The organism is Flavobacterium sp. U410 (assembly GCF_053570605.1).
Genome location: NZ_JBSEFI010000018.1, coordinates 1 through 57,671 on the forward strand (window position 1 = coordinate 1; position 57,671 = coordinate 57,671).

Annotated in this window: 55 protein-coding genes, 4 tRNA genes and 1 riboswitch (1 of these 60 running past the window's edge); of the genes, 28 read left to right on the forward strand and 31 right to left on the reverse strand. The window is 33.4% G+C overall.

Annotation, left to right across the window (positions count from 1 at the left end; all coding sequences use genetic code 11):
• Positions 1–95 precede the first annotated feature (95 nt).
• The 4 genes from ACUSJC_RS12110 (at position 96) to ACUSJC_RS12125 (ending at position 8,234) form a co-directional block, all read left to right on the forward strand.
• On the forward strand, positions 96–422 hold the full coding sequence (locus ACUSJC_RS12110; protein ID WP_449269831.1) for a DUF6660 family protein: 327 nt from the start codon (positions 96–98) through the stop codon (positions 420–422).
• A gap of 142 nt (positions 423–564) precedes the next feature.
• The gene (locus tag ACUSJC_RS12115; RefSeq protein WP_449269913.1) at positions 565–4,935 is read left to right on the forward strand and encodes a CusA/CzcA family heavy metal efflux RND transporter; all 4,371 of its coding nucleotides are present in this window, start codon (positions 565–567) and stop codon (positions 4,933–4,935) included.
• Between the two features lie 39 nt (positions 4,936–4,974).
• A complete protein-coding gene (locus ACUSJC_RS12120; protein ID WP_449269832.1) occupies positions 4,975–6,198 on the forward strand; it encodes an efflux RND transporter periplasmic adaptor subunit in 1,224 nt (407 codons plus the stop codon).
• Positions 6,198–8,234 (forward strand): heavy metal translocating P-type ATPase, encoded by a 2,037-nt coding sequence (locus tag ACUSJC_RS12125; protein WP_449269833.1) that lies wholly within the window; start codon positions 6,198–6,200, stop codon positions 8,232–8,234. Before ACUSJC_RS12120 ends, ACUSJC_RS12125 begins: the two co-directional genes overlap by 1 nt.
• A 138-nt stretch (positions 8,235–8,372) precedes the next feature.
• Here the strand turns inward: ACUSJC_RS12125 and ACUSJC_RS12130 are convergent.
• A tRNA-Met gene (locus tag ACUSJC_RS12130) sits at positions 8,373–8,446 on the reverse strand.
• A gap of 155 nt (positions 8,447–8,601) precedes the next feature.
• On the opposite strand from ACUSJC_RS12130, the gene ACUSJC_RS12135 reads away from it, so the two are divergent.
• Positions 8,602–8,994, forward strand: a complete 393-nt coding sequence (locus tag ACUSJC_RS12135) for an START-like domain-containing protein (protein WP_449269834.1) — start codon at positions 8,602–8,604, stop codon at positions 8,992–8,994.
• 57 nt (positions 8,995–9,051) lie between these two features.
• A complete protein-coding gene (locus ACUSJC_RS12140; RefSeq protein WP_449269835.1) occupies positions 9,052–9,891 on the forward strand; it encodes an aminotransferase class IV in 840 nt (279 codons plus the stop codon).
• On the opposite strand, the gene ACUSJC_RS12145 is transcribed toward ACUSJC_RS12140, so the two are convergent.
• From ACUSJC_RS12145 to ACUSJC_RS12165, 5 genes are all read right to left on the reverse strand, one after another.
• Entirely contained in the window at positions 9,888–10,448 is a 561-nt protein-coding gene (locus ACUSJC_RS12145; protein WP_449269836.1) for a YqgE/AlgH family protein, read from the reverse strand. The two genes, ACUSJC_RS12140 and ACUSJC_RS12145, sit on opposite strands and share 4 nt — an antisense overlap.
• 121 nt (positions 10,449–10,569) lie before the next feature.
• A complete protein-coding gene (locus ACUSJC_RS12150) occupies positions 10,570–10,842 on the reverse strand; it encodes an HU family DNA-binding protein (protein WP_449269837.1) in 273 nt (90 codons plus the stop codon).
• A 176-nt stretch (positions 10,843–11,018) separates the two neighbouring features.
• The gene (gene fmt, locus ACUSJC_RS12155; protein ID WP_449269838.1) at positions 11,019–11,966 is read right to left on the reverse strand and encodes a methionyl-tRNA formyltransferase; all 948 of its coding nucleotides are present in this window, start codon (positions 11,964–11,966) and stop codon (positions 11,019–11,021) included.
• Positions 11,954–13,858, reverse strand: coding sequence for a RecQ family ATP-dependent DNA helicase (locus ACUSJC_RS12160; protein ID WP_449269839.1), 1,905 nt, complete (start codon positions 13,856–13,858; stop codon positions 11,954–11,956). Before ACUSJC_RS12160 ends, fmt begins: the two co-directional genes overlap by 13 nt.
• An 8-nt stretch (positions 13,859–13,866) precedes the next feature.
• A complete protein-coding gene (locus ACUSJC_RS12165) occupies positions 13,867–14,409 on the reverse strand; it encodes an AAA family ATPase (protein ID WP_449269840.1) in 543 nt (180 codons plus the stop codon).
• 124 nt (positions 14,410–14,533) lie between these two features.
• On the opposite strand from ACUSJC_RS12165, the gene ACUSJC_RS12170 reads away from it, so the two are divergent.
• The 3 genes from ACUSJC_RS12170 to murA are packed head-to-tail and all read left to right on the forward strand — an operon-like array spanning position 14,534 to position 16,830.
• Entirely contained in the window at positions 14,534–14,818 is a 285-nt protein-coding gene (locus tag ACUSJC_RS12170) for a DUF493 family protein (protein ID WP_449269841.1), read from the forward strand.
• 2 nt (positions 14,819–14,820) lie between these two features.
• Positions 14,821–15,510 (forward strand): DUF4290 domain-containing protein, encoded by a 690-nt coding sequence (locus tag ACUSJC_RS12175; protein ID WP_449269842.1) that lies wholly within the window; start codon positions 14,821–14,823, stop codon positions 15,508–15,510.
• Positions 15,511–15,519: 9 nt separating this feature from the next.
• Positions 15,520–16,830: a UDP-N-acetylglucosamine 1-carboxyvinyltransferase gene (gene murA / locus ACUSJC_RS12180; RefSeq protein ID WP_449269843.1), complete on the forward strand. Its 1,311-nt coding sequence runs from the start codon at positions 15,520–15,522 to the stop codon at positions 16,828–16,830.
• Between the two features lie 77 nt (positions 16,831–16,907).
• Here the strand turns inward: murA and ACUSJC_RS12185 are convergent, their stop codons facing one another.
• The 3 genes from ACUSJC_RS12185 to ACUSJC_RS12195 form a co-directional block, all read right to left on the reverse strand.
• Positions 16,908–19,373, reverse strand: a complete 2,466-nt coding sequence (locus tag ACUSJC_RS12185; protein ID WP_449269844.1) for a DUF5686 and carboxypeptidase regulatory-like domain-containing protein — start codon at positions 19,371–19,373, stop codon at positions 16,908–16,910.
• 12 nt (positions 19,374–19,385) lie between these two features.
• Positions 19,386–19,802, reverse strand: coding sequence for a type II 3-dehydroquinate dehydratase (gene aroQ / locus ACUSJC_RS12190; RefSeq protein ID WP_449269845.1), 417 nt, complete (start codon positions 19,800–19,802; stop codon positions 19,386–19,388).
• Positions 19,803–19,879: 77 nt separating this feature from the next.
• Positions 19,880–20,440, reverse strand: a complete 561-nt coding sequence (locus ACUSJC_RS12195; protein WP_449269846.1) for a porin family protein — start codon at positions 20,438–20,440, stop codon at positions 19,880–19,882.
• A 427-nt stretch (positions 20,441–20,867) separates the two neighbouring features.
• Here ACUSJC_RS12195 and ACUSJC_RS12200 point away from each other — a divergent pair, with 427 nt between their 5' ends.
• The 3 genes from ACUSJC_RS12200 (at position 20,868) to xerA (ending at position 23,138) form a co-directional block, all read left to right on the forward strand.
• On the forward strand, positions 20,868–21,488 hold the full coding sequence (locus tag ACUSJC_RS12200) for an outer membrane beta-barrel protein (RefSeq protein ID WP_449269847.1): 621 nt from the start codon (positions 20,868–20,870) through the stop codon (positions 21,486–21,488).
• 141 nt (positions 21,489–21,629) lie between these two features.
• A complete protein-coding gene (locus tag ACUSJC_RS12205) occupies positions 21,630–22,136 on the forward strand; it encodes a porin family protein (protein ID WP_449269848.1) in 507 nt (168 codons plus the stop codon).
• Positions 22,137–22,214: 78 nt separating this feature from the next.
• Positions 22,215–23,138 (forward strand): site-specific tyrosine recombinase/integron integrase, encoded by a 924-nt coding sequence (xerA, locus tag ACUSJC_RS12210; RefSeq protein WP_449269849.1) that lies wholly within the window; start codon positions 22,215–22,217, stop codon positions 23,136–23,138.
• Positions 23,139–23,145: 7 nt separating this feature from the next.
• On the opposite strand, the gene ACUSJC_RS12215 is transcribed toward xerA, so the two are convergent.
• Entirely contained in the window at positions 23,146–23,427 is a 282-nt protein-coding gene (locus ACUSJC_RS12215) for an N-acetyltransferase (RefSeq protein ID WP_449269850.1), read from the reverse strand.
• Positions 23,428–23,630: 203 nt separating this feature from the next.
• Between ACUSJC_RS12215 and ACUSJC_RS12220 the strand changes: the two genes are divergently transcribed.
• From ACUSJC_RS12220 to ACUSJC_RS12230, 3 genes are read left to right on the forward strand one after another with little or no spacing between them, the layout of a single operon-like run.
• Entirely contained in the window at positions 23,631–24,341 is a 711-nt protein-coding gene (locus ACUSJC_RS12220) for an alpha/beta hydrolase (RefSeq protein ID WP_449269851.1), read from the forward strand.
• Entirely contained in the window at positions 24,338–25,207 is an 870-nt protein-coding gene (locus tag ACUSJC_RS12225; RefSeq protein ID WP_449269852.1) for a lytic transglycosylase domain-containing protein, read from the forward strand. Before ACUSJC_RS12220 ends, ACUSJC_RS12225 begins: the two co-directional genes overlap by 4 nt.
• 10 nt (positions 25,208–25,217) lie before the next feature.
• Positions 25,218–25,583 carry a TSUP family transporter gene (locus tag ACUSJC_RS12230; protein WP_449269853.1) on the forward strand — a complete coding sequence of 122 codons (366 nt, stop codon included), beginning with the start codon at positions 25,218–25,220 and terminating at the stop codon, positions 25,581–25,583.
• A 38-nt stretch (positions 25,584–25,621) separates the two neighbouring features.
• On the opposite strand, the gene ACUSJC_RS12235 is transcribed toward ACUSJC_RS12230, so the two are convergent.
• Positions 25,622–26,137: a DUF2892 domain-containing protein gene (locus tag ACUSJC_RS12235; RefSeq protein ID WP_449269854.1), complete on the reverse strand. Its 516-nt coding sequence runs from the start codon at positions 26,135–26,137 to the stop codon at positions 25,622–25,624.
• Between the two features lie 169 nt (positions 26,138–26,306).
• Between ACUSJC_RS12235 and rpmH the strand changes: the two genes are divergently transcribed.
• Complete coding sequence (gene rpmH, locus ACUSJC_RS12240; protein WP_026979292.1) at positions 26,307–26,468, forward strand: 50S ribosomal protein L34; 162 nt, start codon at positions 26,307–26,309, stop codon at positions 26,466–26,468.
• A gap of 120 nt (positions 26,469–26,588) precedes the next feature.
• The gene (gene carB / locus ACUSJC_RS12245) at positions 26,589–29,444 is read left to right on the forward strand and encodes a carbamoyl-phosphate synthase large subunit (RefSeq protein ID WP_449269855.1); all 2,856 of its coding nucleotides are present in this window, start codon (positions 26,589–26,591) and stop codon (positions 29,442–29,444) included.
• 52 nt (positions 29,445–29,496) lie between these two features.
• Here carB and ACUSJC_RS12250 read toward each other — a convergent pair whose 3' ends face one another.
• From ACUSJC_RS12250 to rmuC, 5 genes are all read right to left on the reverse strand, one after another.
• Positions 29,497–31,542, reverse strand: coding sequence for an FG-GAP-like repeat-containing protein (locus tag ACUSJC_RS12250; RefSeq protein WP_449269856.1), 2,046 nt, complete (start codon positions 31,540–31,542; stop codon positions 29,497–29,499).
• Between the two features lie 27 nt (positions 31,543–31,569).
• Positions 31,570–32,709 (reverse strand): hypothetical protein, encoded by a 1,140-nt coding sequence (locus ACUSJC_RS12255; protein WP_449269857.1) that lies wholly within the window; start codon positions 32,707–32,709, stop codon positions 31,570–31,572.
• Between the two features lie 155 nt (positions 32,710–32,864).
• Positions 32,865–33,431 (reverse strand): acyl-CoA thioesterase, encoded by a 567-nt coding sequence (locus ACUSJC_RS12260; protein ID WP_449269858.1) that lies wholly within the window; start codon positions 33,429–33,431, stop codon positions 32,865–32,867.
• Complete coding sequence (locus ACUSJC_RS12265) at positions 33,418–33,810, reverse strand: 6-phosphogluconate dehydrogenase (RefSeq protein WP_449269859.1); 393 nt, start codon at positions 33,808–33,810, stop codon at positions 33,418–33,420. The genes ACUSJC_RS12260 and ACUSJC_RS12265 overlap by 14 nt, the downstream gene beginning before the upstream one ends.
• 11 nt (positions 33,811–33,821) lie before the next feature.
• On the reverse strand, positions 33,822–35,192 hold the full coding sequence (gene rmuC / locus ACUSJC_RS12270) for a DNA recombination protein RmuC (protein WP_449269860.1): 1,371 nt from the start codon (positions 35,190–35,192) through the stop codon (positions 33,822–33,824).
• A gap of 98 nt (positions 35,193–35,290) precedes the next feature.
• On the opposite strand from rmuC, the gene ACUSJC_RS12275 reads away from it, so the two are divergent.
• On the forward strand, positions 35,291–35,860 hold the full coding sequence (locus tag ACUSJC_RS12275) for a pseudouridine synthase (protein ID WP_449269861.1): 570 nt from the start codon (positions 35,291–35,293) through the stop codon (positions 35,858–35,860).
• A 281-nt stretch (positions 35,861–36,141) separates the two neighbouring features.
• Positions 36,142–36,798 carry a hypothetical protein gene (locus ACUSJC_RS12280; RefSeq protein WP_449269862.1) on the forward strand — a complete coding sequence of 219 codons (657 nt, stop codon included), beginning with the start codon at positions 36,142–36,144 and terminating at the stop codon, positions 36,796–36,798.
• A gap of 33 nt (positions 36,799–36,831) precedes the next feature.
• Here the strand turns inward: ACUSJC_RS12280 and ACUSJC_RS12285 are convergent, their stop codons facing one another.
• The 6 genes from ACUSJC_RS12285 to ACUSJC_RS12310 form a co-directional block, all read right to left on the reverse strand.
• Positions 36,832–37,590, reverse strand: a complete 759-nt coding sequence (locus ACUSJC_RS12285; RefSeq protein WP_449269863.1) for a dienelactone hydrolase family protein — start codon at positions 37,588–37,590, stop codon at positions 36,832–36,834.
• 63 nt (positions 37,591–37,653) lie between these two features.
• Positions 37,654–39,288: a S8/S53 family peptidase gene (locus ACUSJC_RS12290; protein WP_449269864.1), complete on the reverse strand. Its 1,635-nt coding sequence runs from the start codon at positions 39,286–39,288 to the stop codon at positions 37,654–37,656.
• Between the two features lie 46 nt (positions 39,289–39,334).
• Positions 39,335–40,114: an ABC transporter ATP-binding protein gene (locus tag ACUSJC_RS12295; protein WP_449269865.1), complete on the reverse strand. Its 780-nt coding sequence runs from the start codon at positions 40,112–40,114 to the stop codon at positions 39,335–39,337.
• Positions 40,114–41,145: an iron chelate uptake ABC transporter family permease subunit gene (locus ACUSJC_RS12300; protein ID WP_449269866.1), complete on the reverse strand. Its 1,032-nt coding sequence runs from the start codon at positions 41,143–41,145 to the stop codon at positions 40,114–40,116. Before ACUSJC_RS12300 ends, ACUSJC_RS12295 begins: the two co-directional genes overlap by 1 nt.
• Positions 41,146–42,306 carry an ABC transporter substrate-binding protein gene (locus tag ACUSJC_RS12305; RefSeq protein ID WP_449269867.1) on the reverse strand — a complete coding sequence of 387 codons (1,161 nt, stop codon included), beginning with the start codon at positions 42,304–42,306 and terminating at the stop codon, positions 41,146–41,148.
• A 211-nt stretch (positions 42,307–42,517) separates the two neighbouring features.
• On the reverse strand, positions 42,518–43,345 hold the full coding sequence (locus ACUSJC_RS12310) for a T9SS type A sorting domain-containing protein (protein ID WP_449269868.1): 828 nt from the start codon (positions 43,343–43,345) through the stop codon (positions 42,518–42,520).
• A gap of 34 nt (positions 43,346–43,379) precedes the next feature.
• Positions 43,380–43,575: riboswitch (cobalamin riboswitch) on the forward strand.
• Between the two features lie 31 nt (positions 43,576–43,606).
• On the opposite strand from ACUSJC_RS12310, the gene ACUSJC_RS12315 reads away from it, so the two are divergent.
• Positions 43,607–45,433: a TonB-dependent receptor plug domain-containing protein gene (locus tag ACUSJC_RS12315; protein ID WP_449269869.1), complete on the forward strand. Its 1,827-nt coding sequence runs from the start codon at positions 43,607–43,609 to the stop codon at positions 45,431–45,433.
• 4 nt (positions 45,434–45,437) lie between these two features.
• Positions 45,438–46,529, forward strand: coding sequence for a DUF5074 domain-containing protein (locus ACUSJC_RS12320; protein ID WP_449269870.1), 1,092 nt, complete (start codon positions 45,438–45,440; stop codon positions 46,527–46,529).
• A 56-nt stretch (positions 46,530–46,585) separates the two neighbouring features.
• On the opposite strand, the gene ACUSJC_RS12325 is transcribed toward ACUSJC_RS12320, so the two are convergent.
• Positions 46,586–48,007: a S41 family peptidase gene (locus ACUSJC_RS12325; RefSeq protein ID WP_449269871.1), complete on the reverse strand. Its 1,422-nt coding sequence runs from the start codon at positions 48,005–48,007 to the stop codon at positions 46,586–46,588.
• 79 nt (positions 48,008–48,086) lie between these two features.
• Here ACUSJC_RS12325 and ACUSJC_RS12330 point away from each other — a divergent pair, with 79 nt between their 5' ends.
• The 5 genes from ACUSJC_RS12330 to ACUSJC_RS12350 all read left to right on the forward strand — a co-directional run bounded on the left by ACUSJC_RS12330 (position 48,087) and on the right by ACUSJC_RS12350 (position 51,386).
• Positions 48,087–48,602, forward strand: coding sequence for an RNA polymerase sigma factor (locus ACUSJC_RS12330; RefSeq protein ID WP_449269872.1), 516 nt, complete (start codon positions 48,087–48,089; stop codon positions 48,600–48,602).
• Positions 48,583–49,023, forward strand: coding sequence for a hypothetical protein (locus ACUSJC_RS12335; RefSeq protein ID WP_449269873.1), 441 nt, complete (start codon positions 48,583–48,585; stop codon positions 49,021–49,023). Before ACUSJC_RS12330 ends, ACUSJC_RS12335 begins: the two co-directional genes overlap by 20 nt.
• Positions 49,024–49,027: 4 nt before the next feature.
• Positions 49,028–49,564: a DUF4252 domain-containing protein gene (locus ACUSJC_RS12340; protein WP_449269874.1), complete on the forward strand. Its 537-nt coding sequence runs from the start codon at positions 49,028–49,030 to the stop codon at positions 49,562–49,564.
• 77 nt (positions 49,565–49,641) lie between these two features.
• Entirely contained in the window at positions 49,642–50,850 is a 1,209-nt protein-coding gene (locus ACUSJC_RS12345) for a carboxypeptidase-like regulatory domain-containing protein (RefSeq protein WP_449269875.1), read from the forward strand.
• A gap of 2 nt (positions 50,851–50,852) precedes the next feature.
• Positions 50,853–51,386, forward strand: a complete 534-nt coding sequence (locus ACUSJC_RS12350) for a DUF4252 domain-containing protein (protein WP_449269876.1) — start codon at positions 50,853–50,855, stop codon at positions 51,384–51,386.
• A gap of 55 nt (positions 51,387–51,441) precedes the next feature.
• On the opposite strand, the gene ACUSJC_RS12355 is transcribed toward ACUSJC_RS12350, so the two are convergent.
• The 3 genes from ACUSJC_RS12355 to ACUSJC_RS12365 form a co-directional block, all read right to left on the reverse strand.
• A tRNA-Leu gene (locus tag ACUSJC_RS12355) sits at positions 51,442–51,523 on the reverse strand.
• A gap of 51 nt (positions 51,524–51,574) precedes the next feature.
• Positions 51,575–51,647, reverse strand: a tRNA-Lys gene (locus ACUSJC_RS12360).
• Positions 51,648–51,674: 27 nt separating this feature from the next.
• Positions 51,675–51,747: transfer RNA gene (locus tag ACUSJC_RS12365), tRNA-Lys, on the reverse strand.
• A gap of 128 nt (positions 51,748–51,875) precedes the next feature.
• On the opposite strand from ACUSJC_RS12365, the gene ACUSJC_RS12370 reads away from it, so the two are divergent.
• Complete coding sequence (locus ACUSJC_RS12370; protein ID WP_449269877.1) at positions 51,876–52,391, forward strand: shikimate kinase; 516 nt, start codon at positions 51,876–51,878, stop codon at positions 52,389–52,391.
• Here ACUSJC_RS12370 and ACUSJC_RS12375 read toward each other — a convergent pair.
• The 3 genes from ACUSJC_RS12375 to ACUSJC_RS12385 are packed head-to-tail and all read right to left on the reverse strand — an operon-like array spanning position 52,383 to position 53,843.
• Positions 52,383–52,877 (reverse strand): phosphoribosyltransferase family protein, encoded by a 495-nt coding sequence (locus tag ACUSJC_RS12375; RefSeq protein ID WP_449269878.1) that lies wholly within the window; start codon positions 52,875–52,877, stop codon positions 52,383–52,385. The genes ACUSJC_RS12370 and ACUSJC_RS12375 overlap by 9 nt on opposite strands.
• 8 nt (positions 52,878–52,885) lie before the next feature.
• A complete protein-coding gene (locus ACUSJC_RS12380; protein ID WP_449269879.1) occupies positions 52,886–53,464 on the reverse strand; it encodes a methyltransferase in 579 nt (192 codons plus the stop codon).
• Positions 53,451–53,843 carry an RNA-binding S4 domain-containing protein gene (locus ACUSJC_RS12385; protein WP_449269880.1) on the reverse strand — a complete coding sequence of 131 codons (393 nt, stop codon included), beginning with the start codon at positions 53,841–53,843 and terminating at the stop codon, positions 53,451–53,453. Before ACUSJC_RS12385 ends, ACUSJC_RS12380 begins: the two co-directional genes overlap by 14 nt.
• A 75-nt stretch (positions 53,844–53,918) precedes the next feature.
• Between ACUSJC_RS12385 and ACUSJC_RS12390 the strand changes: the two genes are divergently transcribed.
• Complete coding sequence (locus ACUSJC_RS12390) at positions 53,919–54,854, forward strand: FKBP-type peptidyl-prolyl cis-trans isomerase (RefSeq protein ID WP_449269881.1); 936 nt, start codon at positions 53,919–53,921, stop codon at positions 54,852–54,854.
• Positions 54,855–55,160: 306 nt separating this feature from the next.
• On the opposite strand, the gene ACUSJC_RS12395 is transcribed toward ACUSJC_RS12390, so the two are convergent.
• Both ACUSJC_RS12395 and ACUSJC_RS12400 read right to left on the reverse strand, forming a co-directional pair.
• Positions 55,161–55,709, reverse strand: coding sequence for a PepSY-associated TM helix domain-containing protein (locus ACUSJC_RS12395; protein ID WP_449269882.1), 549 nt, complete (start codon positions 55,707–55,709; stop codon positions 55,161–55,163).
• A 21-nt stretch (positions 55,710–55,730) separates the two neighbouring features.
• A protein-coding gene (locus tag ACUSJC_RS12400) for a TonB-dependent siderophore receptor (protein ID WP_449269883.1) crosses the window boundary here: on the reverse strand, positions 55,731–57,671 show its 3' portion. Its footprint extends 282 nt past the window's final position; the window shows 1,941 of its 2,223 coding nt (coding positions 283–2,223); its start codon lies off the right edge, out of view — the gene reads right to left on this strand; it ends in the stop codon at positions 55,731–55,733.

Consider the following 57,671-nt stretch of genomic DNA (forward strand, 5'->3'; position numbering starts at 1 on the left):
TAGTATACTATATATGTATTAATGTAGCAAAATACAAGTCAATTTTATAAAAGCAAGATTTGTTGATTTCAAACTTATTTTTAACTTTGTTTCCAATGAAGTTTTTCGTATATATATTCAGTATCTATATTTTAGCATTATCCATAGTGCCGTGTAGTGACGCCTATAATGATTGCAAAAGTAATATTGCGATAAAAGAACTTCCACAATCACACGATCATAAGTCAGATCATAACGATGTTTGTAGTCCGTTTTGCACTTGTACTTGTTGCAGTGTTTCAGCAAATCCTAAATATGCTACTTTTACTATTAAAGCAGTAAAACTTATTATCATATCTAAAATAGCATTTCCTCAAAGAGATTTTCTTTTTACTTCCAATTTCCATGGAAGCATTTGGCAGCCGCCTAAAATTAATGCTTAATACATCTTTTTTTAATGTCTTATAAGTGCAAGCATGACACTATGTGTTTTGTTTTTATGTCACTTTTTTGCATTACATTTTCTCTTTGTGCAGTTCACAAAGAGTTTAAAACTATTTGTATTCATCATTAATCAAACGAATTTTGTTAGACCATATCATAAAATTTAGTATAAAAAATAAATGGGCCGTTGGTATAATGACCTTATTACTCATTTTATGGGGAAGCTGGAGTGCAACTCGCCTGCCCATTGATGCTGTACCGGATATTACTAATAATCAGGTGCAAATTATTACCGTTTGTCCTACGCTTGCAGGGCAAGAAGTGGAACAATTAGTTACTTTTCCTATTGAGCAAAGTATAGCTAATCTTCCGGATCTGGAAGAAACCCGAAGCATTTCAAGATTTGGACTTTCTGTTATTACAGTTGTATTTGACGACGATGTCGATATTTATTTTGCTCGTCAACTCGTCAATGAAAAAATAAAAGAAGCCGAAGAAAATATCCCACAAGGTATTGGTACACCTAAACTTGCACCTGTAAGTACAGGTTTAGGAGAAGTATATCAGTACATTTTACATCCCAAAAAAGGAAGTGAAGATAAATACGACGCCAAAGACTTGCGTACCATGCAAGACTGGATAGTTGCCCGACAACTTAACGGTACAAAAGGAATAGCCGAAGTCAATAGTTTTGGAGGTAAGCTAAAACAATACGAAGTAGCTGTAAACCCAAACCGACTAAAAGCTATGGGAGTAAGCGTTACTGACATTTTTAATGCTCTTGAACAGAACAATCAAAATACAGGAGGAGCTTATATTGATAAAAAGCCAAATGCTTATTTCATTCGCGGAATTGGTTTGGTTACGTCACTAGAGGATGTAAAAAATATAGCTGTAAAAAACAATAATAGCAGCAGCAGTATTCCTATTTTCATTAAAGATGTGGCAGATGTTCGTTTCGGAAGTGCAGTTCGTTATGGAGCGCTAACATATAATGGAGAAGTAGATGCTGTTGGTGGTGTAGTAATGATGTTGAAAGGAGAAAACAGTAATGAAGTCGTACAACGAATCAAAGAAAAATTGCCTGTTATTCAAAAATCGTTACCTGATGATGTTATAATAGAAGCTTATTTAGACCGTACAGATTTAGTAGGCAGAGCTATTCATACCGTAGAAAAGAATTTAATTGAAGGAGCATTGATAGTTATTTTTGTATTAGTACTCTTTTTAGGGAACTTAAGAGCCGGATTGATTGTGGCTTCTGCTATTCCGCTATCAATGTTGTTTGCATTGGGTTTGATGAATATTTTCGGGGTAAGCGCTAATTTGATGAGTTTGGGAGCCATTGATTTTGGTTTAATTGTAGATGGAGCGGTCATTATTGTAGAAGCCACTTTACATCATTTAGGATTACGAAAATCGATAAACAAATTATCACAACAGGAAATGGATGATGAGGTTTTTACTTCTGCCTCCAAAATAAGAAGTAGTGCAGCATTTGGTGAAATTATCATTCTGATTGTTTATATTCCGATACTTACCTTAGTTGGAGTTGAAGGAAAAATGTTTACTCCGATGGCTAAAACAGTCGGTTTTGCTATTTTCGGAGCATTGATTTTGTCATTGACTTATATTCCGATGATGTGTGCTTTATTTTTATCAAAAAAGGTGTCGCATAAAGAAACGTTTTCCGATAAAATGATGAACTTTTTACAGAGTAAATACCAACCTCTTTTAGAGAAAGCCATTAAAATAAAATTTGAGATTGTAGGAGCAACTGTTCTGTTATTTACCATAAGTTTATTTATATTTCAAACATTAGGAGGGGAGTTTATTCCACAGCTGCAGGAAGGCGATTTTGCTTTTCACTGTATTTTGCCACAAGGAAGTTCTTTAAGTCAAAGTATTGAAACATCCATGCAAGCTTCTCGAATCATCAAAAAGTTTGACGAAGTAAAGATGGTTGTCGGGAAAACAGGTGCTGCCGAAGTACCTACAGATCCAATGCCGCCGGAAGCTACCGATATAATGATTATTTTAAAGCCGCAAGAAGAATGGAAAACAAAAAAAGATTATGCCGAACTAGCCGATGAAATCAACGAAGCATTAGAAGTTATTCCCGGAGTGTTTTTTGAAAAAAATCAGCCCATACAAATGCGCTTTAACGAATTGATGACAGGTATACGACAAGATGTAGCGGTTAAGATTTTCGGAGAAAACTTAGATAGTCTTGCAATTTATGCTGAAAAAGTAAGCAAACTAATCCAGACGGTAGATGGAGCAACTTCACCCCAGGTAGAACGAGTAAGCGGATTGCCACAAATTAACATAGAATACGATAGAACAAGACTTGCTAATTATGGTATAAATGTAGAAAGCGTAAATGATGTGGTAAGCACAGCTTTTGCAGGTAAGATTGCAGGTCAGGTTTTTGAAAATGAAAGACGTTTTGACCTAGTTGTACGATTAGATAGTACTTATAGAGCAGATATTGATGATGTAAATAATTTGACCATTCCAACTAAAACAGGAATTCAAGTTCCGCTTTCTCAAGTCGCAACGATTAATTATAAATTAGGAGCTTCGCAAATTAGTCGGGAAGCCAGCAAACGCAGAATTGTAATTGGTTTTAATGTCGCAGGCAGAGATGTGCAAAGTGTGGTTGAGGAAATTCAACAAAAGTTGAGTACACAAATAAAACTGCCTACAGGTTACTATTTTACTTATGGCGGACAATTTGAAAATTTACAGAAAGCCAGCAAACGATTAATGATTGCCGTTCCTGTTTCATTGTTTCTCATTTTTACATTGCTGTTTTTTACTTTTAATTCGGTAAAACAGGCAAGTTTAATTTTTACTGCAATTCCTATGAGTGCTATTGGAGGTGTGTTTGCGTTATTGCTGCGAGGTATGCCATTTAGTATAAGTGCTGGTATTGGTTTTATAGCATTATTTGGTGTGGCAGTATTAAACGGAATTGTCTTAATCGGAACTTTCAATCAATTAGAGAAAGAGGGAGTTACCGATATTCTGCAAAGAGTATTACAAGGCACAAAAGAAAGATTACGCCCTGTATTAATGACAGCAACTGTAGCCAGTTTAGGTTTCTTACCTATGGCATTAAGCACAGGTGCAGGTGCAGAAGTACAAAAACCATTGGCAACCGTTGTGATAGGAGGTTTAATCACAGCGACATTTCTAACGCTATTTGTATTGCCTTTACTATACATTATTTTCAATTCAAAAATTAACTTTAAGAAAAAAAGAAGGATGAAACCTGCTATAACTATAATTGTATTGTTGTTTTCTGTTTTCAGTTTCAATGCTAATGCTCAAACCAAAAGAAGTATTGATATAAATGAAGCAATAAATATTGCTTTGCAAAATAACGGAGATATCAAAGCGAAGGATTTTGAGTTAAAATCAAAACAGAGTTTGAAACGAACATCTTGGGAATTGCCAAAATTGGATTTCAATGCTCAATTGGGACAATACAACAGCGTAAAGCATGACCAATCTTTCCAAGTTTCACAAACAATTCCATTTCCGACATTGTTTGGAGCTAAAAGACAATTGATAAAAGAAGAAATAAAAAGTAAAGAATTGCAACAGGAAATGACGGTTTTAGAATTAAAGAATCAAGTAAGAACCTATTTCTATCAAATTCATTATTTACAGAACAATAAAAAACAATTATCACATTTGGATAGTTTATATAATGATTTTATTCGCATTGCAACATTACGCTATGAAACAGGAGATACGAAAAAAGTAGAAATCAGTACAGCACAAGCAAAGCAAGGCGAAATTAATTTGTTATTAAAACAGAATGAAGTGTACTTGCAAAATGCTCATCAAAGTTTGCAAGCATTGATGAGCACACAAGAACCGTTTGAAGTTGTAGCTGAGAAAGATTTTCAGCCGTTGCCGCTAAGCACATTGTTAGATAGTGCAGCGGTAAAAAATCATCCGGCTGTTAAGGCGATGTATCAGCAAGTTATAATTGCAGAAAAAAACAAAAAGGTGGAAAAAGCACAAGGTCTTCCTGATTTTACCATTGGGTACACCAATCAGTCTTTAATTGGTTTTCAAACCATTAACGGACAAGAAAAGTTTTTTGATTCAGGAAACCGATTTAGTTATGTAAATGTAGGAATTGCTATTCCTTTATTTACAGCAACACACGCCAAAGTGAAGTCACTAAATTACCAAAAACAGGCTTTTGAATCCAATGCAAAACAACAGCAAATACTATTGGGAACTCAGTTTCAAAACGCAATTCAACAATATAATCAAAATGTAGCAGAATTTGAATATTATCAACAACAAGCATTACCTAATGCAAATGATATTATTTCGGCGGCTCAATTAGGATATCGTACGGGAGATATTAGTTATGTAGAATATTTATATGCTTTACAAACGGCAACAGATATTCAGTTGAATTATTTAAAAAGTATCCAGCAAGTCAATCAATCTGTAATTGACATTTATTCAATTATCAATCAGTAAATAAGAATGAAAAATAAAATCATAATTTCAATTTTTTGTATGTCCCTTTTTCTAGTAAGTTGCGGGAATTCAAACCAAGCCGAAATCAAAGAAAAAGCTTCGGAAGAACACGAACATGAAGAAGGAATAGCAACCATAGCCACACTTACACAAGAGCAAATAAACGCTGTTGGAATCACCTTGGGAAATGTAGAAAATAAAGAACTTACAGCAACCATAAAAGCAAACGGTATGTTGCGAGTGCCTAACAATAATAAAGGGAATGCAACTTCTTTATATGGAGGTGTCGTTAAAACATTGAATGTTCAAGTTGGAGATCATGTACAAAAAGGACAGGTTATTGCTACTATTGCCAATCCGCAGTTCATTCAGTTACAGGAAGAATTTTTGACTATTGGCAGTAAAATTACTTTTGCAGAGCAAGAAGTAAACAGACAGCAACAACTTAACGCAGGAAATGCAGGAGCTTTAAAGAATTTACAAAATGCAACGGCAGAACTCAATACACTTCGTGCCCGAAAAGCATCACTACAGCAGCAAATCCAATTAATGGGAATTAATCCCAATGCAGTATCAACAAGCAACTTAAAATCCTCTTTAATGGTTACCAGCCCTTTAAACGGTGTTATTAGTAACGTATTTGCTAAAATCGGTAGTTATGTAGATGTTTCTTCACCAATAGCTGAAATTGTTGACAATAGTTCACTACATTTAGATTTACATGTTTTTGAAAAAGATTTACCGCTGTTAAAAGTGGGGCAAACGATTCATTTTACCTTAACAAATAATCCAACGAATGAATATGACGCTACAATTTTCAGTATTGGTTCTTCTTTTGAAAACGACAGTAAAACTATTTCCATACATTGTAATGTAACGGGTAATAAAACAGGATTGATCGATGGAATGAATATTACAGGTGTTGTGAGTTTGCATAATGTAACAGCACCTGCTGTACCAACAGAATCGATTGTAAATGCGGATGGTAAAGACTATATTTTTGTAGTTACAGATAAAAAAACGGAAGAGCATCATGACGAGGAAAATGAAGAACATCATCACGAAGCAAATGAAAAGAATCATAAAGAAGAAGCGAAAGATAATGTGAATTTTGAAAAAATAGAAATCGTAAAAGGTGTTACGAATATGGGCTACACAGCCATAACCTTTGTACAAGATATTCCAAGTAATGCAAAGATTGTGACCAAAGGAGCTTTCTTTATCAATGCTAAATTGACCAATACAGGTGAACATGAACATTAATGAAATTAAAACTAATGGGAAATATAGATAAAAAACATGAACACGTATACGATAAGCGAGAGAATACAACTTGTTGCAGTTTAGAAGATAAAACTTCCTTTGAACAGCAAAAACAGCATCAACACAATCATAGTGATGATGATGGACACAACCATGAGCACTCAAGCGGTAATGAAAGTCTGTTAAAAATATTTTTGCCCAGTATTATTTCGTTAACATTACTGCTCATAGCCATTTATTTTGACAATTTTCTAAAGCAAGAATGGTTTACTAACTGGGTAAGAATTCTTTGGTATGTTGTTGCATATCTGCCCGTTGGTCTTCCTGTATTCAAAGAAGCATTGGAAAGTATTAAAAAAGGTGATATATTTTCTGAATTTCTTTTAATGGGAATAGCAACTATCGGAGCTTTTGCTATTGGAGAATATCCGGAAGGTGTTGCAGTAATGTTGTTTTACGCAGTGGGAGAAGTATTTCAAACATTGGCAGTACAAAGAGCTAAATCAAATATCAAATCTTTGCTTGACCAACGTCCTGATGAGGTAACTGTTTTACAAAACAATCAACCCCAAACGGTAAAAGCGGAAAATGTAGAAATCGGAGCAATTATACAGTTAAGATCGGGTGAAAAGTTAGGATTAGATGGGATTTTACTATCAGAAACAGCTTCATTTAATACCGCAGCACTCACAGGTGAAAGTAAACCGGATACAAAAATAAAAGGCGACACGGTTTTGGCAGGAATGATAAACTTAAATACAACTGTACAAGTAGAAGTAACTACAGCATATACTGATAGTAAGTTGAGTAAAATCTTAGAATTGGTACAAAATGCTACAGCCCAAAAAGCACCGACAGAATTATTTATTCGCAAGTTTGCAAAAATATATACGCCAATAGTAGTGTTTTTAGCAGTTTCAATATGTTTATTGCCCTACTTTTTTGTAAAAGAGTATCAATTTACAGATTGGTTATACAGAGCATTGATTTTCTTAGTTATCTCTTGTCCATGTGCATTGGTTATCTCTATTCCTTTAGGATATTTTGGAGGAATAGGCGCAGCAAGTAAAAACGGAATTTTATTTAAAGGTAGCAATTTTTTAGATGTGCTTGCCAATATTCAAAACGTGGTAATGGACAAAACAGGTACCATGACAGAAGGTGTTTTTAAAGTGCAAGAAGTTGTTTTTGATAAGACATTTGATCAAACTGAGATTTTACAGATGGTAGATGCTTTAGAAAGACATAGTACACATCCTATTGCTACAGCTATTCATCAGTTTGTTGGATTAAAGACGAACACTATTCAGTTGCAAAATGTAGAAGAAATTGCAGGACATGGACTAAGAACAGAAGTAAACGATAAGCAATTATTGGTAGGGAATTTCAAATTGATGAATAAATTTTCGATTACTCATAAACTCGACCCGAATGATATTGTTTATACTGTAATTGCGGTGGCGTATGATAAAAAATTTGTGGGTTATATAACTATTGCCGACAGTATAAAAGAAGATGCACAACTTACCATTGATAAATTAAAAAAGAGCAATGTAAAATCAACTATGCTGAGTGGCGATAAAAGCACGGTAGTGAAATTTGTTGCTGAGAAACTAGGAATTGATAAAGCTTTTGGAGATTTGTTGCCAGAAGATAAAGTAAATAAGGTAAAAGAAATAAAAGCTAGGAATGAGACTGTTGCTTTTGTTGGCGATGGGGTAAATGACGCACCGGTTGTAGCATTGAGTGATGTAGGTATTGCGATGGGCGGTTTGGGTAGCGATGCCACCATTGAAACAGCAGACGTAGTCATACAAGATGATAAGCCAAGTAAGATACCTATGGCAATCAATATTGGCAAACAGACAAAGAAAATTGTTTGGCAAAACATCACATTAGCATTTGCAGTAAAAGGAATAGTATTAATACTTGGTGCAGGTGGATTGGCAACCATGTGGGAAGCTGTTTTTGCTGATGTAGGTGTGGCCTTACTAGCCATTTTAAATGCAGTGCGTATACAACGTATGAAGTTTTAAAACAATGATCTAAATAATTGTGGAATGTTATCATTTTTAAAATTCCTCACTTCAATTAAAAAAAATAGTATTAAAATTTACTTATTGAATAAATAAAAAAAATCCCTAAACAGTTGTTGTTTAGGGATTTGCTTTTCGTAGCGAAGACGGGAGTTGAACCCGTGACCTCAGGGTTATGAATCCTGCGCTCTAACCAACTGAGCTACCTCGCCATTCTTTCGTTGGTCTTGCATCTCTCAATGCGGGTGCAAATATAAAACAATTTTGATTTAGTGCAAATTTATTAGAAGAAAAATTTAAGGCTTTTTTCTTTTTTGTTTTTTCGAATAATTCTCTATATATTTCCAATCTAAAAACTAAATAAAAGATGGAAGTAAAAGTTAAATATGAAATAGAGTTCCCCATACACGCATCACCATCCCTACTATATCAATATATTTCAACTCCTTCAGGCTTATCTGAATGGTTTGCTGACAATGTCAATTCAAGAGGAGAATTATTTACCTTTATATGGAATGATTCCGAAGAAAAAGCAAAATTGATTTCTAGACGAACCGGAGAGCGTGTTCGTTTTAGATGGTTAGATGAAGATGGAGCTGAAACAGAATATTTTTTTGAAATGAAAATTTTAGAGGATGAAATAACAAAAGACGTTTCTTTATTGGTAATTGATTTTGCAGAAGAAGATGAATTAAATGAATCACGTTTGCTTTGGGAAAATCAGGTATCCGATTTAAAAGCGGTTTTAGGTTCTGTTTAATTCCTATTTTAAATTATAAAGGTTATATTTGTCCCGATTTAAAATCGGGATTTTTTTATGGTTAATTTCAACGGAAATATTCAAGAAAATAGTGGTATTACTATAGATAATAATAGAGGTTTTTTATTTGGAGATAGTGTTTTTGAAACTGTTAGAGTGGTTGATGGCAAGATATTATTTGCGGAAGAACACTATTTTAGATTAATGGCTTCTATGCGTATTTGTAGAATGGAAATACCTATGGAATTTACTTTAGAATATTTTGAAAATGAAATATTAAAATTAATTCAAAAATTGGCTGCAAGTTTTGCTTACAGAGCCCGTTTTTCGGTGTTTAGAAAAGGAGATGGGTTTTATTTACCTAAAACAAATGAGGTTGATTTTTTAATTACAGTTCAAAGTCTAGCATCGAGAATGTATCAGTTTGATAAAAATGAAACGTATGAAGTTGAAATTTATAAAGATGCTCATATTACGAAGCAATTATTCTCTACATTGAAGACCAATAATAAAATGATTCATGTTGCCGGAAGCATTTTTGCAAATGAAAACGGCTATGCTAATTGTTTGTTGGTAAATGATGAAAAGAATATTGTTGAAGCCTTGCAATCCAATGTATTTATGCTAATGGGAAACCAATTAATTACGCCTCCTATAGCAGATGGATGTTTAAATGGAATCATGAGAAAAAATGTGCTTAAAGTTGTTGCTAAAATGACGGATATTCAGATGGTAGAAAAATCCATTTCCCCTTTTGATTTACAAAAAGCAGATGAAATTTTCTTAACCAATGTTATAACAGGTATTCAGCCCGTAGCTCAATATCGCAAAAAAACATTCAAAAATGATTTTGCAAAAAAAGTTTTAGCTCAGTTAAACGCAACATTGTTTCTTTAGTTTAACATGGGATCAGAGGGAGCATTAGAAAAAAGAATATATTCACCACCTTGTTCTTTCATTTTTTCTTTCCAAAAATGCTGAACAGGTTTGGCTAAAAGTTTAGCTCTTAAATTGTTTTCAGTAACAATCCAAGCGTTTTCTTTTAATTCATCGTCTAATTGTTGTACTCCCCAACCGCTATAGCCTAAAAAGAAGCGAATATTTTTTTTAGTTATTTTTCCCTCATTAATAAGATTTAGAGTAGAATCGAAATCACCTCCCCAATAAATTCCATTGGCAATTTCAACGCTATTAGGTATCATCTCCGGCACATTGTGTATAAAATACAAATTGTCTTGCTCTACAGGTCCACCATTGTAGACTGTAAAATCAGCTTTAATTTCCGGCACAAGATCATGAATGACATATTCTAATGGTTTATTGATAATGAAACCAATAGAACCATCTTCATTATGTTCTGCTAAAAGGATAATGGAGCGGTTAAAAGATACATCTCCTAATGTTGAAGGTTCTGCTATCAGCAAATGCCCTTTCTTAGGTAAAACAGATATCATAGCTAATAGATTTTTCTTTAAAATTATTAAAGTTTTCTTAAAATGTCAAGGAAAAACGGTCGTAAAATAAAAAAATCCTGCAAAATGCAGGATTTCAATATTTCTTTCGAGTAAAATTTATTTAGTTTACTGCGTTATCAAGCTCAGCACCAGCTTTGAATTTTACAACGTTTTTAGCAGCAATTTTAATTGTTGTTCCTGTTTGAGGATTTCTACCTTCTCTTGCAGCTCTTTTAGAAACTGACCAAGAACCAAAACCTACTAAAGAAACTTTACCACCTTTTTTTAAAGTTCCTTCTACATTTCCTAAGAAAGATTCTAAAGCTAATTTAGCAGCCGCTTTTGTGATACCAGCGTGAGCCGCCATAGCATCAATTAATTCAGATTTGTTCATAATAATAATTATTTATGATTGGTTAAACTTAATTTAAGTGTTACAAATTTAGTTGTATAACGGAATTATGCAAGGTTTTATGCGGATTTTAACTCGAAATGTTGATAAAACAAGGTAATTGTTAATAACATTTTTTGTAAATCTGTAAAATTTGCTCGTTCCACGTCCTGTAAGGCTTAAGAAGCATTTGCTTTTTCTGAAAGTTGAATTCCGTTCAAAAGCTCTCCGGTTTGCATTTTTTTCTTTCCTGGAAATTGAAGTGAGAAAATTTTTAAAAAACCATCAGTAACAGCAATCTTCATTTCTTTTTTTCCGGTAATGATTTGTCCGATTGCAAATTGATGCTGTTCAGGTTCAAAAGCTACATCATATAGTTTGACATTCCATTGGTTTTCGTCATCATTAAAAAAGGTCCAAGCAGCAGGATAAGGACAAAGTCCTCTGATTAAATTGAAAATTTCTGTTCCGCTTTTGTTCCAATCCACCTTACAATTGTCTTTATTGAGTTTATAAGCCGTTTTGATTTCGCTATTATCTTCTTGTAAAGTGGTGCTTACATTTCCTTTTTCGATACGTTGAAGCGTTTCTAAAACAGCTTCGCTGCCCAGATGCATTAATCGGTCGTGAAGTTCTCCGGCAGTTTCGTCTTTTCCTATGGCAGTTTCTTTGTGAAGAATCATGGCTCCGGTATCAATTTTATCATCAATAAAAAAAGTTGTCACGCCGGTTTTTTGTTCTCCGTTAATAATTGCCCAATTAATAGGTGCAGCTCCACGATATTGTGGTAATAAGGAAGCATGCAAGTTAAAAGTTCCTAATTTTGGCATACGCCAAACGACTTCGGGTAACATTCTAAAGGCAACTACAACCTGTAAATTAGCTTCTAAACTTCTTAATTCGTCTAAAAAGTCTTCTGATTTAAGGTTTGTAGGCTGTAAAAGTCTAAGCCCTTTTTCTACAGCATATTTTTTTACGGCACTTTCGCTTAGTTTTTGACCTCTTCCTGCAGGTTTATCAGGTGCAGTAATTACACCTGCAATTTCGTAATTGTTGTTATATATAGTGTCAAGAATACCCACAGCAAAGTCGGGAGTACCCATGAAAACAATTTTTAATTTTTCCATTTGAAAATTGTATATTGATTTTGTGAATTTAAAGTAATATAATTTTGGTCTAAAAGTAATCGTAAGGCTTCTATCAGAGTTGAACTATCGGCGTTGATGTAATGTTCCAATTCTTCAGGAGAAGCATCTTTTTGCTTTAGAAAATTTTTAATTTCAATGAAAAGCTGTTCCAATGTTTTTTGCATAGGTTTTTGTTTCAGGCAATTAGAACACATACCACAATCGGAAATCTCTTTTTCATCAAAATAAGCCAATATTTTTTTGCTATTGCAATTTTTTTCGTTAGTAACATATCCAATTACGCTATCAAATTGTTGCTGTTTGATGTTGTTGTATTGTTCTAAAAACTTAATAACAGGATTGATGGTTAAATCGTCTTCTCTCGCTTCATTAAAGGTAATTAAAGTGTCGCTGTTATGAATATTTAAAGCAACACAACCTACTTTTTCTAAAGCATGAATTACTCTAAAGACTTCTTCTTCAGTAGTATTTGATTTTTTAGCAACCAAAGATGTATTAATAGCTGTTTCAGATTCAAAAATTCCGCTGTAAGTTCTTAAAATAGTAGTGATGATTTCTTCTTGATCTTGATGTAAACTGATGTATCTAATGATTTCTTTACTTGGCAGCAAAAAATGCATTTTTATTTTTTCAATGCTTTCATTGTGCAAGGAAATAATGCCTTGTCGATCAAGAAATTGTAAGGCGTTAAATGTTCTAACAACCGGGAAGTTATAGTGTGCGCAAAATTGGTTCAGATTAAAACTAAATTCTTCATCAAAACCTTCTCCATAAGCAATTCTGAAAAAAGTATTAAGTTTTTTGTAGACTTCCTTTAGGAAAATTTTGTCCACTTTTGAAGCTTCAAATTGTTTTGAAGCCATTTCAATATCGCTACTGCCTAATAATAAGATTCCAAAAGATTTTACGCCATTTCTTCCGGCTCTTCCTGCTTCTTGGTAGTAATTTTCTAAATTTTCAGGTAATTGATAATGAATAACCGTTTTAACATCAGGTTTGTCAATTCCCATTCCGAAGGCATTGGTAGCAACAACTACTTGAGCTTTGTCTCGCATCCACAGTTCCATATTTTTTTCTTTCTCTTTTATCGGAAGTCCGCCGTGGAAAGAAGTAGTCGTAAAACCTAGATGATGCAATTGGTTTGCCAATTCAACCGTACTTTTTCTGTTGCGAACGTAGATAATAGATGACTGTGGATTTTTGGTTAAAATCTGTTTGATTTTATAAAGTTTATCGTCTGTTGGAATGATGTGATATGCCAAATTATCGCGATAAAACGATTTTTTGAAAACTTTTGGTTTTTCCAGACCTAAATTTTCAATGATATCTTGTTGAACTCTTTTTGTAGCCGAAGCTGTTAATGCTATAAACGGAACTTTTGGAAAGTGTTCTTTTAAATTTTTAATTTTTAAATAAGCCGGACGAAAATCATGTCCCCATTGGCTCACGCAATGCGCTTCATCAATCGCGATTAAATTGATGTCGATTTGCTTCAAGCGTTCTATAATCCAGTCTTGTTGCAAACGTTCTGGCGAAAGATATAGGAATTTGTAATTTCCAAACTGACAGTTATCAAGTAGTGTTATGATTTCGTCTTGAGAAAGTCCGCCTAAGAGAGCAATTGCCTTAATGTCTTTTTTTTGGAGGTTTGAAACTTGGTCTTTCATCAAAGCAATCAAAGGTGAAATAACCAACGTAATTCCGTTTAAAACCAATCCGGAAACTTGGTAACAAACCGATTTTCCGCCGCCGGTTGGCAAAAGAGCAAAGGTGTCGTTTCCCTCTAAAACCGACTGTATAATCGCTTCTTGAGGTTCTCTAAAAGAATCGTGTTTCCATACTTTTTGAAGAATTTTTAACGCTTCGCTCATATATTGTTTTAAATTGTAGCTAAATGACTTAAAACGAAATTTACTCGGTTTTCTATGCTGTCTTTAGGAACAGTAATTAATTCGTAACCAAAGCTTTTATACGTTTCTTCTAAATGCTCGTGAATAAGAACAGCTTGTTCGTAATTTTCATAACGTTCTGCATCACTTACATAAATTTCTTTCCATGGTGGCAATAAAAAAACTTTAGTATACAAATGATTTTGGCAAGCTTCGGTGAAAAAACTAGGGTACGAATCGCCAATGTAATGCATATAAGCTAAAACATCAGGAATACCTCTGTCTAAAAAAACAGTGGTACTTTCTTCATTGATGGCATTTTTGTATTGTTTAACACGTCCTTCTAAAAGTAATTCGCTAAACAGTAGGGGCTTTTCTAAAAAAAGTTGTTCAATACCTTGTCGCTGTGCTTCCTTGATTACCTCGCGAGATACTTCAGGGTAACAAATATGGCCTTTAGCTACTAAGGCTTCAATTAATGTAGTTTTTCCCGAACTTGGACCGCCCGCTAAAACAATAATTTCTTTGTTCATGCTTTAATTCTAAAAGACAAAAGTAAGTTTTTTTGAAAATCTATTCAAGTTTCTTAATTTTATAGTTTTCACAGTATTAATTGTGAGTGGAAAGAAGTATATTTGCTTTAAATTAAAAGAGAGAATGGATAAGAAAACAGAGGAATTTTATGTTAGGCTAAAAGAAGAGTTAACCAATACATCACTTTGGCCTTCAGAATACTTATATAAATTTATTGTGCCATCAGATCCTATGAAAATTGCAGAAGTAGAAGGAGCATTTAACGGAATGGGAGCTGTTATTGAAACCAATCAATCTAAAACAGGAAAATATACCAGTGTATCAATTAGTGTACACATGAAAAATCCTGACGCAGTCATTGAAAAATACAAACAAGTTTCAACCATAGAAGGCATTATTTCACTTTAATTATGGAACAAAAAGCACTTTCTTCCTATTTGGAATACAATTCGCAACGTTCGCCGTTGATTATTCCCGAATACGGAAGACATTTACAAAAATTAATCGATCAGTTAATTCAAATTGAAGATAGAGAGGAACGCAATAAAGCAGCAAAATATGTGATTTCTGTCATGGGAACACTTAATCCGCATTTGCGCGACGTACCTGATTTTCAGCATAAATTGTGGGATCAGTTGTTTATTATGGCTGATTTTAATTTGGATGTAGATTCGCCTTATCCGACTCCTTCACGTGAAGCTTTGAGTTTGAGATCGGCACATTTAGATTATCCTCAAAATTTCCCGAAATATCGTTTTTATGGCAATAATATTAAATATATGATTGATGTGGCTATCGGTTGGGAAGAGGGCGAAATGAAATCGGCTTTAATTTTAGTTATTGCCAATCACATGAAAAAATCATATTTAAGCTGGAATAAAGAAACAGTGGAAGACGAAGTGATTTTTCAACATTTATACGAATTGTCAGAAGGAAAAATCAACCTTTTAAAATCAAATGAAGAATTGTCTAATTCGCAAAGTTTGATTAAAGTGAACAAAAAGGTGTCCAACAAAGCACAATTCAATAATCAGAACAAAAATTCGAATCAAAAGACTCAGTTTAAGAAAAAAAATAACCAAAAAACCAAACGAAACTAAAAGCACTCTATGGGTACATTTAAAATTGAAGGAGGAAAGCCATTACATGGCGAAGTAATTCCACAAGGAGCAAAAAACGAAGCATTACAAATTTTAAGTGCCGTTTTATTAACTCCCGAAAAAGTAAAAATTTCGAATATTCCTGATATTATTGATGTGAATAAACTGATTACTTTATTAGGTAATTTGGGTGTTAAAATTCAAAAAATTGGACATGGAAGTTATACTTTTCAAGCTGATGAAGTAAATGTAGACTATTTAGAAACCGAAGCTTTTAAAAAAGAAGGTGGTGCTTTGAGAGGTTCTATTATGATTGTGGGACCACTTTTGGCTCGTTTTGGCAAAGGATATATTCCAAAACCAGGTGGAGATAAAATTGGAAGAAGACGTTTGGATACGCATTTTGAAGGTTTTATTAATCTTGGTGCCAAATTCAGATACAACAGAGAAGATCATTTTTACGGCGTTGAAACCAAAGGTCGTTTAAAAGGAGCATACATGTTGCTTGATGAAGCTTCAGTAACCGGAACAGCTAACGTAGTAATGGCTGCTGTTTTAGCCAAAGGAATTACGACGATTTACAATGCAGCTTGTGAGCCTTATTTACAGCAGTTGTGTAAAATGTTAGTTGCTATGGGAGCTAAAATTTCAGGTATTGGTTCTAACTTATTAACCATCGAAGGAGTTGAAGCATTAGGCGGTTGCGAACATCGCATTTTACCGGATATGATCGAAATTGGATCATGGATCGGTTTAGCAGCAATGACGCGTAGCGAAGTGACGATTAAAGATGTGAGTTGGGAAAACTTAGGTCAAATTCCAAATGTTTTTGGGAAATTAGGAATCACAATCGAGAAGAGAGGAGACGATATTTTTATTCCGGCACACAAAGACGGATACCAAATTAAAACAGACATCGACGGTTCAATATTGACTATTGCTGATGCACCTTGGCCAGGATTTACTCCTGATTTATTGAGCATTGTTTTGGTGGTTGCTACACAAGCTAAAGGTGAAGTATTGATTCATCAAAAAATGTTTGAAAGCCGTTTGTTTTTCGTAGATAAATTGATCGATATGGGAGCCAAAATTATCCTTTGTGATCCGCATAGAGCAATTGTAATCGGACACAATTTCCAGTCGCAGTTAAAAGCAACAACTATGACTTCGCCAGATATTAGAGCGGGAATTTCGTTGTTAATTGCAGCTTTATCAGCAAAAGGATTCAGTACTATTCAAAATATAGAACAAATTGATAGAGGTTACGAACGTATTGACGAGCGTTTGAGAGCGTTAGGAGCTAATATCGTAAGAGTTTAATTTACATTAGAAAGTAGATATAAAAAAGGCTGTTTGAAAAACAGCCTTTTTTATATTAAATATTTTTAGTGAAGAATTTAAAACTGTAAACCAAACATAAAACCGTCACCTACATATCCGCCTTGATATGCTCTTACATAATCGACTCTTAAAAAACGGAACTTTCCAAAACCGATGTTTCCAAAGCCTACACCAACTTCTTGATACGGTTTTCTGTCGGGAACATTAATTTGGTGGAAAGTACCAATTAAATTCCATTGCAATTTATTCAGTAACGGAATTTTATTCATAATAAAACCTTTGAAATTGTGTTCTAAATGCATTTCGATATACGCATCATTTGTGGATTGTGTGTAATACGGAAGTAAGCTGAAACTATTCAAGTAATCACTATCCATATTAATATGTGTTTGATTTCCGTTAAAGTGTTTGTAATCAATAAAAGAAATACCATCAGCGTTAAAGAATTTTCCGGCTTTCATGCGTAAACCAAAATCTCCTTTATTGCCAAAGGTTTGATTGTAGTCCATGCGGGCAAAAAGCAAATCGTATTCGTAATTTTTTTCGCTTGCCGAAAAAGCTTTGGTATAATTAAAATACAAAACGGGATAATCGCTGTTTTGTACATTAATTTTCGCATTAGGACGACTGATGTATTTTTGTCCGAAACGAATGCGTGTTCCTAAACTTGCTTTCATCAAATGATGTTTTTCAAATGGAACTGAGAATTCATTAAAGGGTTGCAACGGATCATTTGAAAAATAAGAATCACTACTTTTTACAAAGGCTTGATCTGTATTGTTAAATAATGGGCGACGGTTTTCGTAATCCAAAGAAGCGGTGACAAAAAGACCATTGGTCACTTCTTCTCCTGCTGAAATTCTGAAGAATTCTTTGTTGTACAATTTCATGTAATTGTTTTTAAAGAATAAAGAACTCACCGAATTGATTAGACCGCTGATAGGGTTAGCATTGTTGATTTGGCTAATATCGCTTCCGCCTGAAACCGCAAAGAATAGGTCATTAGTGTTATTGAAACGATGATAGAAATTTCCTTTGACGCGCAAACGATCTTCGGCAAAACCATAATTAAAAGTAGAACTCGCCGAAGTGTATTTTCCGGTTTCTTCATTCCATTTTCTAAATGAAAATCCGGTGTCTAAATTCCAACCTTGAACAGTATTGAATGCTAAAGAAGTGATATCCGATAATCCGTTGTAGCTAAAACTCCATTTGTGAAACGAGTTTTTATAGGTGTACCCCATAAGAACATCCAAAGGTTTAAAGCGATTTCCTTTAGCATCAATAGAATCTAAATAGGTTTTTGATTTGCGAACCGTTTGAATACTATCTTTTTTTACGTAATTGGTGATTTCTTCTTCAGTCAATGGCACTTGACGATTGGCTTCCCAATACGTATTGTCTTTTTTATTGGAATTCTCGGCAAAAGAAACAATTTCTTTGCCAAAGGTTTTCTTTTCAAAAGTATCTTTAAAGTTATAATTGGTAAAAACATGAGTAAATTTTCCGGTAAAGTTCATGCCGAAAATTCCGGCATCAAATGAAATAGCTTGCACATTTTTAACCCATAAATTGTTGTCGCTGTTAAAACTGAAGTTTTGTTTTAAATTGAGCGTTTCCAAAATAGGTTCTTGCATGCGGTAGCCTTTTACGTCTACATCAACACCATAAATCGCCCACGAATCTTCTACAATATAAATATAACCTTCAAAAACGGGTTCTTTATCTCTTTTTGGTGTGAGCCTAATCTTATTGATTAGTTGATTGCGATTGTCATAAAATGTTGCCTCTAACTGATATTTATAATAATTAAAAGCATTATTAGCCAAAGGCGAAACCATTTCAATAGAAAGCTTAATGTAGTTTTGATAGAAATCGTAATCCGTGCTCATTGCAGTATTATAGCTAAAACCATTGTCGTCTCCGGCTACTTTTGATGCAATAATTTCTTCTTTCAAATTATCGGGTTTTTCAAATTTGATTTTAGAAACCGTTTCCGAAAGATAAATTACACCGCTTCTTGTGGAATCTAAACTTCCGTCAAGGTCACCAATATCGACACCCATGAATTTTTTCGGAATATTTTTGGCTTTGAAAATGCCTTTCGAATAAAAATCAGCTTCAAACTTATCGGTTTTTAAGGTGTTTTTCTTTTTATTAGCAATGGCTTTTCGAATGATATCGTTAGCCGGATTTTCGCCATTAGTTACAACAACTTCATTCAATGTCATGTTTTCTTCCTGAAGTGTAATGTCTAAAATATAAGGGAAATTAATGTTTTGAAGTACTTCTTTATGTGTTTGGAATCCCAAATATTGAAATACAACTACATATTTATTCTGACTTTGGTTTACATATAATTCAAATTTTCCTTGTTCATTGGTAGAAGTTCCGGTGTAGGTGTTTTCGAGAAATATGTTGACAAAAGGAAGCGGATTTCCATTTTTATCGGTAACTGTTCCTTTGATTTGTGCTAAAACGGTGGTAGATAAGAACAATAAAAAGAGTAGAAGTCTATTCATATAGAGTGAGCTTTATTTTATAAACGATTGAATGGCTAAATTGTAACTTTGAAGTCCAAAACCAATAATTACACCTTTTGCATTTGGAGAAATATAGGATTGGTGTCGAAAGGATTCTCTGGAGAATGTATTTGAAATGTGTACTTCGATAACCGGAGTTGTAATTCCTTTAATAGCATCGCCAATTCCAATGGAAGTATGCGTGTAGGCTCCTGCATTTAAGATGATGCCGTCATACGAAAACCCGGTTTCATGTAGTTTGTTAATGATTTCGCCTTCCACATTACTTTGGTAATATTCTAAAGTAAGCTTTGGAAATATATTTTGTAATTCTTTAAAATAGTCTTCGAAAGTTGTACTGCCGTAAATTTCAGGTTCTCTTTTTCCTAATAAATTAAGGTTAGGGCCATTTATGATAATAAGTTTCATGATTTCTTCATTTGTGTAAAAATAAAAAAACCATTCTGTTTTAGAATGGCTTTTACATATCTTTAAGACTTTTCTTTTTAAAAAAGAAAACCAGCAGAGATTTGTATGACTGAATTTTTAACATCAGCGTCTTTTTTAACTTCTGTTAAACCGGCTACATAACGACCTGAGATGAAAAAGTGTTTTGTTAACTTATAACTCAAACCTCCTGCAATTCCAAAATCAAAAGTCTTGGTGTCACTAGTATCAATTTCATTTCGTTCACTAACCAAAACTGAAAATTGAGGACCCGCTTCTAAGCTTAAACCATTATCGGTTAAATAAAATTTGGCTAAAACCGGTAGTGCTAAATACCCCAGTTCGTTTTTAATTTGGTTACCCAATCCTTTTAACTCAGAACCTTGGGTAGTATATACTAATTCGGGTTGTAGTGCAAGATTGTCAAAAATCCTAAGTTCGGTTACAATCCCTGCATGATAACTTGCAATAGATTTGAAATCGATACCTTCAACAGAACCACCGGTATAATTAGCAAAGTTTACTCCGCCTTTGATACCAAATTTTAAAAGTTGAGCCTGTATAGTAGTATTTGAAAACAGTACTAAAACCAGACTTGCTAAAAAAAATAGTTTTTTCATAATTATATGGTTTATATTGTAACGATAATTTACCGTTGTTTAGTATAAATTTAGTGAATAGAATGATTGATGAATGAAAAAGGAGTCTTAAACTAATAGCTGTTAAATAGTATTTAATTGCAATTTTTATAGTGTTTATCGTTGTGAAATTGCTTTTTTTGCTGTTTTATCGACAAAATGTATAAAAAAATCGATTAAAGGAATTTGTTGAAAATCAGTATTTTACAATTGATTGTGTTTTAATAAAATGTGAAAGAAATATTAAATTTCGAAAAAATAAACAAATGTTTAATTTTCTAAAATATTGATTTATAAGAGATAACTTTTTTTATGTTACAAAAGTTACAGGCTTGTCGTAGATCTTGTGTTTTTTGTGTTTAAAAAACCTATAACTTTGCCGAGTTAACTTTTAAAATTTAAACTAAACATGAAAAAAGTTTTATTATCTGCAGTAGCTATTTTCGCTTTCGCGTTTGCTAATGCTCAAGAAGCTGAAACAGCTGATAATGGTGGTTTTGCTAAAGGAGATGTTTTTATTTCTGGTGCAGTAACTTTCAATAGTTCAAAAACAGGTGATTTCAAAGAAAACTCATTTTTAATCGCTCCTAAAGCTGGTTATTTTGTAACTGATAATATCGCTGTAGGTTTAATGGTAGGATACCAATCTGATAAAGTAGATTTCGGTTCTGCTGATGCAACTAATGATGGTTTCGGAGTTGGTGCATTTGGTAGATATTATTTTACACCTGCTAGCAAATTCTCTTTATTCGGAGAATTAGGTGTTAACTACATGGGGTATAATAATGAGTATGGAGTAGATACTGATGGTTCTTACTACGCTGCTGATTACAAATCAAAAGTTTTTGGAGCTCAGTTAGGTGCTGGTTTGAACTATTTCCTTTCTTCTAATTTCTCTATCGAAGCTGGAGTAGGAGTTTTAGGATTCTCTACAGATGATAACGGAGGAAATGGTGCTGAGAAAACTAATAACTTCTCTTTTGGAGGAAATTGGACAGCAGTTACTTTTGGTGTTAACTACAAATTCTAATTTGTAACTTACAATATCAAAGAAGAACCCGCCTATTGGCGGGTTTTTTTGTATCTATAATGTTTATAAATTAGCGTATAAATTTGTTAAATTGAAAATGTTATTTATATTCGCACAACTATAATTAATAATACAATAGAAATGAAAAAATTTTTACTTACAGTTGCTGCATTAGCAACTTTTGGCTTGTCTCAAGCTCAAGATGCAAGTTTTGGTGTTAAAGCTGGTTTCACTTCTCTTTCAGGTAAAGCTGAAGTTAGTGGTTTTGGTTCTGTGTCTGAGTCAGATTCAGGTTTTTATATTGGTGGTTTTGCTGATTTAACAGTATCTGATAAGTTTCATGTACAACCTGAGTTATTGTATATAGCAGTTTCTGATGCTAATCAGGTTCAAATCCCTATTCATGCTAAATATATGGTTATTGAAGGGTTAGGTGTTAAAGCTGGTCCAAGTTTTTCATTTTTAACTGATGTTCCAGATGGAATGAAATCTTTTAACTATGGTTTAGACTTAGGAGCTGAATATAATTTTGCTGAAAACTTTGTTGTAGATGCTAAATATAGTATAGGATTAGCTGATTTATCTGATATTGATGGTTTAGAATATAAATTGAGTGGTTTTTTTGTTGGAGTTGGATATAAATTCTAATAATACACTATTCTTAAATAAAATTAAATCCCGCAATTGCGGGGTTTTTTTATGCCTAAAAATTGCTATTTTTGAGCTATGGGAACGTGGCAATCATACTTAAAAGAATACCAAAACTATTTGCGTTTAGAAAGAGGTCTTTCTGAAAATACTATTGTCAATTATAGTTTTGATATCGAAAAATTGATTCTTTTTTTAGATCAAAAGAAAGTTACTGAATCTCCTATTCGTATTCAGGAAGAAGTCATTCAGCAGTTTGTGTATGAATTGGCTCAAAAAGTTAATGCCACTAGTCAAGCACGAATCATTTCTGGTTTAAAGAGTTTTTTTGGTTATTTGGTTTTTGAAGATTATAGAGAAGATTCTCCTATGGAGTTGATAGAAGTGCCTAAAGTAGGACGGAAATTGCCTGATACACTTTCTACTGAAGAAATAGACGAGTTGATCGCAGCGATTCCTATTCAAATAGATGAAAACAAAGAGAAAAACATGGTCAATATGCGTAACAAAGCCATGTTAGAAACTTTATATAGTTGTGGTTTGCGTGTTTCGGAGTTGGTTAGTTTACAATTATCCGATTTGTTTTTTGAAGAAGGTTTTATAAAAATAACCGGAAAAGGAAATAAACAGCGTTTTGTGCCTATAGGATTATCAACTCAAAAAATTATAGCACAATATATTAATCAGGTTAGGGGTGATGTTCCGGTACAGAAAGGCTTTGAAGATACAGTTTTTCTAAATCGCAGAGGAAGACAACTAACTCGTGCTATGGTTTTTACGGTTATTAAAGATTTAGCCCAAAAAATTGGCTTAAAGAAGGTGATTTCTCCGCATACATTTCGTCATTCTTTTGCAACGCATCTATTGGAAAACGGAGCTGATTTGCGCTCTATTCAGTTAATGTTAGGGCACGAGTCGATTACTACGACAGAAGTGTATATGCACTTAGATCGCAAATTTTTATCAGAAGTAATAGAAAATTACCACCCTAGAAAAAAATAAAGACGGTTTAAATCTTTATTCCCGGAGGAAGCATTTCTTGATATTTTCTGTTTTTTCTAAAAAAGCTGACAATTTTAGAATGTGTAGGAACAACCCTTAAATTGCGTTCGCTTACTAAATCTAAAACATTTTTAATGAATTCTTGTTGTATAACCTCGTCTTCACAGTTTCCTGCACAGAGCTTGGTTAAAAAAATTTTTCTTTCTTGTAAAGAGTATTCAATAGTAAGTAAACCTTCATCTGTAGTTACTTCAAAATGTCTTAGCAGTTCATTATCTTTTATTTCCATCTGAAAAGTATTTTTACGGTAGAACGTGGAGTGATTTCGTATCGAATCAAAAATAAATTTCAATTACAATGCAAAATTACTAATTTGATTATCAAATTCAAATGAATATAACATAAAACTATTTAAGTTTTTAATAGAAAGTTAAATTTGGTAAAATCAATATAAAAAAAAGAAGAAAAGCAAAAATAAATGGTAATTTTATAATGTTATATTCAATCGTTTTCGAAGCAATGACTAAAATTCCTGTTTATTTGATGCCCGGATTAGCCGCTAGTCCGGCTATTTTTGAAAATATTAAACTGCCGGAAGATCAGTTTGAACTTTTTTATTTAGAATGGATGATACCGCTAAAAGATGAATCTTTAGAACAATATGCCAGACGAATGAGTGAAAAAGTAGTGCACGATCAAGCCGTTTTGGTTGGGGTTTCTTTCGGAGGGATTTTAGTTCAGGAGATGAAACAATTTTTAAATGTGTCCAAAGTTATTATTGTTTCGAGTGTAAAAACCAATAAAGAATTACCAAGGAGAATGCGTTTTGCTAAAAAAACATTGGCATATAAATTGCTGCCTACTAGTTTGTTGACCAATATAGAAAATTTAGTCAAATATGCTTATGGAAGTAATGTTGTGGCAAAAAGGATTAAGCTTTATGAAAAATTTTTGAGTGTTCGTGATAAGTATTATTTGGATTGGTCTATTGAAAAAATTGTAACTTGGTCGCGAACTTTGCCGGATGATGAAATTATTCATGTTCATGGTGATAAAGATGAAGTGTTTCCTATACAATATATTTCGAATTGTATAGTTGTAAAAGGAGGAACTCATATAATGATTTTAAATAAATTCATGTGGTTAAACCAAAATTTACCGCAATTAATTTTAGAAGAGAAAATAGAAAAACAAGCGATATGAAAAAGATTGGTGTTATTTTAGGAGTTGTTTTAGTCGGTAGTTTGTTTATTTATGCAACAGCTACAGCAGTAAAAGAACAAGTATATGTAGATTATCCGAAGCAAATGAATTTTGCAGGAGAAAATGTGCCTTATAAAATGGCAGATGTACAGGAACGCTTAGATCGTGAAATGGTGACCAACATGAATTATCATACCAATACGACTTTGGTGATCAAAAGAGCTAATAAAGTATTTCCTATCATTGAGCCTATTTTAAAGAAAAATGGTGTGCCTGATGATTTTAAGTATTTAGCGGTTATTGAAAGTAGTTTGGTTAATGCTGTTTCGCCTGCAGGAGCAAGAGGTGTTTGGCAATTTATGCCTGCAACAGCCAAAGAAAAAGGAATGGAAGTAAACGATTATATTGACGAAAGATACGATTTGGTAAAATCAACCGAAGCGGCTTGTGCTTATTTAAAAGATGCTTACGCCAAATTCGGAAGTTGGACATTAGCAGCAGCTTCTTATAATGGTGGAATGGGAGGAATGTCTAGAAGATTAGGCGAACAGCAAGTAGAGACTTTTTACGACTTATTGCTTCCGGAAGAAACCTCTCGATATGTATTTCGTATTTTGGCTTTAAAGGAAATCATGCAAAATTCAGCAAAATATGGTTTTGCTATTCCGCAAGAAGCATTGTATCAGGAAGTTCCGTTTAAAACGATTCAGGTAGATAGTACAATTAACGATTTGGCGGGTTTTGCTAAAACTCAAGGGATCAATTATAAAATTTTAAAATTACACAACCCTTGGCTTCGCGATAAAAGCTTGCCTAATAAATCTAAAAAAGTGTACGATATAGTAATCCCAACAGGCGGATACTAAAATGAATAAAATGACGTTACAAATAGCGCTTTTTTTAATCTGTATTGGTCTTGCAGCCGGAATTTTAAGTGGTTTAATAGGAATTGGAGGAGGAATAATTATTGTTCCCTTGTTGCTTCTTTTAGGATTTTCGCAGCAACAAGCACAAGGCACAAGTTTAGCAGCATTATTGCCGCCTGTAACCTTGTTGGCTGTTGTAAATTATAATAAACAAGGTTTTGTAGATTGGCGTTACGCAATAATTATTTCAGTGTTTTTTATATTAGGAGGACTTCTAGGAAGTAAAATTGCTATAGGGTTGGATGAAAAAGTATTGCGGAAAGTTTTTGGAGTAGTACTTCTGATTATTGCCGGAAAAATGATTTTAACGAAATAAAAAAATCCCCTGAATATTTTCTTTCAGGGGATTTTTTATTAAATCTTTTTCATTTGCTGTTGCATCATCTTAATTTGATCTTTCAGCATATTGTGCTTGTCTAATTTTTTAGCTTCATTCAATAAATTAGTAGCTTCCATTTTACGTCTTTTAGTCATGGCAATTCCGGCTAATTGTAATTTGGCTAAAGCCAAATCTTGATCCATTGATAAACCTAACTCAATTGCTTTTTTAAAGTATTTCTCAGCCAAAGTTAAATTGGTTTGAGAAACCATAATCCCGTTTAGGTAATTATAGTATCCTTGTTGTTTTTGAACCAATGCAGTTTCCGGATTTTTAATTTTGTCTAACCAAGCTTTTGCACCTTCCATATCTTGTTTACGCAATTTTAAGAAAGCCATTAAAATAAGTTCATTTTTAAAATATAAAAAGATAGGAAGAGACGATAAAAGGATTAAAAATATTCCATTTCCTATATTGTTTTCGAAAAATTGGTAAATTCCAAAAGCAATAATTAGTCCGGCAATGATTAATTTAATATTTTTGTTAAACATACTCGTATTTTTTTGTGAGTTGCAAAGGTAATAAAATCAATTAAAAATATTTTTAAAAAAGTACTTGCTATTGAAAAAAGTCTTTGTATATTTGCACTCGGTTTTCCAAAAAGGAGAACCGCTTATTTAAGAGTTTCGATTTTAATTATAGAATTTAAAGATACAAGCAATGAGTAAGAGAACATTTCAACCATCAAAAAGAAAAAGAAGAAACAAGCACGGTTTCATGGAAAGAATGGCTTCTGCTAACGGAAGAAAAGTGCTTGCTCGTAGAAGAGCTAAAGGAAGACACAAATTAACTGTTTCTAGCGAACCTAGACACAAAAAATAATGTTCTTTTACCAAGCAATAATATAAAGGTGTTACTTCTTTTGAGTAACACCTTTTTTTTATAATTTTATAAGAGTTTTTAAGCTAATTGTTTGACTACTAATAACACAACAACTTTATAATGCCAAAAGACAGTTCTATTAAATCGGTTTTAATTATAGGTTCAGGACCTATAATTATTGGACAAGCTTGTGAATTTGATTACTCTGGTTCACAGTCTGCACGTTCGTTAAAAGAAGAAGGATTAGAGGTTATCTTAATCAATTCTAATCCGGCAACTATCATGACAGACCCTAAAATGGCAGATCATGTATATTTGAAACCCTTAACGACAAAATCAATTGTAGAAATTTTAAAAGCCCATCCGCAAATTGATGCTGTTTTGCCTACAATGGGAGGGCAAACCGCTTTGAACTTATGTATCGAAGCCGATGAAAAAGGAATTTGGGAAGATTTCGGAGTAAAAATTATTGGTGTAGATATCAATGCTATCCAAATTACCGAAGATAGGGATAAATTTAAACAACTTTTAGCAGAAATTGATATTCCTGTTGCACCGGCAAAAACAGCAAACTCGTTCTTAAAAGGGAAAGAAATTGCTCAGGAATTTGGTTTTCCATTAGTAATCCGTCCATCTTTTACTTTAGGTGGAACCGGAGCTGCTTTTGTTCATAAAGAAGAAGATTTCGATACCTTATTAACTCGTGGTTTAGAAGCATCTCCAATTCACGAAGTTTTAATCGATAAAGCTTTATTAGGTTGGAAAGAATACGAATTAGAGTTATTGCGTGATAAAAATGATAATGTAGTTATTATCTGTACTATTGAAAATATGGATCCAATGGGAATTCATACAGGAGATAGTATTACTGTGGCTCCGGCTATGACATTGTCAGATACTACTTTTCAAAGAATGCGTGATATGGCCATCAAAATGATGCGTAGCATCGGAAATTTTGCAGGAGGTTGTAATGTGCAGTTTGCGGTTTCTCCGGATGAAAAAGAAGACATCGTAGCTATCGAAATTAATCCTCGTGTATCGCGTTCATCAGCTTTAGCATCAAAAGCAACGGGTTATCCAATTGCTAAAATTGCATCAAAATTAGCTTTAGGCTATAATTTGGACGAATTACAAAATCAAATTACCAAGTCAACTTCAGCCTTATTTGAACCTACATTAGACTATGTAATCGTTAAAATTCCTCGTTGGAACTTTGATAAATTTGAAGGTTCTGATAGAACTTTAGGATTGCAAATGAAATCAGTAGGTGAAGTAATGGGAATCGGACGTTCGTTCCAGGAAGCATTACACAAAGCGACTCAATCTTTGGAGATTAAGAGAAATGGTTTGGGAGCTGATGGAAAAGGATATAAAAATTACGAGCAAATCATTGAAAAACTAACGTATGCGAGTTGGGATAGAGTGTTTGTGATTTATGATGCTATTTCAATCGGGATTCCTTTGAGCCGTATTCATGAAATTACTAAAATAGATATGTGGTTCTTAAAACAATATGAGGAACTATATCATTTAGAAAAAGAGATTTCCAACTATACAGTAGCAGACTTACCAAAAGAATTGTTATTAGAAGCAAAACAAAAAGGTTTTGCTGATAGACAAATTGCTCACATGATGGGATGTTTGGAAAGTGATGTTCACAAATTACGAGAAGAACAAAAAATAAATAGAGTTTTCAAATTGGTTGATACTTGTGCCGCTGAATTTAAAGCACAAACACCTTATTATTACTCTACTTTTGAAGCTGAAATTGAAACTGCAGATGGAAAGCGCTATGTGTCTAATGAAAGTACTGTAACGGATAAGAAAAAAGTGGTGGTTTTAGGTTCAGGACCAAACCGAATCGGGCAAGGGATTGAATTTGACTACTCATGTGTTCACGGAGTTTTAGCTGCTAAAGAGTGTGGTTATGAAACTATCATGATTAACTGTAATCCGGAAACAGTTTCTACTGATTTTGATACGGCGGATAAATTGTATTTTGAACCGGTATTTTGGGAACATATTTATGATATCATTCAGCATGAAAAACCAGAAGGAGTAATCGTTCAGTTAGGTGGGCAAACGGCATTAAAATTAGCTGAAAAATTGTCAAAATACGGAATCAAAATCATTGGAACTAGTTTTGAGGCCTTAGATTTAGCGGAAGACAGAGGAAGATTCTCTGAATTATTAACAGAGTTAAATATTCCATTCCCTAAATTTGGTGTGGCTGAAAATGCAGAAGAAGCTACTAAATTAGCCGATACGTTAGATTTTCCACTTTTAGTACGTCCTTCTTATGTATTGGGTGGTCAAGGAATGAAGATTGTGATCAACAAGAAAGAATTGGAACAACATGTGATTGAGATATTGAAACACATTCCAAATAATAAATTGTTATTAGATCATTATTTAGATGGAGCAATTGAAGCAGAAGCAGATGCTATTTGTGATGCTGATGGAAATGTGTATATCATCGGAATTATGGAACACATTGAACCTTGTGGAGTTCACTCTGGAGATAGTAATGCAACTTTGCCACCGTTTAACTTAGGTGAGTTTGTAATGCAGCAAATTAAAGATCATACGAAGAAAATAGCAGTAGCTTTAAAAACAGTTGGTCTTATCAATATTCAGTTTGCGGTTAAAGATGATACGGTTTATATCATTGAAGCCAATCCAAGAGCTTCTCGTACAGTTCCGTTTATTGCAAAAGCATATGGAGAACCTTATGTAAACTATGCAACTAAAGTAATGTTAGGTGAGAAAAAAGTAACTGATTTTACTTTTAATCCTCAATTAAAAGGATATGCAATTAAACAACCGGTATTTTCTTTTAATAAGTTTCCTAATGTAAATAAAGCTTTAGGACCTGAAATGAAATCAACAGGTGAAAGCATTTTATTCATAGACGATTTAAAAGATGATCAATTCTATGAATTATATGCAAGAAGAAAAATGTACTTGACAAAATAATTAGATTGTATAAAAAAATAAGGAGCTTTTTTTAAGCTCCTTATTTTTTATTTTACTTTTTGATAAAGTTTTGGGTATGTTTTTTATTGTCTTTAGTTTCAATGGACAAGATATAAACACCTTTCGCTAAACTACTGACATTAATAGAGTTAAGTTGTAATTCATTATTTAAGACTACTTGTCCTAATTGATTGTAAATTTTAATTGATTTAACATCAAGAGATTCTAGATTTGAAATATTGATAATATTGTCTGCCGGATTAGGGTAGACTTTAATCTGGTTTTCTCCATTGATCCCGACTAAACTTAATGGGCTAGAACCTTCAATAACCATCAAAGGTTGGTTAATTTCAGGATTTTCAATTACATCGATAGTTCCGGAAGGCCAAATCACATGAACTTCATCAATTGTAGTAGCGGTTCCAATACCGAAGTGAGCGTTTAATGAACTCATATATTTAAAACCTTCACCGCTTCTGATGTCTCTGATCTGTTTTCCCCAGCTTCCATAAATTTCGACACGAGCTCCAATACCATTTTTGTTACTAGCCACTCCTTCAAGGTTTATTTTTATCCAGTTGTTTCCATTGGGAACAGCATAATGAATTGTAGTACCATTTTGAATATCTAAAAAACCGTCATTATTTAAATCTCCTATAGCACCAATTGATATGTTACTATAAGTGATGGGATAAAAGGTACCATTACCACCATTATTAAACATAATTTTATTTCCGCCTCCTAATACATCAACAAATCCATCATTATCAAAATCATAAGCAACATTGTCAATATTGGTACTTGAATTTGTGTCCCAACCGGAACCAGAAGTGATTTCGGTGAAGGTAGTATTTCCAGTATCAATATTATTTCTGAAAAAATGATGTAGACCAGCGCTGGCTGTGATGATAATATCCATGTCACCATCATTATCATAATCTGCAATAGCTGAAGACCACGTTTGTATAGGTGTAATGTTTATACCTGCGATAGCTGAAATATTTGTGTAAACTCCGTTGCCGTCATTTCTATGTAATTCACATGCGGGACCAGAGCATTTAGAGATGAATACGTCAGTATCGCCGTCATTGTCAAAATCGGTAAACAATGTTGAATAATTACCCGTTATAGTTCCGATATTCATAGCTCCGGGAGTTACACCACATTGATAATGTATTAAATTATTGTTGCCATCGTTCAGATAATAAACATTAGCATCAATATCATGACAAGAAAAAACGTCAAGATTTCCGTCATTATTTAAATCGGCAAAATTTGTTCTTTGGCAAAAAATGTAATCAGTCGGAGAAAAGTTTGAATAGGCTGTTCCGGTATTATTAGATGTCCAAACACTTAGCCCGCCTCCGCTACCAAGTACTAAATCAGTGTATCCGTCTCTATTATAATCTCCGGCAGCCATACTCCAAGAAGGCATTTTACTTGTACCGCTAATAGGTATATCAGTAATACTAAATACTCCCGGAGAAGATAGTTGATGATGAATTCTTAGATTATTAGCGCTAACTCCTACAATGTCATCTTTGTAATCTCCGTTCATATCTACAATACATAGATTGTAAGTGCTATTTATAGTACTGATTGTTTGGTCTGAATATGAAATTGGAGCAGGCGGAGGTGTAATTAATGGGTTTTCAATTAGCTGAAATGTAAATCCATTGCTACTCCATCTATTATCCCATGCTATATAGTAGGTTTCTCCGGCTGTAACATTAAATGTAGCCATGGAAGAAAAATTACTTCCACTATCATCATCTCCCGAATAACAGGTTAAATTATTACAATCTCCTGTGTATACATGAAAACGAGTATCAATTAATGGGTTGTTTACAGAAATGGAAGAAGTAACGATTACGGTATAATCATCAGAAGGGGTGTAAGCATACCATTCTCCATGAGGATTTCCATTAGTGATGGCTCCGTTGCTAGTACAAAAAAGAGTTGGAGGAGTTCCGTCGATACCTGTAATGGTATAAAATCCTGCTGTTGTTATTGGAACAGCTGTTAGGCAAGTGTCTTGTGCCTTGATACTGCTAACAATAAAAAACATTGAAAGCAGTTGTAACGTAATTTTTTTCATGTTGCTATGGGTGTTTATAGGTTAGTCTTATGGACAAGAAGATAGTGAATTAATCCAATCTCTAATTAATTCAACACCTTCTGTGTGTATTATGGTTCTTCCGTGTAAAGGCATTCTATAACTTTCATCTTCCGTATTTAAACGGTAGTACATCATAGATCGTTCAATGTTACCCGGAGTTACGATTTTTGATAATGCCGGAGGAAAATCCTGCATATCCTGAGTATCAACGCATACACCCATATTTCTGTTGTTATTATAGGTTTCGTTGAAAGCATAACGCATAGGTCTGTAATTACAATGCCCTCCGTCTCTATGACAGTGAGCACAGTTTATATCTACGTAAGAGCGAGCTCTTAGATCAAGCGGTTGTGATAAATCATGATAATCAACAACGGTATTTTCTGTAGATGGAAGACTGAAATTATTTTCTAAATAGCCGTCTTCTATCCACTTCGAAAGCTGATTTTTATTTTCTCCGGAATAATCGTAATTAAAATTCAAGTTTTGAGGTTTAATCCCAATAGGAGTGTGAGTTGTAATAAGAATATGATCAACCTCTTCCTCGTGCTTGTGACATGTAATACATTGCACTTCACTCGGGATTCTGTAATTAGCACTTTTTAAGGTATTGTTTTCATCGAGCCAACTAATAGGTATGTCACTGCCATCCAGATCAAAAAAGGCTTCAGTTTGCTCATCATTCCACACATAATTAGCAAAAATCCAACCATCTTCTTTTCGAATCATTAATCGGGTTTCAATAATTTGAGTGGTATTGTTAGGCTGTACATTATCATAATAAAAAGTTTTAATAAGTACGGCTCCCACAGGAAGTTCTAATATATTTCCGTCTCCATTATAAGATCCTTTAGTGTTTTTTGGCATCCATACAAATCTCTTTTTAAGAGCATAATCAGTAAATAACGTGCTGGCAGGAGTATAGGCTAAAACTCCTGAGTAGGGCTTTTGATTTTTTAGATCTCCTTCAAAAAAGTGATAATCGGAAAGTTTTTCATAAGGAACTTGTGTGAGGTCAACGGTTACAGGAGAAGTAGGAACAGGTGTATAATCTCCATCGTTGTTACTCTCATTATCATCTGAACAAGCGTAAAATCCTAAAAAAAACGAGAAAATTAAAATAAAAAAGAGGTATTTTTTTGTCATGTTTGATTAGTTTGTTTCTAACAAAAATAACATTTTTTTTATTTTAATGTAAGATTATGGTTAAAAAAATATTGTATTAATACTAAATTGTAGTGTTTGTAGGCTTTTGTTGGTGTTGATAAAATTATTTCAGACTAAAAATATTAGATACTTTATTATTTTAAAGTGATATCAAAGTTCAATTCAATATTTAAACCGTCAAGTCTTTTTAGAGCTTCTTCGCTTTTATAATCGTAGGTTTCTTCTAATTTTTTGTATTCTTTTTTGTGATTGATTCTTCTCAACGAATCAAAAAAGCGACGTACTTCAACCCAATTGTTTAAAATTAAAGCAGGAACTTTTATGCTTTTTCCTTCTTCGTCTTTAGCGACCATGGTGAAATAGCTTGAATTGCAATGTTTTACTTTTCCGGTTTGAATGTTTTCGGCATCTACGCGAATTCCCACAACCATCGAAGTATTTCCAACGTAATTAACAGATGCTTTTAAGGTAATAAGTTCGCCAACTTCAATTGGATTTAAAAAATCTACCGTGTCCACAGAAGCTGTTACACAATAACTTCCTGAGTATTTAGAAGCACTAGCAAAAGCAATTTGATCCATCAATTTTAATAAATAACCTCCGTGAATTTTTCCACTGAAATTACTATGAGAAGGAAGCATCAATTCAGAAAGTGTTACTCTTGAAGCTTCAACGGTATTAGCAGGTCTAGTTTTCATCATTAGAATTTTGGTTAAAATGAGGAGAATTTTCTTTTTCAACTTTGGTGATAAAATAGCGCGTATCTCCCCACCAAAAAAAAGTTCGATAGCGTTCGATATATTCTACTTTCACATAATTTCCTTGGTAATCTTTCAGTTGTTGAATAATATCTTCGTGTTTGCCTTCTACAGAAAAACTAAAAATTTGCGCACCCGAAATTCCTTGACTGATTTCTCCTTCCCATGTTTTAATAGCAAATCCTTTATGACTAATTTTAATCAATTCGCCAGAACGAACGCCTTCACTATACGGAACATAATACACAAAACCAATGTAACCGATAGAAATTAGGGAAAGGAGCAGGATGGCATAAACCACAATCTTTTTAACAATATTCATAAGACTCAGAATTAATTTTCTAATAAAGATTCATCATTATTTGCTCTTTTCAAAATACTTTCAGGAAGTGCTTTTTTAGCTTTGGCACCCATTTTTTTCAAGCGTTCCACACTAGTCACTAAGTTTCCTTTTCCGTCTACTAGTTTATTCATGGCATTGCCATATTCACTTTTGGCTTCGTCCATTTTTTTACCGATTTTAATCAAATCTTGAACGAAACCTTCAAATTTGTCATATAAAGCTCCGGCCTGACGCGCAATTTCAATGGCATTTTCTTGTTGCTTTTGGTTGGTCCACATACTATCAATAGTTCGAAGTGTTGCCAAAAGGGTAGAAGGTGTTACAATTACAATATTTTTTTCAAAAGCTTTGTTGTAAAGTGTGGTATCTTCATGTAGAGCAATGGCAAAAGCAGGTTCGATAGGAATAAACAATAACACAAAATCGGGACTTTCCATGTGGTAAATATCTTGATAGTTTTTGTCGCCCAATTGTTCTACGTGACGCTTAATAGAGTTAACGTGTTCTTTTAAAAAGTTGGCTTTTAAAGTATCGTCGTCTTCATTTACAAAGCGTTCATAAGCTGTTAAAGAAACTTTAGAATCGACTACCATTTTCTTGCCATCCGGAAGATTCACAATAACATCGGGCTGAATACGATTGCCGTCTTCGGTGGTAAAACTTTGTTGTACTTCATATTCGCGCCCTTTTTCTAAGCCCGATTTTTCTAAAACACGCTCTAAAACCAATTCACCCCAATTTCCTTGCATTTTGCTGTCGCCTTTTAACGCTTTAGTCAGGTTAATGGTTTCTTTGCTCATTTGCTCGTTCATTTCCTTCAATCCTAAAATTTGCTGACGAAGTGCAGCATGATAGTCAATACTTTCTTTGTGAGTATCTTCCACTTTTTTCTCAAACAACTGAATTTTTTCCTGAAGTGGATTCAGGATTGTTTTCATGTTTTCTTTGTTTTGTTCCGTGAATTTATTGGTTTTTTCTTCCAATATTTTATTCGCCAAAAGCTCAAATTCTTTGGTGAATTTCTCTTGAACTTCCGTTAATTCTTGTTTTTGTTCTTTATTTCGTTCCAATAAATTATCGAAATCATTTTCTTTTTTAGCCAAATGAATCGCTAAACTTTCTTTTTCTTTTTGAAGATTGTCTTTTTCAATGGATAGATTTTCTACACTCTTTTCCAACTGATTTTTTTCTTGTTGAAACTGTTGTTTCAATTGATCTATTTGGCTCAACAAACCATTAATGCGTTCTTCTAAACCGGAAGTTGCGGATTGTGATTGCGATTTGGTAAGTAATTTACCAATGTAAAAACCGATAGCTAATGCTAAAATAAAAACGGCGAGTACTAAAATTGTTTGCGACATATAAAAATTGAATTTCAAATGTAAATTTAAGGAAATTAATCAATTTAAGAATTCTCTTCGACATAATTTGAAAAACGTATTTTTGCGAAAATTTCCGCATGCAACATCATCATTTTTTATTGCACAAACCGCATGGTTTTTTAAGTCAGTTTATTTACGAAAAGAAACGAAACAAACGCTTATTGGGCGAATTGTTTTCTTTTCCGGATGGAACCATGGCTATTGGTCGGTTAGATGAAGATTCGGAAGGTTTATTGCTGTTAACTACTGACGGAATGATGAGTGAAATTGTGCGTGCAAAATCTGTAGAAAAGGAATATTATGCGCAAGTAGACGGTTTAATAACGGATGAAGCTGTCGAACAATTACAGAAAGGAGTTGAAATTGGTTTTAAAGGTATTCGGTATGTGACTAAGCCTTGTCAAGCCAAACGAATAATTGAATTACCGGATTTTATTGGTGAAGGCAGAAGAATTCGCGATGAACGTCACGGACCCACGAGTTGGGTTTCGATAACGGTAACCGAAGGTAAATTTCGCCAAGTCCGAAAAATGACAGCGGCAGTTGGTTTTCCTACGTTGCGCTTGGTTCGTGTTCGCATTGGAAATACTCTTTTAGCCGGAATTTCCGCAGGAGAAGTTAAAGAAGTAACTGCCTTTGATTTGTAAATAGAAGAACTGCTTCAAAAAGAATGGTTAATATTTTGAATTCATTTCAAAATTTAAAAACATAATATCTAATTTTTTGTAGAATCTGAAATTAACTTAGAATGACTGCTACTATAGTATACTAGTTTATCAAATGAATTTAATTTGATAAAATAAATCAATTGTATATATTTTCAAGAACAAGTAGAAATACGTGGTTTTTAAATGGGGTTTTATTTACCTTAAATGGCATTTTTTCTTTGGCTTACTTTGTGTGATAGATAACAAAAAAACAAATTATTATGCCACAAGAACAAGAGCAAAGATTCAGAGAACAAGTATTGGTAAATGGAGAACAGGTAATCTTAAATGAAGGTACTATTGAAGAGTTGGGAGAAAAAGCAAGAAGACAGTCAAGTAATAACTTAAAAGAAATGGTTTCTAAAGGAGGAACTGCTGAAACGGTTATAGAAGTTGCAAAATTTGCATGGGATATTATAAAAGATTCAAAAGCTTCTGCTGCAACAAAAGAAACTACTTCAAGAGTTTTATCTGTTAAAGACAATAATTGGGAAAATTATGAGTTAGCTGAAAATTTTGCTTCAGATGAAATCACCTATATGTTGGACAACTTTGTCGGAGTGAACTGTTATACTCTTAAATTTAAAGTAGCCGGAACTTATAAAGCAGTAAATCCTGATTTTGGTGGGAAATGGATTCCTAATATTCATGTTACTTTTTCCAGATGTGATGCCAATATTCCTTGGGTAATTAATGGGAGTGCAGTTATAGACAGTACTTTTGTGACTAATATAGGCACAAAAACCAATCCAATACCTCAATTGGTATTGAATGTTAAAATAAAAACCGATGCTAAATTTGCGCTCAATTGGGAAAGCCATGAGCGAACATTTGAATTTACATTAAACGGAGAAACTGGTGTTAAATTGATTAATTAAATAAAAAAATCCCTTTTCAAAAGGGATTTTTTGTTAAAATATTTCATTGAAAAAATCTTTCATGGCAATCCAACTTCTTTTGTCAGCTAGTTTGTTGTAAGCAGCACCTTTGCTGTTATCAGTATCTAAATCTTTATGCGTGAAAGCATGAACGGCATTTGCATAGAAAACCATTTGCCAATCGGCTTTTGCTGCTTTCATTTCCTCTTGAAAAGCTAAAACTTCTTTTTGCGGGACATACGGATCATCGGCTCCGTGTAACGCTAAAACTTTGGTAGTGATTTTTTCAGTTGGTCGTGAAGCATCTTTGCTTAATCCACCGTGGAAAGAAACTACACCTTTTACATTAAAATGGGCACGAGCCGTTTCTAAAGCTCCGGTTCCGCCAAAACAATAGCCAATTATAGCGATTTCGTCTTTATTGGCGCCATTTTTAATTAATTGGTCTAAAGCCAATTGAATCCTTTTTTGGTATTCTTCATAATTAGTTTTGAAATGACCGGCTATTTGACCAGCTTCCGAAGTATTTTTTGGACGTTTGTCCACACCATAAATGTCTGCTACAAAAGCATGATACCCCAGTTTCGCTAAATCTTCTGCAACTTCTTTAGAATGATCATCAATTCCCATCCAAGCCGGAAGAATCAAAATGCCAATGTTTTTAGGGTTGCTTTTTTTCGCTTTGCAAAAGAAACCTTCCAGTTTTTGGTTTCCATCAGTATAAGAAACAGTTTTTAATTGGGCTTGAGCCAAGAAACTGAATAAAATAAGACAAGAGGTCAGTGTTTTCATTTTTATAATGAATTATCGGTTTGTTACCGTAAAGATACTGAATCCTCTTAGAAAAAATGGAAACTACTTTTTGATAATTTTAGTTAAAAACGTTTTCTCTTGATTGGTAATTTTGATAAAATAAGCACCGCTTTGTAAATCAGAAAGATTGATTTTTAAAGTATTAGATGTCATATTGTTTTGGTAAACCAATTGCCCTAAAAAATTAAAAATTGCAATTTGTCCGTTATTAAAATCACCTTTCAAATCTTCAATGGTTATAAAATCAGTTGCAGGATTCGGATAAACAGTCAATGAAGAAGAAGCAAAAGTTTCCGAATGTAAGGTGCTGTCAAGATACGTTAAAGCTGCTTGCATATTAGGAATTGGACCAATATGAGCTGAGGTTGTTCCTCCTTGAGCAATTCCGGTATCGATTAAAATAGTTCTGATCTGTTGGCTAGTCAAATAATTTCCGGTATGAAAATAGTAGTACGATTGTAAAACGGCTGCACAAGAAGCAACTATTGGCGTAGCCGAACTAGTTCCGGTAAACGTTTTATAACTTTGGTTAAAATCGCCTCCAATCATGCTGTAGTTATAAGGAGCATAATTACTGTCATAACCACTGGTTAATACATTTTCTCCCCAAGCTTGAAGGTTAACGCGGCTTCCGTAAGTGCTATAGTAAATTCTAGAATGCGTGGTATTTGCTGTTCCGGCACCTACAATAATTGCACCGCTGTCACCAAGAGCCATATAACTAGCATAACCCGAAGCATCCAAATTTTGGTTTCCGTTTCCTGCGGCAGCTACAATTACAATTCCGGCATCGGTGGCTGCTTTGGTTAAATTCCAGATCGGAGTATCAAATTCAGCAGGAACATAATTGTATCCTGTTCCCACACCATACGTTTGCATCTCAAACATAATAACGTCACCGATAGAAGCATTAGCAATGGCTTGAGTAACGGCATAAGTTCTGTTATAACCGTTTTCAACGGTGTATTCCGGATAAAGAATAACACTGTCTAAACCATGAGCCATTCCGGAAACGCCATAAGCTCCGTGATCTGCGTAGGCAATTCCTAGAACTCCGGTTCCGTGTTCAGTATACGTTTGCGTAAGTGAAGGTTCAACAGTCATTCCGGAAGCAATAGCGATGTTAACGGAATTAAATTCTTCATGATTTACATTCATGCCATACTCAACATCGTACATTGAAATTCCGCTTCCGTTAAATCCCAAATTCCAAGCATGTTGCATGTTTACACCCGGATTACTTTGAATATACCCTTGTTGACCAAAATAGTCCGGTGTAGTAGGAGCAATATCTGTTGGTGGCAAAATTGGCGTTGTTTTTACAGCTTCACAATATTTAATTCCTGAAACCTCTAACATTTTTTTCTGAAAATCAGCGCTATTAGTCTGTGAATTTAAAGGAATAGCAATTTTATAGATATTTTTTAACTCTTGAACCGATTGATCTGAACCGCTGACTAAAAGAGCTTTCTTACTTAAATCATCAAATTGTTCATCGGTTAAAAGAATGCCTTGAGAAATAGTTGCATGATAGTTATTGATCATTTGTTCAAATGAACTTTCATCAAATAAAACTTTGTTTATTTGAATAAAAAATTCTGCTGTACTATTTTGTTTTTCCTGAGCATCAAGAAGTAAACTAAATAACATAAAACAAAGAAGTAGTAATCTTTTCATAAACAGAAAATTAAGTGAACAAATATATCAAAATATTGTATTGTTTTTACATAATGATAAACTTCCCTTTTTCTGCATCAAAAAAGATATTTTCGTCTTTAAAAATCTGATTAAAAATACCTTTAGTAATTAGATTACAAGGCTGGTCTTGATAGATTTTATCTTCTGTAAAAACAATCATTTCGTCAGCGAGTTGAATAGCCAAATCCAAATCATGTGTAGAATATAAAATGGTTTTTCCGGTTTCATGAGTCAGTTTAGACAATAATTTTAATAAGGTCACTTTATGTACTAAATCCAGATGTGTTGTAGGTTCGTCCAAAATAATAATCGACGTATCTTGTGCTAAAGCTCGTGCAATCATTGCTTTTTGAAGTTGTCCGTCACTGATTTCGTAATGTTTTTTGTGCGCAAAAGCAGCAATTCCGGTTAAAGAAATGGCTTCTTCAATTTTTTGTTTGTCTTCGCCAGAAAGCGTTCCTAACCAATTGGTATAGGGTTGGCGTCCCAAAGCAATGATCTCGTAAACCGATAAATTACTCGGCGGAAGACTTTCGGTTAAAACCAAACTCATTTCTTGGGCTAATTCGTTGGCGTCATAATCGGATAGCTTTTTTCCGTTTAATGAAATGCTTCCCGAAAGTGGTTCAATAATTCCCGTGATGGTTTTTAAAAAAGTAGATTTTCCAATACCGTTTTTTCCGATCAATGCAATGAGTTTTCCTTTTTGTAAATCCAAAGAAATATCCTTTTGGATCACGTTTTGGTGTTTTCCTTTGCTGTAACCAATGGTTAAATTAGCTGTATGTAAAACGGATAAACTCATTATAGCTGCATTTTTCGTTTTCGGATTAATAACCAAACAACAATGGGCGCTCCAAAAATAGAAGTCACAGCGTTAATTGGCAAAGTTAAATCACTATTAGGAACTTGAGCAATGCTGTCACAAATTAATAGCATCATGCTTCCCAAAAGAAGAGTACTGGTGATTAAAACCAAATGATTACTCGTTTTGAAAAGCAATTTTGCAATGTGCGGAACGGCTAATCCAATAAAAGCAATGGGACCGACTAAAGCAGTTGTGGTTCCGGCCAGAATACTAGTGGCTAAAATGACAATCAGTCGCGTTTTTTTGAAATGAATTCCAATACTTTTTGCATAGCGTTCACCCAAAAGTAAAGCATTTAATGGTTTCGCAATACTAAAACTAAGCAACACGCCTGTGAGTATTAAAATGGTCAATAAACTTACTTCGTTCCAAGATAAATTGCTGATGCTTCCAAGTGACCAAAAGGTATATTTTTGTAATTGTTCGGCAGTTGAAAAATAGGTTAAGACCGAAACCATTGCGCTGGTGAAACTGCTGAACATCAATCCTACGATTAAAATGGCCATGGTGTCTTTTAATCTTTTGGCGACCAATAAAACTGCAGTTAAAACTAAAAAACTTCCCAAGCCGGATGCTAAAGTTAAACCATAAGCCGAAAGGAAAAACGGAGCAATACTAATGGGCAATAAAGCTGATCCTAAAATGACAAAAGCAACGCTTAAACTAGCACCTGAACTCAGCCCTAAAACATAAGGTCCGGCTAACGGATTTCTGAATAAGGTTTGCATTAATAAACCGCTAATGGAAAGTCCGATACCGACTAAAACAGCAGTTATGGCTTTGGGCAACCGAAAATGAAACAGAATGATTTCCCACGAATCTTTTTCCATTTGAAAACCGAATATTCCTTTACTGATTTCGCCCAAAGGAATTTGTACAGAACCCAAGCTAATGTTGATTAAAAACAAGAGAATTGTTCCTAAAAATAAGAGCGAAAAAAGGATTTTATGTCGGTTTGAGATTTGCATTTATTGTAAATGTTCAAAGAAATACAATTCGTGATTTGGTAAAATTTCCGGATGGAGAATTTTAATCAAATCTTTCACCACTAAATCGGGACGATTAGGAGCCAATTCATAATAAATAACGCCGCCTGTTGTTCCTTTTTTAGAGCTGAAAGAATACACTTTTCTATAACGAACCGATTTGAAATACGTATAATTCGGGTTGCTGTTGACGATCTCTTCAATAGAAGTAAATTGCCCCGGACCAATCCAAAAATCGGCATCTTTAGCTCTGTCTAAAACACTTTCAAAAGATAGCGCTAAACTTCCGGTTCCCTCAGTGTCTTTCCACAAATAATAACTGTTTGCTTCGTTCAAGAAATAAGCAGCCCAACTTCCGCCTTGCGGTAAATACCATTGATCTTCATACATGCTTCCGGCCATAACGGTTGGTAAAGATTTAGTGTTCCTAGCTAAGGCAACAGCTTCTTTATAATCGGATTTAATTTTGTTGTAAATCGTGTTGGCTTCGTCAGCTTTATCAAATAATACACCAAAAAATTTGATCCATTCGGCTTTTCCCAAAGGTGTTTTTTCGGTCCAATCGCTGTTTAGAATGATCTTTTGACCATTTTGTTCCAAATTTTTATAGGTTTTCATGTCACCGTCAACACTAAAACCAACAATCAAGTCGGGCTGTAGGTCTAAAATGACTTCTGTGTTTAGACTTTGGTTGCTACCAAGTTCTCTGATTTTTCCGGAATCAATTAAATTTCTGGTTTTTTCAGAAGAAATATAATTGGTGTTCGGAAAAGCAACTAACTTATTTTCTTCGCCTAGCATTTCCAGAGAAGGGATATGTGTAGTTGAAGTAACAATTAGCTTTTGTACAGGAATTTCAATGCTGGGAAAATGACTTAAACTGTCGGGAATTGTGGTGTTTTTTTTGTGTAAAATGTATTGATATACTTCTGTGGCTTCCGGAAAAGTATTGGCCACAGTAACCCAATAAAATGAACCGAAATCTTTGATAGATAAACCTTCAGCATCAGAAATGAGTTCTTTTTCGGTAGGTGTAGGTACAGGAGTTGTTGTAGTTGTAATAGGTTGATTTTCTTGTTTTTTACATTGAGAAAAAAAGAAAATAAAGCTTAAAAAAAAGATGATTTTTTGAACGAAGGACATGTGTTGAAATTTTTAGCAAAAATAGAATTTTGTTTTTAGAAAATCTATTTTGCGTAACAAATGCTACATTTTTATTGCTGATTTCGACTTAAATTAGCCTAAAAAAATGAGAGATAGCAACGCCTTTATGTATATAGTCATTACTGTAATTATACTACATTTTGTAGTCGGTTTTGTTTGGCTAATTAAAAAAATGAGTGGTAAAAAATGATTACAGTTTAATTATCTTTTTTCTGAATTGCTGGTCTGAAGAATCAATAATTTGAATACTATAGATTCCGCTTTCCAAATTGTTTAGGTTAGTATTCAGATCTTCTAAACGAGTACAACTTTTTACTAATTTGCCATCTATCGAGTATAAGTTAATAAGTTTTGCTTCAATATTATGAGATAAGTAAATTGCATCACTAAAAGGGTTAGGATATATTTCTAGTATATTTTTTTCAAAAGAAGGTTCGTTTAAAAATACTAGAGAAACGTATTCAGAGCCACTAATGACATTGTTGTAATTTGATAAATCGTTTTTTAAATCAGCAATAGTACAATTTGTACACTGCAAGATAGGATATTCTAAATGAGTGACATTGTGGTTTTGAAAAATTGTATTTAGACCGCTGTCATTGGTAATAATAGCACCATTACTATCCGTTCCGGTTTGAATACCTATATTAGAATCAACTAGAGAAAAATATAAAATGTCGCCAAATGTTTCAAATTGAGGACAAATAGAAACCTTAGTTACAAAAGAATTGTAACTTTCTAAATCATTGATAAAAGAAATTAAATTATTTCCTGAATAGATAGCAAAGAATGAAATTGTATTATCTAAGGGGTGAAAATTACTAGTGATTGAACTGATATTATGATTTTGTAAAATTATATTCAATCCAGAATCTGATGTTGTGTTATTGTAAGGATTCAAAGGATCGCTTGTATTCGTTAATACATAAGCGCTCATATCATTTGTAGAAATCTGAATAAAATTTTGACTATAAGTAACTTCAAATACAAAAAAAATGAAGAGTATAAATTTTCTCACTTGTTTTTTCTGCTAAAATAAAAAAATAAGTTTACTTTTGCAACCGAATTAAGGTTGGGGTTCAATTTTGAACTCCATTAAAAGGGAATCAGGTGTAATGCCTGGGCTGTACCCGCAACTGTAAGCTATAAAGCTTGTTATTTTCTGCATTGCCACTGAAAATTTTAATTTTTTGGGAAGGCTAATAACAAGACGCAAGCCAGGAGACCTGCCTAGTTCAACACGAATAACAAACTTTCGGGAATAAAAGTTTTGTAAAAAATGAACAAGCAGATACAATTTCTTTTAGCGTTTTTTATTGGTTTTGCCATGTATGCACAGCAAGATTCAATTGTGCAATTGCATGAAGTGACAGTGGCTGATCGCCAATTAAAGAAATTTTCCGGAAGTCAGAAACAATTGGTGCTATCTGATAGTGCTATTGCGCAAAGCAAAGGTTCGCTAACCGATTTACTTCGATACAACTCTTCCATATATTTTAAGGAAAATGGTTTAGGAATGGTATCATCGCCTTCCTTTAGAGGAACTTCCGCTTCACAAACGGCTGTGGTATGGAACGGAATTAATATTAATTCGCAGTTTAATGGTCAAACCGATTTTAATACTGTTAATGCAACTGATTTTGATAATGTGACAATTAAACCCGGCGGAGGAAGTGTAACTTATGGTAGCGGAGCAATAGGCGGAAGTATTCACTTGAACAATGAAATGACTTTTAAACCACAGTCTAAACATAGTTTAAGTGCAAATTATGGAAGTTATAGCACTTACGGCATTCGTTATGGAGGACTTTTTTCGACTGAAAAATTTTCAACATCGGTTCATTTTAGCCGAAATGAGTCAAAGAACGATTACGACTACATTGGTTACAACAAGAAAAACGAAAATGGGTTTTATCAAAATAACAGCTTCAATACTGTTTTTGGTTATCAATTAAATGAAAAGCACACCTTAAAGTTATACACACATTATTTTGACGGAGAACGTTATTTTTCGGGGACTGTTTCGTCGCCGGCTAAAAGTAAATATCTCGATTTCAATACCCGAAATATGTTGGAATGGCAAATGAAATGGGGGAAATTCACATCACAGTTAAAGACCGCTTATCTAACAGAGAAGTATAAATATTTTGAAAACCGTTTTACGGATAATTTTACGAATGGAACGGTAGAAACGGCTTTAGTTAAGTATGATATTATTTTTGAACCTACAACTAAATGGCGTTGGGATCTTATTTTAGATTATACGTCAAACAACGGAAGAGGTTCAGGGATTACCGAAGCCAAACGTGAAGTTGCTGGCGGAAGTTTGTTGGTTCAACATCAGTTGACGTCGACTTTTCAGTACGAAGGAAGTTTGCGATATGAAAATACATCTATTTACAAAAGTCCATTGTTGTATTCGTTAGGAGGGAAGTGGAATGTTGCGCCTTGGTATACCTTAAAATTTAATGGCTCTAAAAATTACAGAGTACCAACATTTAACGATCTGTATTGGCAGGGAAGTGGTAATCCTAATCTAAAACCGGAGTATTCTTTGCAAGGTGAAATTACTCAAATCTTTTCCTTTTCAAAAGTTAGAATTACAGGGACAGCTTATTATTATGACATTACCGATATGTTGCGTTGGATTCCTAATGCCAGTGGAGTTTGGATTCCGGAAAATACAGATAAAGTAATTACGTATGGTTCCGAATTAGGATTAGAATGGCAAAAGAGTTTAGGTGAATTTCAATTAAAATTAAATGGAAGTTATGCCTATACGATTTCTGAAAATAAACAAACTCAAAAACAACTGATCTATGTACCTTATCATAAAGCTAACGGACAGGTCGATTTAGGTTATAAACGAGTTTCTGTGTATTACCAGTGCCTTTACAACGGAAAAGTATTTACCTCAAGTGACAATTTTTATGAATTAGAAGGGTATTTTATCTCCAATGCCGGTTTTGAGTATCGTTTGGGGAAACAAAAAAATATATCGGCTTTATTTCAGGTGTTAAATTTTGAAAATAAATTTTACCAAAATGTTTTATCGCGTCCTATGCCCGGACGAAATTATAATGTGAGTATCAATTTTAAACTTTAATAAAATGTATATTAAAAAGATTTCATTATTGGCTGTGTGTGCAGCTTTATTCTTTGCTTCGTGTAGCAATGATGACGATAATAATCAACAACCTCAGCCAGAAGAACCTGTTGTAACCTATGATGGTGGAGTTTTTATTCTGAATGAAGGAAATTATGGTTCTGATAATAGTACTATTTCTTTCTTGTCAGATGATTTTTCATTTTTTCAAGCAGATGCCTATGGCGAAGTCAATGGTGAAGGTGTGGGGAATACAGGTCAAAGTATTGGTTTTTATCAGGATTTGGCTTTTGTGGTTTTAAACGGATCAAATGCTATTCAAATTATAGATAGATATACTTTAGAAAAAGTAGCAGTTATCAATTCTGGTTTGTCGAATCCGCGATATATTGCTTTTGCCAATGATAAAGCTTATGTAACTAATTGGGGAGACGGTTCTAGTGCTACTGATGATTATGTGGCAGTAATTAACACAACAACGTATGCTATTGAAACTACAATTCCTGTTGGAGAAGGACCAGAAAATATTGTGGCTTACAACGGCAATCTTTATGTAGCATTAGAAGGTGGATGGAGTACTGGAAACAATGCTGTTGTGGTAATTGATTCTTCAACTGATGCTGTAATTGATACTATTACAGTAGGTGATGCGCCTAATTCTCTTGCTGTAGCTAATGATAATTTATATGTTTTGTGCGGAGGAATTCAAGATTGGTATGATTCAAGTAATAATACTAACGGAGCTTTAGTAAGTGTTAGTTTAGCTGATAACTCTGTTTCAACAATTAGCTTTGTCGAAGGAGAACATCCGTCAAATTTAGATATTGAAAACGAAACTATTTATTATACAGTTGATGCTTCAGTTTATAGTATGGCGACATCAAGCACAACATTGCCTACTTCGGCATTATTGTCTGTAACTGCTCAAGGTGCTTATGGAATTTACGGTTTTGCTGTAGAAAACGGAAGAATCTATATTGGTGATGCTGCTGATTATAATTCTAACGGTTCAATTTATGTTTATAATACAACAGGAACTTTATTATACGATAACACAGTTAGAGTAAGTCCAAATGGATTTTACTTTAATAACTAGTTTCATTTCTTTTTGCCCCAAAAGAGAGAGCTCCGCATACATGCAGGGCTCTTTTTTTATTCTGGTAATTCAATATACATTTCTGTTTTTAGAACTTCTTTAGAATTTTTATCTTCAAACGGAACAAATTTTTCTCTTTGGTTTGGTATAGTAAATCGACCATTGGTGTTTACGTAATTTAAAGCTGTACTCAGTAAAGGTTCGTTGCTGTCTCCTAAAACACCTAGGTTCTCTAAGTCCTCCAATTGTGTAACGTCGGGAGGTAAGCCATTCGTAGAATAGTCTGAAAAATTATTAACGTTAGAAATTCTCAAAACAATAGGCTGCATAGCGTATCTGTGATTAGGGTTAACATTATTTTTAGTGAAAGTAGGGGAGTCATATAAGGTTACTGAACCTACATTTTTTCCGGTAGTATTGTTGCCAATTTGCGTTACATTAATATAAGGAGTAAGTCCGTTGATGACCAACTCGCTAGCCGAAGCCGTTCGTTTAGAGGTAATAATATAAATTTTGTCTAAGTTTAAATGATTAATTCCGGCACCATTATCAATAGAATTTGTAAATCGGTTTAGGAGCTTTTCCGGATTACTGCTGTAATAATCGTTCATTTTATAATTCCATTCCTGTTGCGCAAATATTTGTCCGGTAAACTGTCCGGTAATCATACTGGCTAATCGGGTAGCGGTTGCAACAGAACCACCGGAATTATAGCGCAAGTCCAAGATGAGGTGGGTAATTCCTTCTGCTTGAAAATAAGCAAAAGCATTATTTAATTCACTTTCATAAGCGGTATAAAAACCATTGTAAATCAAATACCCTATTTTTTTACTCCCTATAGTATATGTTGTTTTTAAATATACCGGATTTTCAGAATAGACGCTTTTGGTTAGTGTAACACTATTTCCGTTGGGAACAATTTGTCCGTTAACAATATCAGCTAAATATAAGGTATAAGTGGTTTGACCTAAAAGAGAACTGTAGTTGTTAACAGTTAAAGAAACACCGTCTATGGCATAAAAAATATCACCTCTGTGGATATCTTTGGTAGAAGCATCAGTATTAGGCAGAATATAACGAACCCAACCAAAAACATCAGTAGAGCTGTTAGGAGCATATCGTAATTCATAGTCCACTCCATTGCTTTCAGAAGTTCCGGTTAAAGCTTGTTCTAACAGAGTATAATCCGAATAAATGACACTAAAACGATCAATATCGTCACTTACTTTTAAATGGTCAAATAAATCTATAGGTGAAGCAAAAGATTCTAAAAATTGAGTATAGTCATTTTGACCGGTAAAACGAGTATCTGCTAAATCAGGACTATCAGTTAACCAATAGTAATATTGGTTTAAACCTTTCCAAACAAAATCGTTTGCCGAAGTACTCTGTGGATTATCATCCCAATCATCAGAACAGCTTACAACAAATAAGCCTAATGCGAACAGCCATAAAAAGGCTAAAGAAATCTTTTTCATTTTTTTGTTTTAAAAATAATCAATTTTTTGGTGTAACAAAAATAAACTACATTCGTCTGTATTGTATAAAAGGTTAAAAATGAAACAACAGGAGTTTTTACAAATTATATCTCCGTTTAAAGATAAGCTCTTTCGTTTGGCAAAACGAATGCTTCTCAGTACTGAAGAAGCAGAAGATGCTACACAGGAGGTTTTGTTGAAACTTTGGAATAGAAATGACAATTTAAAAACCTATAATAGCGTAGAAGCATTAGCTATGACAATGACTAAAAATTATTGTCTAGATCAATTGAAATCCAAAAGAGCAAGTAATTTACAATTGGTTCATAGTAATTATAGTGATGGAAAACCAAGTGTAGAGCAACAGTTAGAAGATAGAGATGCACTCCATTGGGTAGAAAAAATAATTAATGAGTTACCTGAACAACAACGGTTAATTGTTCAAATGCGAGATGTGGAAGAATTAGAATTTAATGAAATTGCTTCCGTATTAGAGATGACTGAAACTGCAGTTCGCGTAGCTTTATCAAGAGCAAGAAAAATAATTCGTGAAAAAATAACAGCAAAACATAATTATGGAATTAAGACAAGTTGAACAATTGCTGGAAAAATATTTTGAAGGACAAACTACAATTGCAGAAGAAAAACAATTAAAGGCCTATTTTTCTTCTGATGAGGTGGCAACTCATTTGTTGCCTTATAAAGTAATGTTTGGTAACTTTCAAAAACAAAGAGAAGAACAATTTACAAAAATCCTTCCATTACAACCTAGAAAACAACCGTATGTAAAGTGGATTGGGATTGCCGCAAGTTTTGTTTTTCTTTTTGGAGTAATACAATTCTATTTCAATGAAGAATCGAAAGAAGATTTGGGAACTTTTGACAATCCGGAAGAAGCCTTCGCTGCGACGCAAAAAGCATTGCAATTGGTTTCTACCAATGTTAATAAAGGAGTAGAAGGTGTTACCGTATTAAAAGAGTATGAAAAAACTAAAGAAAGAATTTTTAAAGACTAAAGACATGAAAAAGTGTATTGCAGGTTTTGTTTTGTTTTTAATGACAACAACAACTATGTGGGCTCAAACAGCATTTGATAAGTTTGAGGATAAAGAAGGCGTGACTTCCGTTATTGTGAACAAAAAAATGTTTGAAATGATCGGAAAAATGGCAGTAGATGCTAAAGAAAATGATGCTCAAATGTATTTTACCCTTCTTAAAAAATTAGAAAATCTAAAAGTGTTTACAACGGATAATGCAAAAGTTGCTGCCGACATGAAAGCAACGGTAACCAGTTATTTGAAAAGTAATCCGCTAGAAGAGTTAATGCGTGTTAATGACAGCGGAAAAAAAGTAAACATCTATATCAAATCGGCAGGAAATGGCGATATCGTAAAAGAACTTTTAATGTTTATTGAAGATCCGACTTCAAAAGATAATCAAACAGTAGTATTATCATTAACCGGAAATTTCAATTTGAATGAAATATCAACATTAACTGCCAAAATGAATTTGCCGGGAGGAGATCAGCTGAACAAAGCATCTAAAGGCAAGAAATAATATTTTAAAAATAAAATAGGAAGCAATTGCTCTATAGTAATTGCTTTTTTACTATAAAACCAAATCAACTAAATCATATGAAGAGAATCTTGTTTTTGTTATTTTTTATAACCGTTAATTTTGTTTCGGCACAGAATACTTTTTTAGAAGGAATTATTCTTGATAAAGAAACCAATGAAGAAATTCCTTTCGTATCGATCTATTCGCCGGAAAGTTTACAAGGAGTTTATTCCAATCAAGAAGGAAAATTTAAATTTTATTTTTCAGAGAAGGCAAAAACAATCGAGATCTCTTGTTTAGGATACAAGAAAATAGTATTGGAAGTTACCCAAATAGTTGATACAGATACTACATTTTTTCTTGAGACAGATGTCGTAGAGTTAGATGAATTTATAGTAACAGATAAACCGGTTTCAGAAATTCTGAACAATGTCTTAGATAAATCTTTAAGGTTTTTAAATAAGAATATAAAGCTAGAAACCTATTATAGAGAATTTGTAATGATCAATAATAAATACTCTAAATTTTCTGATGGGTTGATAAATTTTTATTTGGAACCCAAACGCAAAGAAAAAATCAGATCTTTTCTGGAAGTTGAACAAAGCAGAGCATTCCAGATTACAGCTGCAGATGAAATTGAGAAAAACGGAAAAGCCGATCTGTCAGAACTAGATTCTTTTTTCAATATACAAGATGCCGTAAACTCTTTTTATACCTTTAAAAATTTAAAAGAGATTACATCGAGCAAAAAGAACACTAAAAAATATGATTTTGAATTAAAAAGCAGAAAAGATTCCGAAGGAAACAAATTTGAAGTGATAAAAGTGATTCCAAAACCGGAAGTAGAAGAAGAATTGATAGAAGGAGAAATTGTTTATGACCCTGTTAATACAGTTGTATTAGACATCAATTTAAGACTAAGCGAAAAACATAAAAAGTATGTCAAAATCAGAAACCTATTATTGTTTAAGTTTGGGATCTACGATTTGGAAATAAAGCAGCAATATAGTTTTTCAAATGGAAAATATGTGCCTCGTTATAAGAAAGTATATGTTGATTTGTATCTGAAATTTGGAAAACAAGTAAATGATCGTCTAAAATTTACAAGTGACTTAGCGGTTACCCAATATTCAGATGTAAATATCATAATTCCTGAAGAAGATCAACTATTTCAAGGGAGAAGTTTATATAAGAACGGAACCCGATATGATACAGAATTCTGGAAAGAAAACAACTCCATTCCTCTTTCTGAAAAAGAAGAACAAATAATAAAATCATTACAATAGAAATGAAAAAAATAATATTAGTTTTTGTATTAATCAGTACTATTGGTTGTGCAAATAAAGAAACCTTACAAAAGTATTTTGTTGAAAATTCGGAGTCTTCTGATTTTATTGCAATTGATTTGGCTCCAAGCTTTATCAATGCTGATAAAATGTCATTGACTAATGAAGAAAAAAGGGCTTTGTTATCGTTCAAGAAATTAAATATTTTAGCTTTTCAAAAAGATTCGTTGGGCGAAGCCAAATTTGAAGTAGAAAAAGCTAAAGTAAAAGCAATTTTAAAAGATAAAGAATACGAACCTTTGATGAAATTTGGAAACAAAGAAAGCGGTGCGGCAGTTTATCTTGTAGGGAAAGAAGACAAAATAGAAGAATTTGTAGTTTTTGCATCGGGACAAGAACAAGGTTTTGTGGTTGCACGATTTTTAGGAGATAATATGAAGCCTTCAGACGTAATGAATTTAGTTGAGGTCATTCGTAAGGCTGATTTAGATTTAGAGCAATTACAGCCTTTAAAAGAAGCTTTAGGGAAGGAATAATCCGCATTTGATTTCAAAAGAAAAGCCTAGCTATTATTTTGCTAGGCTTTTTTTGTGACCACGATCAGATTCGAACTGACACGTCTTGCGACACCACCCCCTCAAGATGGCGAGTCTACCAATTTCTCCACGTGGTCAAATCTCTTGTAAACAAAAAAAGCTATTCGTAAAAACGAATAACTTTTTTGTGACCCCGCTGGGGCTCGAACCCAGGACCCCTACATTAAAAGTGTAATGCTCTACCAGCTGAGCTACGGAGTCAATAAAGCAATTAAGAGAAAGAATTTGTGACCCCGCTGGGGCTCGAACCCAGGACCCCTACATTAAAAGTGTAATGCTCTACCAGCTGAGCTACGGAGTCAATTCATTTCCTTATTGCGGGTGCAAATATATAACCTTTAATTTATTTTCCAATGCTTTTTTATTATAAATTTGCTTTTTTTTACAAATTATTTTTTAACTGTTTAAAAATTAGAAAGTTATTTTTTTATGAAGATTATCTTGTTAGGATATATGGGTTCAGGGAAATCAACCGTGGGTAAAATTTTGTCTGAAAAAACTGAAATTCCATTTTTTGATTTAGATGCTTTAATCGAAAAAGAGGAGGAAACAACTATAAAACAGATCTTTAGAGATAAAGGTGAGATCTATTTCAGAAAATTGGAGAGTCAATATTTTAACGAGTTCATTCAGAATAATACAAGTTATATTCTATCACTTGGAGGGGGAACTCCCTGTTATGCTAATAATTATGAAAAATTACAGCTTCCAGACGTTCAATCCGTTTATTTGAAGGTTTCTGTCCAAGAATTGGCAAAACGTTTAAGAAAAGAGAAGGAAACACGCCCTTTGATCGCTTCTCTTTCCGAGGAAGAATTAGATGATTATATACGTAAGCATTTATTTGATCGTAATTTTTATTACCACCATGCAAAAATAACAATTGATGCTTCAGGGAGTACTCCGGACGAAATAGTTTCTGAGCTTTTAAAAAGGCTAGCTTAAATAAGCATGGTCATTTTGGTTTTCAAAGACAACTTGAACATGTTCTTGTAAAGATGTAGAAAGAGATAATCCTTTAAAGTCAGCTTTGACAGGGAATTGTTTATGGTTGCGGTCAACTAAAACAGCTGTTTTGAATTTTTTTAGAGGAACTTCCAAAAAATGTTTCACACCGTAAATTAATGTAGAACCTGAATTTAAGACATCATCTACCAAGACAATACTTTTATTTTGATAATTCTCTTTGGATAATGAAGTCTCGATAGTATTTAAAGGATGTTGTTTGTTGATAAAAACTTCACAGATGCTAACTTTAGCATCTGATATTTTCTGAATTTCATCAACTAGCTTTTGAGCAAAAATATAGCCGTTTTTACTGATGCCGGCAATAATAATTTCGTCTTCATCAATAAATGTCTCTAAGATTTGATAGCTGATACGAGTAACCTTATTTTTAATTTCTTGATGATTCAGAATAATATTTTTCATGTGTGTTGTTATTTTTTTTCAAAGATAATAAACAGTTCTCTACCTAATCTCGGTTTTATAGAATTATTAGCGGTCTCAAATGTTTTAAACAGAAAGTATTGAGCAAATAGTTCTTTGTATTCTTCAATAGAACCGCCAAAAGGAGGGCCAGCTTCAGTTAAATGAAATTGAAATAATAAACCGGATAACTTTCCACTAGGCTTTAGCAATTCGTGCATTTTTTTTGCATAATTTTTTCTCAAACTAGGATCTAACGCACAAAAAAAGGTTTGTTCTAAGATTAGATCGTATTGGTCAGAATGCTCAAAAAAATCTTCTTCTAGAACTTGATGTGTCAATTCAGGATGTTTAGTTCTAATTTTTTCAAGTGGAGCTGATGCAATATCTACAACAAAAACATTTTTAAAACCGTTGGCAACCAAATAGTCAAATTCATGTCCATTACCTGCTCCCGGGATCAAAATTTTTAAATCTTTATTAATGAGTTGGTCAATATATTCTTTGAGAGGAGTTGTGATTAAACCGGCGTCCCAAGGGCTATCGTTATTCATGTAACGATTGTTCCAATAATTGCTATTCAAGTTCATTATCAAAAAAAGTGTTATCGTCTGTATAATCTTCAATGTCTCTACGGTCTTTTTTCGTAGGCCTACCGGTTCCTTTAGCTCTGTAGTGTTCTTTACTCAGTTTTAGCATTTCTAAATGAGCAAAAGCTTCAGATGGGGTTTCATCTTTTCTGTAGATGTCTACTAATTTTGGTCCAACTCTGTTAGCAGGTATATCTAAAACAGTTAATTGGTAGTTGATCTGGTCTTTTCTGACTGAAATTTTATCGGTTGGAAAAACTTCGCGAGAAGGTTTTGCAACTTGTCCATTTACACTAACGTGTCCCTTTTTAATGGCCTCACTAGCCATATTTCTTGTTTTGTAATACCTTACGGTCCATAAATATTTATCAATCCTCATGAAAAATCAAAAAACAATGTTAATAACCATACAAAAATAAAGGAAAATTGTATCTTGCAAGCAAAATTTAATTGCATGAAATCAAAATTTTATTTATTAAGTATGTTATGGCTATCAACTCTGGTATTATCTTGTAAAAGTGATGATAGTTCTACGATAGAACTCAGAGATAGACAAGAAGTTTATAATGAAAATATAGCTGAAATAGAAGAATATTTGCAAAATAATTATTTAGATGTTAATGATTTTACTGTTAAATCAATTGAAAATGGAGAATCTTCTATATGGAGTACATTGAATGATGATAGCAATCCTTATAGGCTTAGATTTAAAACGGTTAAGAATGATACAAGAGAGACCTTGTATACAGATGGAAGAATTGATGATGATGTAAATTATAAGTTATATTATATAATTTTGAATGAAGGAGGAGGGGAAAGACCTACTTCGGTTGATTCAACATTTGTAGCATACAAAGGGTGGAATTTGGAAAATGTAATGTTTGATGAAAATAAGTTTGGAATGTGGTTTACATTTCCTGAAATATATTCGACAGATGCAATTTCTATTTCAGGTTTCAGACAAATATTATCAGAGATTAAAACTCAAGCTTCTGTTAATATAGGAGATAATGGAGAAGTAGTTCACAATGATTATGGAAATATTATAGTTTTTATACCGTCTGGTTTAGCTTACTTTAATAATGTTACTACCAATATTTCTCAGTATGCACCTATCGCTTTTCAGATTAAGTTGTATTCCAGAAAGGATAGAGATCACGAAGGAGATAAAGTACCTTCTTCTTTAGAAGACTTGAATGGGAATAATGATTTTTTTGATGATGATACAGATGGGGATACTTTGCCTAATTTCCTTGACTATGATGATGATGGGGATAATGTTTTAACTAAAAATGAAGTAAATTTAGACTCTGAAGGTAATTTATTACTTCCTTTTCCAACGTGTATTAATGGAACATTACCTAAGTATTTAGATCCTAGCTGTAATTGATAAATATATTATAAGCAGTTTAGTTTAGTAAATAATCTAAATCTATTCTTAACATAAAAGTCGGAACGAAATTCAATTTTGTTCCGACTTTTCTTTTTTATTCAAGCTTTCTATAAGTGAGCTTTTTTTTAAAGCATTTTGGTTTTTTTTTAGGGGTTTGATAAGAGTATTTTTAGTTTCTAATAGGGACTTAATTTAAAGTAAAATGAAAGTTAACTATTAGAAATAAATACTTATAAATTGATTTCTATTTCTGTTAAAAAGTAGCGGTTAACAATAAAAAATCCCTCAATTGAGGGATTTTCATTAGCTAAAAAATAGTAGAAATAGTATCGGGAAGAGTAAACCTGCAGTGGCTAATTTCCAACCGCGTTGTCTAAACGTGTGTTTCCCGTATTTGATCATCATAGCGCCTGTTACAGCAATTATAATTAAAGAAATTCCAAAAATATCAGAATAATAAATCCAGAAATTCGAAGTGTTTTTGTGAAGTTTCATGGTTTGACTGATCAAAGGTGTATTCACAAACTGAATGATTTCTCCTTTTCCTGTTTTCACATCTAATTCCACTTCAGTATTTTCAAACATCATTTTGAATTTCCCTTTGCGAACCATTTGGCGTTTCATTCTTTCTTCAATCTTAAGATCTTTGGCCAATTGTTCTGCATATTGCTCCGTGATTTCATGTTCTGAAGGTAATGCTACTTCAATTTCTTTGGCTTCAATCGTATATTTTTCAGGATGCCAATGATCTCTGTGGTTCATCATGATACCGGAAAATGCAAATGAAATAATTAAGCCTAAGTAGAAATAGCCTAAATCGCGGTGTATGTTTCTGATTTTTTGTGCGTTCATTTTAGTTGTTCTATAATAAAATTAGAATTTGTATTTAAGTGATGTCAAGATTTGTCTAGGGGCAATAGGATTGATACTATAATTTTCGTGAACTGTATAGTTCAATTCGTTTGTAATATTAGACAATTTACACAACAATGAGAAATTTTTCCACTTATATCCTAAAGAAACATCAACTGTTACGTAGCCATCAATTGGAATTTCTCTATCCCTAATTCCATTTGGGTAGTCTGGGTTAATTTGGTTGTTCCAACCTCCTAAACGATCTCCAATGTAGTTTCCTAAAGCACCAACTGATACATTCTTAAAGATTCCTGTTGGTACAGTATAGAAGAAACTTAAATTAGCCGTATGTTGAGGTGTTCTTACCAAACGATCACCTTCAATAAAACTTCCTGTTAGTCCGGTTGTTTTTGTATAACGCATATCATTGTAGCTATAGCCGGCCATAATTTTAAAGTCTTCAATAGGATAGTAATTAAAATCAACTTCAACACCCTTACTTGTAGTTTCACCGCTTAACGATTTAATGTTTGTGTTGTTGTTAATATTTCCATTAGCATCAAATTCGGCAGTTTGTGCTAAGTTACTGTTTACAATTTGGTATACAGTAAGGTTAGTGCTTAGTTTTCCGTTAAAAAAATCGTTCTTAATACCAGCTTCAATTTGATCAATAATTGAAGGTTTAATTGCTTTATTGTTGATGTCAACTCCTGTATTTGGGGTAAATGAATTAGAGTAGCTAGAGAATATTGTAATTGTTTTTGTAGGTTGATAAATTAACCCCACTTTAGGCGAAAAAGCTCTGTCATTACGGATAGTTTCATCAGTAACTGTATTATTTGTATAGTTGTAAGTTACAGGCTTTGTTTCTTGGTATGAATAACGAACACCTAATAATGCTTTAAACTTTTCTCCAAAAGAGATTAAATCTTGTGCATATACTCCTAAACGATTGGTTTCCGTTTTAACAATACTGGTAATTTCTGATGGTAAAACCGGACCTTCGTTTGAAGCATCATAAGTCGCAGGGTTGAAAATATTAACTGTATCGTAAGTAGTTATTGTTTTTGGGATCTCATTTGCATCTAAGTCATTTGGATTATAAAATCTAAAACGATACGTATCTGCATTTGAAATTTCAGTATCAATACCTGTAAATAATTGGTGTTTAATTTTTCCTGTTTTAAAGTTACCTTGTAAACTAATTTGGTTCGCTAAAATTTGTTCAGCAGCTTTACTTTTTCCATAAGGTCTGTTCCAATCTCCATTATCAGCAGGCTGAATTCTTTCAGTTCCTGTATATTCTCTGTTATAATCTTGGAATGAAGAATTAAAGTTTAAATTCCAATTGGGATTAAATTCGTGATGTAATAATATTGAAGCAGAGGCTTGTTTTGTGAAGCCATTAGACCATTTTGCCCCTAAGTAAGCATTTCTAGGAACATCGGCAATTTCTTTACCAATTGAACCCGTACCGAAGTCGGGAGTCCAGTCATCACTTAGATAATCACCTTGAACAGTAATTTCAGTTTTTTCAGTGACTTTAAATAAAACAGAAGGATTAATGTAATAGCGTTCTCTTGTTACATAATCACGGAAACTTTCTGAATTTTCATAAGAACCGTTTAAACGCCAAGCAATATTTTTATTAAAAACGCCGTAAATATCAGCAGACGGCTTGTAAAAATTATAACTTCCCGCTTGCATAGAAATTTCGCCCCCCGTTTTAAAATTTGGAGTTTTGGTAACCATATTTAAAATTCCTCCGGGAGCAACATTACCATATAAAAGAGCGGAACTTCCTTTTAAAAATTCGACTTTGTCCAATGAGGAAACTTCAGGAATAGAACCGCTATTAAAACGGAAACCATTTTTGAACATATTATTTGAAGACATGTCATAACCTCTTGACCAGAATGATTCTTGAGAGCCACCTCGTGCAGAACCTACATAAACTCC

Coding starts and splice junctions, on each gene's coding strand:
- ACUSJC_RS12110 (WP_449269831.1), top strand. CDS start 96: ATGAAGTTTTTCGTATATATATTCAGTATCTATATTTTAGCATTATCC.
- ACUSJC_RS12120 (WP_449269832.1), top strand. CDS start 4,975: ATGTCCCTTTTTCTAGTAAGTTGCGGGAATTCAAACCAAGCCGAAATC.
- ACUSJC_RS12125 (WP_449269833.1), top strand. CDS start 6,198: ATGAAATTAAAACTAATGGGAAATATAGATAAAAAACATGAACACGTA.
- ACUSJC_RS12135 (WP_449269834.1), top strand. CDS start 8,602: ATGGAAGTAAAAGTTAAATATGAAATAGAGTTCCCCATACACGCATCA.
- ACUSJC_RS12140 (WP_449269835.1), top strand. CDS start 9,052: ATGGTTAATTTCAACGGAAATATTCAAGAAAATAGTGGTATTACTATA.
- ACUSJC_RS12145 (WP_449269836.1), bottom strand. CDS start 10,448: ATGATATCTGTTTTACCTAAGAAAGGGCATTTGCTGATAGCAGAACCT.
- ACUSJC_RS12150 (WP_449269837.1), bottom strand. CDS start 10,842: ATGAACAAATCTGAATTAATTGATGCTATGGCGGCTCACGCTGGTATC.
- fmt (WP_449269838.1), bottom strand. CDS start 11,966: ATGGAAAAATTAAAAATTGTTTTCATGGGTACTCCCGACTTTGCTGTG.
- ACUSJC_RS12160 (WP_449269839.1), bottom strand. CDS start 13,858: ATGAGCGAAGCGTTAAAAATTCTTCAAAAAGTATGGAAACACGATTCT.
- ACUSJC_RS12165 (WP_449269840.1), bottom strand. CDS start 14,409: ATGAACAAAGAAATTATTGTTTTAGCGGGCGGTCCAAGTTCGGGAAAA.
- ACUSJC_RS12170 (WP_449269841.1), top strand. CDS start 14,534: ATGGATAAGAAAACAGAGGAATTTTATGTTAGGCTAAAAGAAGAGTTA.
- ACUSJC_RS12175 (WP_449269842.1), top strand. CDS start 14,821: ATGGAACAAAAAGCACTTTCTTCCTATTTGGAATACAATTCGCAACGT.
- murA (WP_449269843.1), top strand. CDS start 15,520: ATGGGTACATTTAAAATTGAAGGAGGAAAGCCATTACATGGCGAAGTA.
- ACUSJC_RS12185 (WP_449269844.1), bottom strand. CDS start 19,373: ATGAATAGACTTCTACTCTTTTTATTGTTCTTATCTACCACCGTTTTA.
- aroQ (WP_449269845.1), bottom strand. CDS start 19,802: ATGAAACTTATTATCATAAATGGCCCTAACCTTAATTTATTAGGAAAA.
- ACUSJC_RS12195 (WP_449269846.1), bottom strand. CDS start 20,440: ATGAAAAAACTATTTTTTTTAGCAAGTCTGGTTTTAGTACTGTTTTCA.
- ACUSJC_RS12200 (WP_449269847.1), top strand. CDS start 20,868: ATGAAAAAAGTTTTATTATCTGCAGTAGCTATTTTCGCTTTCGCGTTT.
- ACUSJC_RS12205 (WP_449269848.1), top strand. CDS start 21,630: ATGAAAAAATTTTTACTTACAGTTGCTGCATTAGCAACTTTTGGCTTG.
- xerA (WP_449269849.1), top strand. CDS start 22,215: ATGGGAACGTGGCAATCATACTTAAAAGAATACCAAAACTATTTGCGT.
- ACUSJC_RS12215 (WP_449269850.1), bottom strand. CDS start 23,427: ATGGAAATAAAAGATAATGAACTGCTAAGACATTTTGAAGTAACTACA.
- ACUSJC_RS12220 (WP_449269851.1), top strand. CDS start 23,631: ATGTTATATTCAATCGTTTTCGAAGCAATGACTAAAATTCCTGTTTAT.
- ACUSJC_RS12225 (WP_449269852.1), top strand. CDS start 24,338: ATGAAAAAGATTGGTGTTATTTTAGGAGTTGTTTTAGTCGGTAGTTTG.
- ACUSJC_RS12230 (WP_449269853.1), top strand. CDS start 25,218: ATGACGTTACAAATAGCGCTTTTTTTAATCTGTATTGGTCTTGCAGCC.
- ACUSJC_RS12235 (WP_449269854.1), bottom strand. CDS start 26,137: ATGTTTAACAAAAATATTAAATTAATCATTGCCGGACTAATTATTGCT.
- rpmH (WP_026979292.1), top strand. CDS start 26,307: ATGAGTAAGAGAACATTTCAACCATCAAAAAGAAAAAGAAGAAACAAG.
- carB (WP_449269855.1), top strand. CDS start 26,589: ATGCCAAAAGACAGTTCTATTAAATCGGTTTTAATTATAGGTTCAGGA.
- ACUSJC_RS12250 (WP_449269856.1), bottom strand. CDS start 31,542: ATGAAAAAAATTACGTTACAACTGCTTTCAATGTTTTTTATTGTTAGC.
- ACUSJC_RS12255 (WP_449269857.1), bottom strand. CDS start 32,709: ATGACAAAAAAATACCTCTTTTTTATTTTAATTTTCTCGTTTTTTTTA.
- ACUSJC_RS12260 (WP_449269858.1), bottom strand. CDS start 33,431: ATGATGAAAACTAGACCTGCTAATACCGTTGAAGCTTCAAGAGTAACA.
- ACUSJC_RS12265 (WP_449269859.1), bottom strand. CDS start 33,810: ATGAATATTGTTAAAAAGATTGTGGTTTATGCCATCCTGCTCCTTTCC.
- rmuC (WP_449269860.1), bottom strand. CDS start 35,192: ATGTCGCAAACAATTTTAGTACTCGCCGTTTTTATTTTAGCATTAGCT.
- ACUSJC_RS12275 (WP_449269861.1), top strand. CDS start 35,291: ATGCAACATCATCATTTTTTATTGCACAAACCGCATGGTTTTTTAAGT.
- ACUSJC_RS12280 (WP_449269862.1), top strand. CDS start 36,142: ATGCCACAAGAACAAGAGCAAAGATTCAGAGAACAAGTATTGGTAAAT.
- ACUSJC_RS12285 (WP_449269863.1), bottom strand. CDS start 37,590: ATGAAAACACTGACCTCTTGTCTTATTTTATTCAGTTTCTTGGCTCAA.
- ACUSJC_RS12290 (WP_449269864.1), bottom strand. CDS start 39,288: ATGAAAAGATTACTACTTCTTTGTTTTATGTTATTTAGTTTACTTCTT.
- ACUSJC_RS12295 (WP_449269865.1), bottom strand. CDS start 40,114: ATGAGTTTATCCGTTTTACATACAGCTAATTTAACCATTGGTTACAGC.
- ACUSJC_RS12300 (WP_449269866.1), bottom strand. CDS start 41,145: ATGCAAATCTCAAACCGACATAAAATCCTTTTTTCGCTCTTATTTTTA.
- ACUSJC_RS12305 (WP_449269867.1), bottom strand. CDS start 42,306: ATGTCCTTCGTTCAAAAAATCATCTTTTTTTTAAGCTTTATTTTCTTT.
- ACUSJC_RS12315 (WP_449269869.1), top strand. CDS start 43,607: ATGAACAAGCAGATACAATTTCTTTTAGCGTTTTTTATTGGTTTTGCC.
- ACUSJC_RS12320 (WP_449269870.1), top strand. CDS start 45,438: ATGTATATTAAAAAGATTTCATTATTGGCTGTGTGTGCAGCTTTATTC.
- ACUSJC_RS12325 (WP_449269871.1), bottom strand. CDS start 48,007: ATGAAAAAGATTTCTTTAGCCTTTTTATGGCTGTTCGCATTAGGCTTA.
- ACUSJC_RS12330 (WP_449269872.1), top strand. CDS start 48,087: ATGAAACAACAGGAGTTTTTACAAATTATATCTCCGTTTAAAGATAAG.
- ACUSJC_RS12335 (WP_449269873.1), top strand. CDS start 48,583: ATGGAATTAAGACAAGTTGAACAATTGCTGGAAAAATATTTTGAAGGA.
- ACUSJC_RS12340 (WP_449269874.1), top strand. CDS start 49,028: ATGAAAAAGTGTATTGCAGGTTTTGTTTTGTTTTTAATGACAACAACA.
- ACUSJC_RS12345 (WP_449269875.1), top strand. CDS start 49,642: ATGAAGAGAATCTTGTTTTTGTTATTTTTTATAACCGTTAATTTTGTT.
- ACUSJC_RS12350 (WP_449269876.1), top strand. CDS start 50,853: ATGAAAAAAATAATATTAGTTTTTGTATTAATCAGTACTATTGGTTGT.
- ACUSJC_RS12370 (WP_449269877.1), top strand. CDS start 51,876: ATGAAGATTATCTTGTTAGGATATATGGGTTCAGGGAAATCAACCGTG.
- ACUSJC_RS12375 (WP_449269878.1), bottom strand. CDS start 52,877: ATGAAAAATATTATTCTGAATCATCAAGAAATTAAAAATAAGGTTACT.
- ACUSJC_RS12380 (WP_449269879.1), bottom strand. CDS start 53,464: ATGAACTTGAATAGCAATTATTGGAACAATCGTTACATGAATAACGAT.
- ACUSJC_RS12385 (WP_449269880.1), bottom strand. CDS start 53,843: ATGAGGATTGATAAATATTTATGGACCGTAAGGTATTACAAAACAAGA.
- ACUSJC_RS12390 (WP_449269881.1), top strand. CDS start 53,919: ATGAAATCAAAATTTTATTTATTAAGTATGTTATGGCTATCAACTCTG.
- ACUSJC_RS12395 (WP_449269882.1), bottom strand. CDS start 55,709: ATGAACGCACAAAAAATCAGAAACATACACCGCGATTTAGGCTATTTC.